This window comes from Pontibacterium sp., from assembly GCF_964228735.1.
GTDB lineage: Bacteria > Pseudomonadota > Gammaproteobacteria > Pseudomonadales > Balneatricaceae > Pontibacterium.
Genome location: NZ_CAXRBQ010000075.1, coordinates 1 through 57,256, shown reverse-complemented (window position 1 = coordinate 57,256; position 57,256 = coordinate 1). Strand labels below are relative to the sequence as shown.

Here is a 57,256-nt window from a genome sequence, read left to right as displayed (position 1 = left end):
ACGTCGGGGTGGGCGCCCGTGGGTGTTCGTGTCCTGATGGGGTACGCAGTCCTACTGCCTGTATGGGTCGCGTTTGGTGAGCTTAAGTCCTGGGGGTTGAGTACAGAGCTGATCCTGATGTTGCTGTTGCTGGTGTGGGCGGCAGATATCGGAGCGTATTTTGCTGGAAAATCCTTGGGTAAAAATAAGCTGGCGCCATCGGTGAGTCCCGGTAAAACTCGGGAGGGGTTGTATGGTGGTTTGCTTTCCTGTGTCTTGGTAGGGCTTGGTTTTGCGCTCTGGTTTGAACTTGACGGTCAATCGTTGGTCTATCTGGTGCTGCTGAGCGTAGTAACTGGAATGATCTCTGTATTGGGGGATCTCTTTGAAAGCATGCTTAAACGCCACCAGGGCATGAAGGACAGCAGTCAGCTGTTGCCGGGTCATGGTGGTATTTTGGACAGGATGGATAGCCTGACCGCTGCCGCCCCATTATTTGTGCTGGGTGTGCAGTTCGTTACCCTGAACTGAGTTAATGCCGCTTATGGATCTTCTGCAAACCCTGCTGGCTACATTGGTAACCCTCGGTATTCTGGTTACGATTCACGAGTGGGGGCACTTCTTTGTTGCGCGTCGCTGTGGTGTAAAAGTCCTCACCTTTTCTATCGGTTTCGGGCGGTCGCTATTGCGCTGGCGCAGTCCTCGCAGTGGCACCGAATACGTACTTGCCGCAATTCCCCTGGGCGGTTACGTACGTATGCTGGATGAACGGGAAGGGGAAGTTCCTGACGCACTTAAATCCCAAGCCTTTAACCGTAAGCCGGTGTTGCAGCGAATCGCTGTGGTTGCTGCCGGGCCGGCGGTGAATCTGCTGTTTGCGGTACTGGCCTATTGGTTCATGTTTGTTTATGGCGTAAGTGCCATAAAGCCAACGGTGATGGATGTGGTGCCTGGTTCCCCTGCTGCACTGGCTGATGTGCGCGCTGGTGGTGAAATTACCGCTGTCGATGGAAAAGAGGCACTCTCTTGGGAGTCAGTTAATCTTCTGCTCGCATCGCGCATTGGGGAGAGCGGTGGGCTTACCCTTCGTATGCAATATCCCGGTGTAACGTTGCCGGAAGAGTATGTTGTCCAGCTGAATAACTGGAAGTTTGATGTTGAGTCGCAATCACCGGTCAATGCGTTGGGGTTGGTGGCCTGGAGTCCTGAGGTGCCTGCTGTTATCGGTCGTTTGTTGGATGACGGTGTCGCCGCTCAGGCCGGATTGCAGGTGGGTGATCGCATTCTGGAGATCAATAAGGAACCAATAGGAGACTGGTACACGCTGGTTGAATACGTGCAGCGCTCGCCGGACGAGAACCTGGCGTTGCTTGTTGAGCGGGATGGTCGTGAGTTGATCATCAATGTGCGCCCTATAGTTCTTCAGTCCGGTGATGCGACAATCGGCTATATCGGTGCGGGCGTGGCTGAAGTGGAATGGCCACCGGAACAGCAGCGCGTGATTAGCTTTGGGGTGCTGGAATCGCTGGGTAAAGGTGTTGAGAAAACCTGGCAGATGATTACGCTGATCCTGGAGTCTATCTGGAAGATGCTGGAAGGCGTCATTTCAGTAAAAAACTTGAGTGGTCCGATTACCATTGCTAAAGTGGCCGGTGCTTCAGCGGAGTCCGGTATGGAAACGTTTATCGGATTCCTTGCCTATCTCAGTATCAGTCTGGGTGTTTTGAACCTGTTGCCGATTCCGATGCTGGATGGTGGGCACCTGTTCTACTACACCGTTGAGCTCCTGAGGGGGAAACCTGTCAGCGAGCGGATTCAGATGGCGGGGCTTCGCTTGGGTATGGCAATTATCTTTACGTTGATGACCGTTGCGATCATCAACGACGTCATGCGACTTTAAATTGGGCCGGGAAGGGTCCGTAATACCAACCTACTGTTAAAGAAGTACTTCATGAAACAAGGATACAGGCTGTTTGCCGCAGTTATCGTCTTTCTGGCAAGCACGTTCAGCAGTGCACAAAGCGCCTTTGAAGTAACCGATATTCGATTAGAGGGACTGCAACGGGTTGCACCTGGTCTGGTATTTCGACACTTTCCAATTAGTAATGGCGAAGAGATTAATGAGCAGCGTTTGTCATCGGCGGTGCGTAAGCTATTTGCATCTGGTTACTTTGACGATGTGAAAGTGGCCCGTGAAAATGGCGTACTGATTCTCAAACTGCGTGAGCGTCCGTCGATCGCACTGATTCGCCTTGAAGGTAACAAAGCGCTCAAGAAAGAGCAGCTTCTAGAGGGGCTCAAACAAGGTGGCCTGAAAGAAGGTGATGTGTTCAAGCGGGCCACGTTGGAACAGATCAAGCAAGACCTAGTACGCATCTATGCGGCTCAGGGACGTTACGGTGCCCAGGTAGATGCAGAGGTCGAGACCCTTCCGGGTAACCGCGTTGCTCTGAATATTGATATCCAGGAGGGCAAAGTTGCCAGCATCCAGCACATCAATATTGTTGGTAATGAGCTGTTTGACGATGAAACCCTGAAAAAACAGTTCGAGCTGCAGTTGCCGGGATTTTGGTCTTTTTACACCGATGATGACCGGTACGCCCGTGAAAAGCTGGCAGGTGACCTTGAGCGTCTGCGTAGTTTTTACATGGATCAGGGTTACATCAAGTTTTCCATCGACTCCACCCAAGTCTCTATCACACCGGACAAAAAACACGTTTATATCACTGTGAACATCACGGAGGGTGAAAAGTACAGTGTTCGAGACGTTAATCTGGCCGGTGAAATGGTGGTGCCGGAAGAAGAGCTGATGCAGGTAATCACCGTAAAGGCTGGTGATACCTTTTCCCGAAACCGTATGGTGAAGTCGCAGGAAGCTCTGAACCGAAAGTTGGGTAACGTGGGTTATATGTTTGCCAACGTAGCGCCATCCCCAGAGATCCATGACGACAACACGGTTACGCTGAACTACTTCCTGGACCCGGGTAAGCGTACTTACGTGCGACGTATCGTTATTCGCGGTAATACCCGCACATCAGACGAAGTAATTCGCCGCGAAATGCGTCAGATGGAAGCAGGTGTTGCTTCGACTAAAAATATCGATGCTTCAAAGCTTCGTCTGGAACGTACCGGCTTCTTCTCTACCGTAAATGTTGAAACCATCCCGGTGCCGGGAACGTCCGATCAGGTTGATCTCGAGTATACGGTAGTTGAACAGCAATCGGGCTCATTTTCTGCAAGTGTGGGTTTCTCTCAGGGGGCAGGTCTGATCCTTGGCTTGAGTGTGGAACAGGATAACTTCCTGGGCAGCGGTCGTAAGGTCGCGTTTGGTATTACAAACTCTGATTCCACAACTGAGTATCGCTTCAGTAGTAGCGACCCGTATTACACTGTTGATGGTGTGAGTCGTGGTTACAAACTCTACTACCGTGAGCGTGATTTCGATGAAGATGACGTCTCTTCCTACGAGACGGATGAGCTAGGCGCTGGGGTGAATTTCGGTTACCCAATCGATGAATTTCAGCGTTTGAATTTTGGTGCGACACTGGAACAGATCAGCCTCAAGACGAACAGCACGACTCCTCAGGAGATTATCGACTTTATCGCTGATGAAGGCGATGACTATCTTGGTCTGATTGGTAACATCAGTTGGAGCGATAATCACCTGAACCGCGGTATCTTCCCGACCGATGGCTATGTGCAAAATGCTTCCCTGGAACTTGGTCTTCCGGGAAGTGACCTGACCTATTACAAAGCGCGTTACTCGTTGCGAATGTATCAACCACTGACAGAATCTGAGCGTTGGGTTGGCAAGGTTTGGACCCGTATTGGTTATGCCGATGATCTTGGCGGAAACCAATACCCGTTCTTTAAACACTTCTATGCAGGCGGTATTCGATCTGTACGTGGCTTTGAAGCTAACTCCTTAGGCCCAAAGGATACGCCACGCAATGGCGCCAGTGCTGATCCGTTTGGTGGTAATATCTTGCTGACAGGTGGCCTGGAACTGATCGTGCCAACGCCGTTCGCGGAAGGCAACAGTACTCGTACGTCTTTGTTTGTAGATGCAGGTAACGTGTTTGATACCAGCTGTGGTGCCTCGGCGACAAACTGTGAAGAAGGTATCGAGTTTGATGAAATTCGTTACTCCACAGGCCTCGCTTTCAGCTGGATTACCCCGATGGGGCCGCTGACATTTGTGTTAGCAACCCCGCTTAATGAAGAGAGTGGTGACGAGACCGAGTTCTTCCAGTTTTCATTTGGCCGCACGTTCTAAGGAGAGGATATGAAACCGATTAAATTTGCAGGATTTCTTCTGGCTGTGATGCTAAGTGGCCAAGTGATGGCGGAAAAGGTTGTTGTGCTGGATGCGATGCAGGCTCTGCGCGCAACTGAAGCGGCGAAACAGTTTGATGCTGGCTTAAAGGAAGAGCTGGCGGATAAGCAGGCACATCTTCTTGATCTGGAGAAGCAGGCTAAAGCTGCGAAGGAAAAACTGGAGGCCAACCGTGGACTTGCGTCGCCTGAGCAGCTTGAGCAGCTTCAGGAACAGTTTAAGAAAGCATTTGCTGAGTACCAGCGTCGTGGTAAAGAGATGCAACAGGAAGGTCTGCAGCGCCAGCAAGCGTTTATGAACGAGATGCGACCAAAAGTGGATAAGGTGGTGAACGATCTTATTCAGCAGGAAGGCTACGATATTATTCTGAGTCGCTCGGCTATCTCCTACGCTAAGCCTGAGTTGGATATTACCGCTAAAGTCGTGGAACTTCTGAACAAGCAGTAATGTCTACGACAGACCGTTCCTTCCGTCTTGATGAGTTAGCAAAACTTCTCGGTGCCGAGCTGAGGGGAGATCCTGCCTGCGTGGTTGAAGGACTGGCAACGCTGGATGATGCGGTATACGGGCAGCTTTCTTTTTTTGCCAACCCTCGATATCTCGATAGCCTGTGTAACACGCAGGCCAGTGCGGTACTGGTAGCGCAGGAGCATGCCGATAGCGCGCCTTGTTCTGCATTGGTTATGAGCAATCCATATCTGGGTTATGCCACGGTAAGTCGGTATTTTGAACGCCAGGGCGTGTTTAAAGCCGGAACCGCGGATGGCGTTCAGATAGATCCCAGTGCAAAAGTCTCTGAATCCGCCCAGCTCTGTGCGAATGTGGTGGTGGGTGCCGAGAGTGTTATTGGTGATGGCGCCTATCTCGGTCCAAATACAGTTGTGGGTGCGCGCTGCCATATTGACAAAGGCGTGCGAATTAACGCCAACGTAACACTGTATGATGATATTAAGGTGGGCGCCCACTCACTTATTCACAGTGGAGCAGTAATTGGCGCTGATGGCTTTGGCTTTGCCCCGGATAAGGGGAAGTGGGTCAAGATCAGTCAATTGGGCGGTGTGAGCATTGGGGCGAATGTAGAAGTTGGTGCCGGTACTACGATTGATCGTGGAGCGCTTGCGGATACGGTTATTGCCGATGGCGTCAAACTCGATAATCAGATTCAGATCGCTCACAACGTGAATATCGGTGAAGATAGTGCAATTGCAGGATGTACTGCAGTTGCCGGAAGTACTAAAATCGGCGCCCGCTGCACGGTAGCAGGCGGCGTAGGCATCACCGGACATCTGGATATCGCAGATGGTACCCATATAACGGCGATGTCGCTGGTTTCGAAGTCTGTCGCAAAGGCGGGGGCCTATTCGTCAGGAACCGGTTTGATGCCCCATAAACAATGGAAGCGGAGTGTGGTGAGGTTTCGTCAGTTAGATGAACTTGCCAAACGATTAAAATCTCTGGAAGAAAAACTTGATAGGTCTAAAGGTTAAGCGACAATGATGGATGTGAACGAAATACGCGAATACTTGCCACATCGATACCCGTTTCTGTTGGTTGATCGGGTATTGGAGCTGGAGAAAGGTGATTCCATCGTTGCGATTAAAAATGTGACAGTGAACGAGCCGTTCTTTAATGGTCACTTTCCGGATCACCCGGTAATGCCTGGTGTCTTGATCGTGGAAGCGATGGCGCAGGCTGCAGGTATTCTGGGCTTTAAAACTATGGACAAGAAGCCGCAGGATGGGTCAATCTATTACTTTGTAGGCTCTGACAAACTGCGCTTCAAGCGTCCAGTAGTGCCTGGTGACCAGTTGAAACTGGAAGCTAAGGTGATTTCCGAACGCCGTGGTATCTGGAAGTTTGATGTGCAAGCAACGGTTGAGGGCGACATGGTAAGCTCCGCCACCATTCTCTGTGCTGATAGGAAGGTCTGATTTTGATTGACGCCCGTGCCATTATCGATCCGTCTGCAAAGGTTGCTGATGATGTCGAGGTAGGCCCCTGGAGTATTGTGGGGCCGAATGTGGAGATCGGTGCTGGAACGGTTATTGGTCCGCATGTAGTCATTAAGGGACCGACTACAATCGGAAAAAATAACCGCATTTTCCAGTTCGCTTCCGTGGGCGAGGACTGCCAGGACAAGAAGTACGCCGGAGAGCCAACTACGCTGGTGATCGGTGATAACAATACAATCCGGGAAGGTGTCACTATTCATCGGGGCACCGTTCAGGATAAGGGCGAAACGATCATCGGTAGCCATAACCTGTTTATGGCCAATGCACATGTAGCCCATGACTGCGTAGTCGGCGATAACGTTATCATGGCAAATAACGTGGCAGTTGCCGGGCATGTGCATGTCGGTGATTGGGCGATTTTGGGTGGCTTTACTGCGGTCCATCAGTTCTGTCATATCGGTTCGCACGTTATGTGTGGTGCCGGGACAGTAGTGCTGAAAGATGTGCCGGATTATGTGATGGCCACCGGTAACCCCGCGAAGCCCCATGGTATAAATGTCGAGGGGCTCAAACGCCGTGGTTATTCGGCAGACGCCCTGCGCGATCTGCGTCGCGCCTATAAAGTGATTTACCGTCAAAAACTAACGGTCGATCAGGCCTTGGACTCTCTCAAGGAGATGGCGTTGAAAACGCCAGAAGTTACTCCGCTGATTACCTTCCTAGAAAATTCTCCACGCGGCATTATCCGTTAGGGTACTGCCGTGTCTAAACCACTTCGTATCGGCATTGTTGCCGGAGAGGCTTCCGGCGACATCCTAGGCTCCGGACTGATCAAGGCACTGAAAAAACGTTTTCCTGACGCTGAGTTTGAGGGTATTGGTGGTGAGCTGATGCTGGCTGCAGGTTGTCAGTCACATGTTCCGATGGAGCGCCTTTCAGTGATGGGGCTGGTAGAAGTGTTAAGCCGGTTGCGTGAACTGCTGGAAGTCCGTCGCAAGCTAAGAGATCACTTTCTCGCTGATCCTCCAGATCTATTTGTGGGTGTTGATGCACCGGATTTTAACCTTAAGCTTGAAGGTTGGCTTAAGGAGGCAGGTATTCCCACGGTCCATTACGTCAGTCCATCGGTCTGGGCGTGGAAGCAAAAACGTATCTACAAGATCAAGAAAACCACTGATCTTGTGTTAAGCCTGTTCCCGTTCGAAGCCCAGCACTACGCACCTACACAGCAAAGTGTGGCATTTGTGGGGCACCCGCTCGCCACCAAGATTCCAGCAGGCGTGAATGTCGCAGAGGCACGCAAGCGTTTTGCCGTTAAAGACGGGGAAACGATCATTGCGATATTGCCTGGCAGCCGTGGTAGTGAATTGAAGTATCTGTCCGAGCCGTTTCTGGAAACCGCGCGTTGGTTGTCCGAACGTGTCAACAATGTGCGTTTTGTGATTCCTGCCGCCAACGAGCATCGGCACGATCAGCTGCACCAGTTGATTAATGAGAAGTTTGGCGAGCTTAACGTACAGCTGGTGATGAAAAATTCCCGCGAAGTGATGGCGATCTCCGATGCGATACTGATCGCCTCCGGCACGGCTACCCTGGAAGCAACACTGCTGCAAAAGCCCATGGTTGTAGCTTATAAAATGGCCGGGCTGACCTATTCGATCTATTCCCGCATGGTGAAGAGTCGTTTTATCTCTTTACCTAACCTATTGGCGGATGAGTCTTTGGTGCCGGAAATCCTGCAGGACGATGTAACGCCCGATGTACTTGGGCCGGCGATCCTGAAAGCGTTACAGGATGATGCCTATCGTTCACATTTGGCTACACGTTTTGCACAGATCCACGAACAGCTGAATATGGATGCAGACGAAAAAGCGGCTGATGCCGTAGTGCACCTGTTACAGTCAAGGGGCGTACTTTGATGGAAAGTCTTGGCTTTGACTTCTCGGAGCAGCAGGTGATTGCTGGGGTCGATGAAGTAGGACGTGGTCCCCTTGTGGGTAACGTGGTGACCGCCGCTGTGATTCTTAACCCGGCTAAGCCAATAGAGGGTTTGGCGGACTCAAAGAAACTGTCCGAAAAGAAGCGTGAGCTCCTTTATGACGAGATCGTAGAGAAGGCGCTGGCTTGGTGCGTCGCTTCAGCGACACCGGCCGAGATTGATGAGTTAAACATACTGCATGCCACTATGCTGGCGATGCAGCGAGCTGTATTGGGGCTGTCAGTTCAGCCCGAGTATGTTTATGTGGATGGCAACCGTTGTCCTGAATTACCTTACCCGTCTGAGCCGGTGGTAAAGGGAGACTCAAAAATCAAAGAGATCTCTGCTGCCTCTATCTTGGCAAAGGTTGTGCGAGACCGGGAGATGAAGGCGCTGGATGCCCGTTTCCCTGAGTATGGTTTTGCCAAACACAAAGGTTACCCTACTTCCGCACACTTTGAAGCTCTGAAAAAACATGGCCCACTGGCTGAACACCGACGAAGCTTTCGTCCGGTGCGTGAATTGATTGCAGAATAACGGCATACCGCTTATGGCTGATCCTAAATTTGTACACCTGCGGGTGCATACCGAATTTTCTCTGGTTGATGGACTGGTTCGAGTTAAAGAGCTGGTGAAGGCCGCGAAATCCAATGCGATGCCTGCCGTCGCAATGACTGACCAGGTAAACCTGTTTGCCCTGGTTAAGTTCTACAAGGCCGCGTTAGGTGCGGGCGTTAAACCAATTTGTGGCAGTGACATGTGGGTTTATGACCCGGAGCAGCCTGAGTTACCGCCGAGCCGTCTAACCCTGTTGGTCAACAACGGCAAGGGTTATCGCAACCTGATGGAGCTGATTTCACTCGCCTACGAGCAGGGGCAGAACTACGTTCTGGATAAGGCTGTTGTTACCAAGGAGTGGATCGCAGCAAAGTCAGAAGGGCTGATAGCGCTGTCGGGTGCGAAAGACGGCGATATTGGGCGTGCAATTCTGGCTGACAATGGCAGTGCGCAGTCGCTGCTTGAAAGCTGGATGCAGATCTTTCCCAATCGTTTCTATCTGGAGCTTCAGCGTACAGGGCGGGCCGGGGAAGAGCAGGTCGTACACGGTAGTGTTGATTTGGCCCATGCAACCGGTTGCCCAGTTGTGGCTACCAACGATGTGATGTTCGTCAAGCCGGATGATTTCGAAGCCCACGAGGTGCGAGTCTGCATCAACCAGGGGCGCGTACAGGAAGATCCAACACGTCCGCGTGATTACAGTGAACAGCAGTACTTCCGCAGCGCGGACGAGATGGCTGAGCTGTTTGAGGATATTCCGAGCGCACTCGAGAATACGGTAGAGATCGCCAAGCGCTGTAACATTGATATCGAACTGGGCACTTACTATCTACCGAAGTATCCGATCCCGGAAGGGATGTTGATGGATGACTATTTCCGTAAGGTGTCCTACGAAGGCCTTGATGAGCGTCTCGAAATTCTGCTCGATAGGCAAGATCCGGACTACGAAGCCAAAAAAAAGGAATATTACGACCGCCTGGAGTTTGAGCTGGATATCATTATCCAGATGGGTTTCCCAGGTTACTTCCTGATCGTAATGGACTTTATCAAGTGGGGTAAGGAAAACGGCGTTCCGGTAGGGCCGGGACGAGGCTCCGGTGCTGGTTCCCTGGTGGCCTATGCGCAGAAGATCACCGATCTGGATCCACTTGAATATGACCTGCTGTTCGAGCGATTCCTGAACCCGGAACGTGTATCCATGCCCGACTTTGATATCGATTTCTGCATGGATAACCGCGATAAGGTTATCGACTACGTAGCCCGCACCTACGGTAAGGACGCGGTATCGCAGATCGTGACATTCGGTACCATGGCTGCGAAGGCGGTGGTGCGCGACGTGGCCCGTGTGCAAGGCAAGCCATTCGGTCTGGCCGACAAACTCTCCAAGCTGATTCCGTTCGAGGTAGGTATCACCCTCCAAAAGGCGATGGATCAGGAGCCGCTTCTGCGTGACTTCGTTGCAAGCAGCGAAGAGGCTCAAGAGATCATGGATATGGCCTACAAGCTGGAGGGTGTCACCCGTGGTACCGGTAAGCACGCGGGTGGTGTGGTAATTGCGCCAACCAAACTCACAGACTTCGCGGCCACCCTCTGTGATGAAGAGGGTAACGGCCTGGTTACCCAGTTTGATAAAAACGACGTAGAGGAAGCCGGGCTCGTTAAGTTCGACTTCCTGGGTCTGAGGACCCTGACCATCATCGACTGGGCGCTGCAGACGATAAACAGTAAAAAGGCGAAGCAGGGTGAAGAGCCACTCGATATCGCCCTGATCGATCTGGAGGACAAAAAGACCTTCGATCTGTTGCAGGCAGCCGAGACCACTGCGGTATTCCAGCTGGAATCCAGCGGTATGAAGGACCTGGTACGCCGTCTGTTGCCGTCCCGCTTTGAAGACATCGTCGCACTGGTGGCGCTGTTCCGTCCGGGCCCATTGCAGTCGGGCATGGTAGACGACTTCATCAACCGTAAGCACGGTCGTGCCGAGATGGCATGGCCGCACCCGGATTACCAGCTCGACAGTTTGCAGCCAGTCCTGGAACCGACCTACGGCATCATCCTGTATCAGGAACAGGTAATGCAGATTGCCCAGGTGATGGCTGGTTATACCCTCGGTGGGGCAGATATGCTGCGTCGTGCGATGGGTAAGAAGAAACCGGAGGAGATGGCGAAGCAGCGGGCATCCTTCCTTGATGGTTCTGTTGAAAACGGTATCGACAAAGACCTGGCCGGGAACATCTTCGACCTGGTAGAGAAATTCGCAGGTTACGGTTTTAACAAATCCCACTCCGCGGCCTACGCGCTGGTCTCCTACCAAACGGCCTGGCTGAAGGCGCATTACCCGGCACCGTTTATGGCGGCGGTAATGTCCTCCGATATGCAGAACACCGACAAAGTGGTGATCTTCATTGAGGAATGCCGCCAGATGGGTATTCCGCCGGCGCTGCCGGACGTGAACAGCGGTGAGTATATGTTCACCGTGAATGACGAAGGCGTCATCATCTACGGCCTCGGTGCAATCAAAGGTGTGGGTGAAGGCCCGATTGAAGCCATTGTGTCGGCCCGTGCGGAAGGTGGTCCATTTAAGGATCTGTTCGATTTCTGTGAACGCGTTGGGGCCAAGAAACTGAACAAACGTGTTCTGGAAGCCCTGGTTCGCTCCGGTGCGCTGGACAATATGGGCGCACACCGTGCCGTGTTGTGGGAGGCAATCCCCGATGCCCTGAAAGCAGCGGATCAAAGTGCCCGCAACCAGGACGCGGGTATGTTCGACCTGTTCGGTGCTGCGGAAGAGGAATCCGAGAGCGATCCATACGAGAAATACCAGCGGGTACGCGAGTGGACCGACAAGGAGCGCCTGCAGGGTGAAAAAGACACCCTGGGCCTGTACCTGACCGGTCACCCGATCGATGAGTACGAATCAGAGCTGCGTAACTTTATCAGCAAAAAGATTGTTGAAGTTCAGCCAGTGCGTGGCGCCACTCAAAAAATGGCAGGTTTGGTCGTCGATCTGCGCCTGAAGAAAACCAAGAAAGGTGACCCGATCTGCTTTGTTACCCTGGATGACCGCAGTGCCCGCATCGATGTCACCCTCTATGGCGAGACCTACGATCAGGCGCGAAACATGATCAACAAAGACGCTGTGTTGATCGTGGAAGGGGAGGTGGCTGAGGATAACTTCTCCGGGGGGATTAAGGTTAAGGGCAGCAAAGTGCTCGATATCCCGCAGGCCCGTGCCCAGTACGCCAATAGCGTTGAAATCAGTTGTGATGCCAGTCATCTGGCCGGTCGCCGCCTGAAAGAACTTTCAGATATTTTGCAATCTTATCGTGGAAACGGGTCTCTTCCGGTGACGCTACGCTTCCGTCGGGAAGATGCGGCGGCAACGCTGAAACTAGGTTCCGGCTGGGCAGTGCAGGCCAATGATGACCTGATTATTAAGCTGATGGATAAATTTGGCGGTGATGCGGTCAGACTGCGTTACTGACCTATCTCCTGTCGGAATGCATAAACCGCAGAGATTGATGCATGAGTGACCTATCCAGTCTGGTCCTTAAAGGGGCAAGCAGGTACACTTAGTGCAATTTTTTGATCCGATCAAAGTAACGAATTTTTGATAAGAACGGGACAGCATGAATCCGAATTACCTGGATTTTGAGCAGCCGATCGCTGAGCTGCAGGCAAAAATCGATGAACTACGTCTGGTCAGCGATGACAACGACGGTCTGAATATCTCCGAAGAACTGGAAAAGCTGGAAGAGAAAAGCCGTACGCTGACCGAATCCATCTTCTCTGATCTGTCTGCATGGCAGATCTCCCAGTTGGCACGTCACCCGCAGCGTCCATACACCCTGGACTACGTTGAGCACATCTTCGACGACTTTGACGAACTGCACGGCGACCGTCACTTCTCTGACGACCAGGCAATCGTGGGTGGTATCGCACGTATCGAAGGCAAGCCGGTGATGGTAATTGGTCACCAGAAAGGTCGCGAAGTAAAAGAGAAGGTGTCACGTAACTTCGGCATGCCGCGTCCTGAAGGTTACCGTAAAGCACTGCGCCTGATGGAGATGGCTGAGCGCTTCAAGATGCCAGTGATGACTTTCATCGACACCCCAGGGGCCTACCCGGGTATCGACGCAGAAGAGCGTGGTCAGTCCGAGGCGATTGCCTTTAACCTGCTGAAGCTGTCCAGCCTGAAAACCCCGGTGATCTCGACCGTTATCGGTGAAGGTGGTTCCGGTGGTGCGCTGGCAATCGGTGTATGTGACGAACTGCTGATGCTGCAGTATGGCACTTACTCTGTAATCTCCCCTGAAGGCTGTGCGTCCATTCTGTGGAAGAGCGCCGAGCGCGCATCCGATGCGGCGAAAGCGATGGGTATTACAGCAGATCGTCTGTTCGAGCTGGGCTTGGTGGATCAGATCGTAAGTGAACCACTGGGTGGTGCACACCGCGATCAGGCGCTGATGGCTGCGAACCTGAAGAAGCACCTTCTGGAAACACTGGAGAAGCTGGAAGGTTTCTCTGAAGATGAGCTGCTGGAGCGCCGTTACGAGCGCCTGATGGCTTACGGAATCAATTCCGAACAGTAAGTGAAAGCTTACTTCTCCTGATGTCTGCTGCAATTGAAAAACGCTTTAAAGCGCAGTTGCAGCAGATGCTCGAGCCCAAACGCTGGCTAATCGGTCATAGCGGTGGGCTCGATTCCCAGGTGTTGTTGCATCTGGCTAACAAAACTCTGCCTCCTGATCGTCTTCTGGTTTTACACGTCAACCATCATCTGCAGCAGTCGGCGGATAGCTGGGCTGCGTTCTCCGCGAATCAAGCTAAACAACTTGGGCTGAAACATATCTCCCTCGATGCCTTTCCTGAGTCTTGTTCTGAAGATGCCGCGCGGCGTGCACGCTATGAAGCCTTTAAGTCGATTATGACGAATGGAGATTGTCTTTTATTAGGTCATCATGGTGATGACCAGGTCGAAACCCTGCTCTTCCGTTTGTTGCGTGGTGCCGGCTTGAAGGGGTTGTCAGGCATTCCGAAAAACCGTGATTTGGAATCGGGAATGTTGTACCGCCCGCTTTTAGGCATGCTACGCCAGGAGCTTGAAGCATACGCCGAACAGCATGGCTTGCAGTGGATCGACGATCCCAGCAACCAGTCGGATCGTTATGACCGCAACTTCCTGCGGCTTAATGTGCTACCAGTACTCGAAAAGCGTTGGCCTGGCTTTCGGCAGCGTGGATTGGCGACGGCAGAACAGCTTGGTGCGTCGCAGCGGTTGTTGGCGGAGTATCTGGATCGGGACCTTTCTGCTTTGATTGGTAGTTTGGGTGAGCTGCAGCTCACTCAGATGGCAGGGTTCTCCGAAGAACGGCAGCATCATCTTCTGCGGCGCTGGGTTGAACTGGGAAGCGGATTGTTGTTAAACCAACCGCAGCTGCTGGAGATCCAGAAGACGCTGATTGACGCCAGGGCTGATGCACAGCCACAGCTCAGGCTGGGTGGCCTGGTGATCCGTCGCTATCAGCAGGCGTTGTACCTGACGGAGCGTCAAACCGGTGAGCCGCTCAATCTGAGTGAGTTGAGTCCCGGAGAGCATAAGTTAGGAGATGGCTATTTATTGGTCGAGCCTTCCGAGGTAGGGCTGAAAACCTTGGATGGTATCTGTCTAGAGCGCCGCAAAAGCGGTGAGCGTTGCCGACCAGTAGGACGCGGAGGCAGCTGCACGGTAAAAAAACTGCTGCAGGAAGCTGGAATTCCCCCTTGGTTAAAAGCCCATTGGCCGCTGTTAAAATCAGGCGATGAAGTCGTTGCGGTGCCCGGGATCTGTGTTTGTGAAAATTGGGACACGAAAAGCGGCGGTTTTAACGTATCGTGGCACAGCTTCGCATTGTCCCGCACGCGTTCGTTTGGTATCCTGTAGCCCCATCTTTGATAACGTTTTTCCCTCGTTTTAATCACGAATTACAGGTTCTGCATGACGCGATATATCTTCGTCACAGGCGGTGTTGTGTCCTCTTTGGGCAAAGGCATCGCATCTGCCTCTTTGGCTGCTATTCTGGAAGCCCGAGGTCTTAAAGTAACCATGCTGAAGCTGGATCCTTACATTAACGTAGATCCAGGCACAATGAGTCCATTCCAGCATGGTGAGGTGTTCGTTACGGAAGATGGAGCTGAAACGGACCTGGACTTGGGTCACTACGAGCGTTTCATCCGTACCACCATGTCCAAGCGCAACAACTTTACATCTGGTCGTATCTACCAGCATGTACTGCGTAAAGAGCGCCGTGGTGACTACCTGGGTGGAACCGTACAGGTTATTCCTCACATCACCGACGAGATCAAACGTCGCGTGATCGAGGGTGCCGGTGATGCGGATGTCGCTCTGGTTGAGATCGGTGGTACTGTAGGTGATATCGAATCCCTGCCGTTCCTGGAAGCTGTGCGTCAGCTGAAGGCCGAGCTGGGCTTCTCCCGTGCGATGTTTATGCACCTGACACTGGTGCCTTACATTGCCACTGCCGGTGAAACCAAAACCAAACCTTCTCAGCACTCTGTTAAAGAGCTGCGTTCTATCGGTATTCAGCCAGACATTCTGGTCTGCCGTTCCGAGCGCCCGCTGCCGGACTCTTCCCGTCGTAAACTGTCTCTGTTTACCAACGTTGAAGAACGCGCAGTTATCTCTCTGCCAGATGCCGACACCATCTACAACATTCCTCAGATGCTGGCTGATCAGCACCTGGATGACATCGTGGTGGAGCGCTTCCACCTGGAGTGCTCCGAACCGGATCTGCAGGAATGGAACGCTGTTGCGGATGCGCACCTGAACCCTGAGGGTGAAGTGACTATCGCGATGGTCGGTAAGTACATGGAACTGCTGGATGCCTACAAGTCTCTGATCGAAGCGATCAGCCACGCGGGTATCGCGCTGAAGCGTAAAGTACGTATCGAGTACATCGACTCCGAGCGAGTTGAGCGCGAAGGCGTAGAGATCCTGAAAGACATGAGCGCGATCCTGGTACCAGGTGGTTTCGGTGAGCGTGGCGTGGAAGGCAAGATCCAGGCAGTTAAGTATGCCCGAGAGAACAAGGTGCCTTACCTGGGTATCTGTTTGGGTATGCAAGTGGCGGTTATCGAATTTGCGCGTCACGTTGCAGGTATCGAAGGCGCAACTTCCTCTGAATTTAAAGCTGATGCAGAGCATCCGGTTATCGGCCTGATCACCGAGTGGACCACTTCTGAAGGTGGCGTTGAAACCCGTGGTGAACAGGATGATCTGGGCGGCACCATGCGTCTGGGTGCGCAGGTCTGCCACCTGGCGGAAGGTTCTACTGCAGCAACTGCATACGGTGCTACTGATGTTACCGAGCGTCACCGTCACCGCTACGAAGTGAACAACAACTACGTAGCCAAGCTGGAGGAAGCGGGTCTGCGTATCTCCGGTCGTTCCGTTGACGGCGAGCTGGTAGAAGTGGTGGAAGTACCGGATCACCCATGGTTCGTTGCTTGTCAGTTCCACCCGGAATTCACTTCTACCCCGCGTGATGGCCACGGTCTGTTTACCGGCTTTATTAAAGCCGCACTGGACCATCAGGCGAAGCAGTAAAAGATTTAATTAATTTCTGGAGTTAATCGAATGGCACAGATTGCTGATATCAAAGCGCGCGAAGTTCTGGATTCTCGCGGTAACCCAACAGTAGAAGCTGACGTAATCCTGGCGTCCGGTGTTGTAGGTTCTGCTTGCGCACCATCCGGCGCATCTACCGGTTCCCGCGAAGCGCTGGAACTGCGTGACGGTGACAAAAGCCGCTACCTGGGTAAAGGCGTACAGAACGCAGTAGCTGCGGTAAACGGCGCTATCCGTGATGCTTTGGTTGGAATGGACGCGACTGATCAGCGTGCTCTGGATAACAAAATGCTGGAGCTGGACGGTACCGAAAACAAAGAGAAACTGGGTGCGAACGCTATCCTGGCGGTTTCTCTGGCAGCGGCGAAAGCAGCAGCGACTGAAAAAGGTCAGCCACTGTACGCGCACATCGCTGAGATCAACGGTACTGCGGGTCAGTTCTCTCTGCCTGTGCCAATGATGAACATCCTGAACGGTGGTGAGCACGCGGATAACAACGTGGATATCCAGGAGTTCATGGTTCAGCCGGTTAACTTCGATAAGTTCTCCGAAGGTTTGCGTTGTGGTGCAGAAATCTTCCACGCCCTGAAGGCGGTTCTGAAGGCGAAAGGCCTGAACACTGCTGTAGGTGACGAAGGTGGTTTTGCGCCTAACCTGGCGTCTAACGAAGAAGCGCTGGTGGTAATCAAAGAAGCGATCTCCAACGCAGGTTACGAGCTGGGTAAAGACGTGACTTTGGCGCTGGACTGCGCGGCTTCCGAGTTCTACAAAGATGGTAAGTACGACCTGGCGGGTGAAGGTAAAGTCTTCGACGCTGAAGGTTTCGGTGACTACCTGGCGAACCTGACTGAAAACTACCCGATCGTTTCCATCGAAGACGGTCTGGATGAGTCCGATTGGGATGGTTGGGCGTACCTGACCAAGAAGATCGGCGACAAGGTTCAGCTGGTCGGTGACGACCTGTTCGTAACCAACACCAAGATCCTGGCGCGTGGTATCGAGCAGAGCATCGGTAACTCCATCCTGATCAAATTCAACCAGATCGGTTCCCTGTCCGAAACACTGGATGCGATCAAGATGGCAAAAGACGCAGGCTTCACCGCCGTGATCTCTCACCGTTCCGGTGAAACCGAAGACACCTTCATTGCTGACCTGGCGGTAGGTACTGCTGCTGGTCAGATCAAGACCGGTTCCCTGTGCCGTTCCGACCGTGTAGCTAAGTACAATCGCCTGCTGCGCATCGAGGAAGAGCTGGGTGCCGAGGCTGTATACAATGGCTTGTCTGAAATTAAAGGTCAGGCTTAATTATCTGAATCATAAGAGATTAAAAGGGGGCGTTTAGCCCCCTTTTTTGACTTAAGGCTATGATGTTTCGCTGGTTATTGATTACGCTGTTGGTTTTGTTGGCCGCTTTGCAGTACCGGCTCTGGTTTGGTGAGGCAAACCAGCGCCAGGTCTGGTCACTGGAACAGGAAATTGAGCAGCAACAGGCCGAAAATCAGGCGCTTAGCCAGCGCAACAAACAGCTGGAAGCCGAGGTGCAGGATCTGAAAAACGGATTATCTGCACTTGAGGAGCGGGCCCGTAGCGAACTGGGTATGATTCGTGAAGGTGAAACGTTTTTTCAGCTGGTTGAACCCGGACGGAGTACACCCCAAGAGTGAGTAGTTTTCCCACCCAATACAGCTATCTGTACGGTAAACCCGAAGGCAGTGCGCTGATCCGCAGTTGTAACGAAGATTTCCAGGTTGTTGAGCAGTTGGGGTTTGAGCCCGAAGGCGAAGGAGAACACCTGTTTCTCTACATCCGTAAGAATGGAGAAAATACCGACTGGGTTGCCCGTCAACTGGCGCGTTTTTGCCAGATCAGTCCACGTGATGTGGGTTATGCGGGCAAGAAGGACCGTCACGCGGTTACCGAACAGTGGTTTAGTGTGGCATTGCCGCAGCATCGTGTGCTGAACTGGAATTTGTTTGGTGGTGATACCATCGAGGTCCTGAAAACGGCACGCCACCCGCGCAAATTGCGCTTGGGAGCACTCCAAGGCAACTGCTTTCGTCTGCGCCTACGTGATGTCACTCATCCCGAAGAGCTGGTTGCCCGACTGGAATTAATCAAGCAGGGTGTCCCTAACTACTTTGGCGAACAGCGCTTTGGGCAGGATGGCGGTAACCTGCAGAAAGGTCTGGAGCTGCTGCGCGGTGAACGCAAAGAGCGCCAACGCGCCAAGAAAGGGATGTATATCTCGGCAGTTCGTTCCTGGTGTTTTAATCACCTGTTGTCACAGCGTATCGACCAGAACTTGTGGGGTACACTGCTGGTTGGTGATGCGCTGATGCTGTCGGGTTCCAAGAGTACCTTTGTCGCAGAAGCGATTGATCCGGAAACAGTGCAACGTCTTGCCGACGGCGATGTGAATCTGACCGGTGCCATGTGGGGGCGCGGAGAGCCTTTGAATATTGGCGATTCCCGGCAATGGGAAGCCCAGCAGTTGCAGCCGTGGTCGGAAGTTCTGGAGCGTCTTGAGCATCTGGGCTTGCGCCAGGAACGTCGATCGCTACGTTTGCAGCCACTGGGTCTTGAAGCTGAGGCCGAGTCTGAACGACAATGGTGGCTGCAATTTGAACTGCCATCTGGTGCATTTGCGACAAGTGTATTGCGCGAGTTGGTCGAGGCTAAAACTGCGGAACAGAATACGGGCAAATGAAGGTACTGATCTCTAACGACGACGGTGTTTTTGCACCGGGTTTGGCAACGCTGGCTGAAGTCCTGCGTCAGGACTGTGAAATTGAGGTGGTTGCCCCTGATCGCAACCGCAGTGGAGCCAGTAACTCCTTGACGCTGGATCGGCCTCTAGAGGCCTTCCGTCATGACAATGGTTTCGTTAGTGTAAATGGTACGCCGACCGACTGCGTGCACCTTGGTGCATCTGGTATCTTTGAGTTTGAGCCGGATATTGTTGTATCCGGTATCAATGCTGGGGCGAATATGGGCGACGATGTGCTGTACTCTGGCACTGTCGCGGCGGCAACCGAAGGACGCCATCGTAAGTTTCCACCGATTGCCGTGTCCGTTGCGAACCATCACCCACAGCACTTTGAAACGGCAGCGGAGATTGTGCGTCTGATGGTAGCCGGTATTGCCAAGGTGAATCTCGCGCCACGCACGGTGTTGAATGTGAACGTTCCCGATCTGCCGCTGGATCAGATTCAAGGCGTTCATGTTACTCGTTTGGGGCACCGCAGCCTGGCAGATAAGCCGGTTAAAGTTAAAGATCCGCGCGGCTGTGAGCGGTACTGGATCGCAGGTGTTGGCGAGGTGCTGGATCGTGAACCGGGCACTGACTTCTTCGCAGTTGAGCAGGGTTGTGTGTCGATCACACCGCTACAGATCGACATGACCCAGTATGATGCAATGGATAATTTGGGCAGTTGGCTTGAGGGCATTCTGTGACCCATCTGAATCTTGAAGGAATAGGTATGACCTCCCGCCGCACTCGTGACCGGCTGATAGCACGGTTGCGGGAGCAGGGGGTTGAGGATGAGCGCGTGCTGGATGTTGTGCGGGATACTCCGCGACACATCTTTATCGATGAGGCGCTGTCTCACCGCGCCTACGAAGATACGGCGTTGCCGATTGGCTTTAACCAGACTATCTCGCAACCCTACAGTGTTGCCCGGATGACCGAGCTACTTTTGGCGAAGGGGCCGCTGCATAACGTGCTGGAAGTGGGTACCGGTTCGGGATATCAAACCGCGGTGCTGGCACAACTGGTCGATCAGGTGTTCAGTGTGGAGCGCATTAAGCCGTTGCAGGATAAGGCGCGTAAACGTCTGCAGTTGCTGAAGTTGCGCAATGTGCAACTGATGCACAGTGATGGCGGAATGGGCTGGCCAGCGAAAGCCCCTTTTGATGGTATTCTGGTGACGGCGGCGCCGGAAGAGGTGCCTGCAGAACTGCTCGCGCAACTGGCGGTGGGTGGTCGTTTGATTATCCCGGTGGGTGGCCGAAAGCAAGAATTAAAGCTGATTGTGCGTACCGGTGAGGATAGTTTCGAAACCAACGTTGTCGAAGCAGCCAAGTTTGTACCTTTGCTAAGTGGAACTGTACGTTAAAAATGGATAACTGGGAAAAGCCGCGTCGGGATTGGCGTGATTATCTGATTTTGTCCGGTAAAGGTTTGATGATGGGCGCTGCCGATGCGGTGCCTGGCGTATCCGGCGGTACGATCGCCTTCATGACGGGTATTTATGAAGAGCTTATTGGCTCTCTTAAACGTTGTGGTCCCGAGGCAATACAAGTCCTGTTTAAAGAGGGACTAGGCGCAACCTGGCAATATGTAAACGGTCCGTTCCTACTTACCCTGTTGCTAGGGATTCTGTTCAGTGTGATCACCTTTGCACGAGGTGTCCTGTTCCTGTTGGCCAATTACCCTGAGATGTTGTGGTCCTTTTTCTTTGGCCTGATTCTGGCGTCCAGCTGGCTGGTGGCGCGGCAGATCGAGGATTGGCGGGGGAACGCATTTACCGCTTTCTTGGCGGGGACGGTGCTGGCCTATATGGTGACCTCCATAGCGCCAGCGGCGGTTGAACCTACATCGATGATGGTCTTCTTTTCCGGCATGATTGCAATCTGTGCGATGATCCTGCCGGGGATTTCAGGTAGTTTTATACTGCTTCTTCTGGGTATGTATGCGCCGATTCTGGGCGCTGTGAAGTCCATGGATATCCCAGTGCTAGCGTTGTTTGCAACCGGTTGTGTGATTGGTTTGCTAAGCTTTTCGCGGGTGTTGAACTGGATGTTTGCTTCCTATCGCGTGACTACGCTGGCGTTGCTGGGGGGCTTTATGCTGGGCTCTCTAAATAAGGTTTGGCCGTGGAAATACACCACAGCCTATACCATCAACCGGCATGGCGAAGAGGTGCCTCTGGTTCAGGAAAATATTCTGCCCGGCAGTTATGAGATCATGACCGGTCAGAACGCATATCTCACTATGTCCCTGGTGTTGATGTTGCTGGGTGCGATCTTGGTCATCGCGCTGGCCCGTTCCGCAGGGACCAAGCCGAGTCAGGGGTGATGGGTGGTAAAAGGCGCAGGTTGGCTGGTTTCAGCGCTTATTGCAGTGTTGATCGCCGGTTGCGCCGCTCCGCATAGTGTCCCGGTGCAGGACAGGTCGCGGACTAAGGTTGTACGCCAGGCCCCCTCTGTCTCCTCCTCATCTGTCTACGTCGTCCGTAAAGGCGACACTCTCTATTCGATCGCATTCCGCCACGGTCTCAGTTACCGCACTGTTGCGCGGCTAAACAACATCAGTGGCGATTACCAGATCTATCCGGGCCAGCGCCTCGTATTGAAACCCAGCGCCCAAAAAATTGTCCGAGACAGTAGCGCACACTCAAAAAGCACTTCAGCCAATTCGTCAACTGTCAGCAAATCCGCAAAAAAACCGGTAAAGAAGCCGACCAGTCCGCCGAAAACAGTTGAAAAGCGTACCAATTCAACTGCATCGGCAAACACGTCTAAGAAGACAGCCTCCGCGGCAGGTCGAATTCGTTGGCAGTGGCCAAGTAAGGGGCGTCTGATAGCGTCCTTCAAGACCAAGGGGCAAGTGAATAAAGGCGTGAACCTCGCTGGACGCAAAGGTGATCCTGTATTTGCGGCAGCTTCAGGCACAGTGGTTTATGCAGGAAACGGACTGTTGGGGTATGGCAATCTTATTATCATTGATCATAACCAGAATTTTTTAAGTGCATATGCGCATAACAGTCGCGTTCTGGTTAAAGAAAGTGATAAGGTTACAGTTGGTGATAAAATCGCCGAAATGGGGCGCAGCGGCGCAGAACGCGTGATGCTTCATTTCGAAATCAGACGTGATGGTGTACCGGTAAATCCGTTAAGATATCTGCCCAAAAAACAATAAGTTGTTTCCGGACTATAACTAGAATAGGGTGGCTTTTGATAAAGGACACCAAAGGGGTTGGCAATGGAAAAAGTAGATAAGGACTACGAGCAGAGTAACGCATCCGAAGACCTTGAGGTCGACGGCGTTACCGAAGAGTCAACTGCTGACATTTCGGAAGATGTCGCTGAAGAAAGTGAGCAGGAAGACGAAGAAAAGGTCCCTGAGATCATTGCCAGTGGTCGTGGTCGAGGCAGCCTTGCACATAACGATTTGCTCAACGCAAAGACTCTGGATGCAACGCAGCTCTACCTGAATGAAATCGGCTTCTCTCCGCTGCTTACGGCGGAAGAGGAGGTTTACTATTCTCGTCGTGCGCTGAAAGGTGACGAAGCTTCGCGTCAGCGCATGATCGAGAGCAACCTGCGCCTGGTGGTTAAAATCGCCCGCCGTTATATCAACCGTGGGCTGACCCTGTTGGATCTGATCGAAGAAGGTAACTTGGGTCTGATCCGTGCGGTAGAAAAATTTGACCCGGAGCGTGGTTTCCGTTTTTCCACCTACGCAACCTGGTGGATCCGTCAGACCATCGAGCGCGCGATCATGAATCAGACGCGCACCATCCGATTGCCGATTCATGTGGTTAAGGAGCTGAACGTATACCTGCGTGCAGCCCGTGAGCTGGCGCAGAAGCTGGATCATGAGCCATCTGCGGAAGAGATCGCGCAGTTGGTAAACAAGCCGGTTGAAAATGTCGAGCGTATGTTGGGCTTGAACGAGCGTGTGAGTTCCGTGGATACGCCGATGGGGCAGGATTCCGACAAGTCTCTGTTGGACACCATTCCTGATCAGGACAGCTCTGACCCGGAGACCCTGCTGCAGAAAACCAACATCAGCGGTAACCTCGACAAGTGGCTGACAATGCTGCCGGAGAAACACTCCGAAGTGCTGGCACGTCGCTTTGGCCTGCGTGGCTATGAGATGAGTACGCTGGAAGAGGTGGGTAGCGAGATTGGCCTGACCCGTGAGCGTGTACGTCAGATTCAGGTTGAAGCGCTGCGTAAGCTGCGAGAGATCGTTGAGAAAAACGGTCTGAGCGGCGAAGATCTGCTGCAGTAAGACCCTAAAAACGCGCAAGCGTTTGATGCAATCCCATAAAAGCCCCGGTGAGAGCGATCTTATCGGGGTTTCTTGTATATGTGCGGTTACTTTTCCAACAAGTGGCGTTTCGCTTTCACCTCTTTCCACTCATCGGCGTCTGGTGGGGCATCCTTCATCTCGTAGATGTTTGGCCAGCGCTCCGACATCTCCTCATTGATCTGAATAAAATCCAACTGGTCCTGGGGCATCTCGTCCTCGTGGGCAATGGCTTTGACCGGGCATTCCGGTTCGCAAAGGCCGCAGTCGATGCATTCATCCGGGTGAATAACCAACATGTTGGGGCCTTCGTAGAAGCAATCCACAGGACAGACGTCAACGCAGTCGGTGTATTTGCAGCGAATACAGCTCTCCATGACAACATAAGCCATAGGGTGGGTCTCGATAGGAATGTTGGTTGCAGTATAGAAGAGATTAAAACGGGGCGACGCAGGTGTCGCCCTGTGGATAAAAGCCGGATCAGCTGAGCTTTTGCTTGAGCTGATAGAGCAACTCAAGTGCCTGGCGTGGTGTCAGGTCGTCGGGGGATACCGACTCAAGTTCTGTGACCACCGGATGTGGTGCGCTGTTAAACATATCGTTCTGCATTGGAGGCGGTGGCGGCGGTGTTGTCACCGTCATGGTTTGAGGGTTGCCGCTGGCGTCCTGCTCCAGGTGCACCAGTTTCTCACGGGCATACTGAATAACGTGCTGCGGTACCCCAGCCAGTTGCGCTACCTGCAGCCCGTAACTCTGACTAGCAGGTCCCTCCTGCACTTCATGCATAAACACGATGTGATCGTTGTGTTCTACAGCGGTCAGGTGCACGTTGTGCACGCCCGGAAGTTGATCAGGCAGGGTTGTGAGTTCAAAGTAATGGGTGGCAAACAGAGTAAAGGCTTTCACCTGCTGTGCCAGGTATTCTGCACAGGACCAGGCCAGGGACAGACCGTCAAAGGTGCTCGTGCCGCGACCAACCTCATCCATCAGCACAAGGCTGCGCTCGGTGGCGTTATGTAGAATGTTGGCGGTTTCCGTCATCTCAACCATAAAGGTCGAGCGACCACCGGCGAGGTCATCGGAGGAGCCCATGCGGGTAAAGATCCGATCGACGATACCGATGGTGGCACTGTCTGCAGGTACGTAACTACCGATGTGTGCTAATAGCGTGATCAGCGCGGCCTGGCGCATATAGGTGGATTTACCACCCATGTTCGGACCGGTGATGATTAACATGTGGCGGGATTGATCCAGCTCCAGTTTGTTGGACACAAACGGTTCGTCCAGCACACTTTCCACCACAGGGTGACGGCCGCCCTGGATCTGCAGCTGTGCATCTTCGGTTAATACCGGAGCGCAGTAGTTCAGGGTATCAGCACGTTCGGTCAGGTTGCTCAGAACGTCCAGCTCCGATAAAGCCGCCGCACTGTCCTGCAGAGCCGGGAGTTGCTCCGCAATTGTTTCCACCAAGTTTTCGTAGAGCGCTTTTTCCCGGGCAAGGGCGCGACTCTTGGCGGAGAGGGCCTTGTCTTCAAACTCCTTCAGTTCCGGCGTAATAAAACGTTCCGCATTCTTAAGGGTTTGACGGCGGATGTATTCTGCCGGAGCCTGGTCAGAGTTGGCGCGGCCGATCTCAATGTAATAGCCGTGCACGCGGTTGTAGCCGACCTTGAGTGTGGCGATGCCCGTACGTTCGCGCTCACGGGTTTCCAAATCCACCAGGTAGTTGCCCGCGTTTTCCGACAAACCACGCAGTTCGTCCAGCTCTTCGTCGTATCCCTCGGCGATCACGCCACCGTCTCGTACCACAACCGGTGGATTTTCGATGACTGCACGTTGTAGCAGTTCTGCAAGTTGTGGGAATTCGCTGATCAGGGCTGCTAGCTCCTGGCTGCGTACTGAGTCAGTGCTGGACAGTGCAATCTGAAGTTCGGGCAGGATCGCCAGCGAATTTTTTAGGCGTTCCAGATCGCGAGGGCGAGCGGAGCGCAGGGCAATACGTGCCAGAATACGTTCCAGGTCGCCAATATGGCGTAGCAGGCCTTGCAGGGTTTCAAAGCGGTACTGCTCCCGCTGCCAGCGGATCACATCCTGGCGGGCTAGCAGAACAGAGCGGTTGCGCAGCGGACGGTTTAACCAGCGGCGCAGCAGGCGGCTGCCCATTGGGGTTTTACAACGGTCCAGTACCGATGCCAGTGTATTGTCCTTACCACCACCCAGGTTGATGTCCAATTCCAGGTTTTTGCGGGTTGCCGCGTCCAGTACGACACTATCGCTGCGGGTTTCCACCTGGATGCGACGGATATGGGGCAGTTCGGTGCGTTGGGTTTCCTTGGCGTATTGCAGCAGGCAGCCCGCTGCACAGATCGCAATCTCAAGGTGATCACAACCGAAGCCACCCAGGTCTTGTACATTGAATTGCTTGCACAGCAGGCGCAGGGCGGTTTCTTCTTCAAAATGCCAAGGTGCTTGTGGGCGCAAGCCACGTTTGTCGGACAGTAACAGTCCAAGCGATCCCTCTTCGCTAAACAAAATCTCGGACGGGCGCAGGCGTTCGATTTCACTCAGCAGCGGTTCATCCCCCTCTACTTCGAGCAGGCTGAAGCGGCCGGAGCTGATGTCCACTATGGCAAGGCCGTATGTGTCCTGCAGCTGGTGTACCGCGACAAGCAGGTTATCGCTCTGCTCGTCCAACAGGGCTTCGTCACTGACGGTGCCCGGCGTTACGATACGGGCCACGGCGCGTTCAACGGGGCCCTTGCTGGTGGCCGGATCGCCCACCTGTTCGCAGATCACCACGGATTCACCGGCGCGTACGATTTTGGCCACGTAGCCTTCCGCTGCATGGTAGGGAATACCGGCCATCGGGATCGGCTCGCCGGCGGACTTGCCGCGGGCGGTCAGGGAAATGTCGAGCAGTTGCGCCGCTTTTTTGGCGTCGTCGTAGAACAGCTCGTAGAAATCCCCCATACGGTAGAAAACCAGTTGGTCCGGATGCTGCGATTTTATACGCAGATACTGCTGCATCATTGGGGTATGATTTTTAAACGCGGGAGATTGGCTTGTCATAATCAGGCTAAAATCAGAGATCTTGAATCGGATAATCGGTCGATTGTACGTGAATTAAAAAGGGATGCGTAGCGGAGGCAATATGCAGAATTCTATCGCAGAAAAAGTGGCCAGGTTGGCGGAGGTTTTGCTGCAGCGTGGTTGGACGGTGACGGCGGCTGAATCCTGTACAGGGGGGGCTGTTGCGATGAATCTAACAGAGTTGGCGGGCTCTTCGGCTTGGTTTAACGGCAGCTTTGTTACCTACAGCAACGAGTTAAAGGAAAAGATGCTGGGTGTGGCTCCGGAGACACTGTTGGCCTACGGTGCGGTATCGGAGCAGGTTGTCGACGAGATGTCAGAAGGAGCGCGACGTAAAGCGGGGGCCGACCTGGCAGTTGCCATTAGTGGTATTGCCGGGCCAGGTGGTGGTACCAAAGATAAACCTGTGGGGACCGTATGTTTTGGTGTCGCTATGGAAGGTGGGCCTGTAGTTACTGAGACAGTGTTATTTGCAGGAGACCGTCATCAGGTGCGTCAGCAGGCGGTGGATCATGCCTTGGCAATGTTGTTGGATAAATTGAACTGAAGTCGCTTGCATTCCCAAAAAGTTGTGAAATAATACTGTCCAAACATACAGTATTTTTTCAACGCAACGGGTTAGGTTGAAGATGGACGCAAATCGTAAAAAGGCGCTTGATGCTGCGCTTTCTCAGATTGAAAGACAGTTTGGTAAAGGTGCAGTGATGCGTATGGGTGAGCAGCCACGTGAGGCGATCCCATCTGTTTCCACTGGCTCTCTGACACTGGATATCGCACTGGGCATTGGTGGCCTGCCATACGGCCGAATCGTTGAGATCTACGGTCCGGAATCTTCTGGTAAAACCACTTTGACGCTGCAGGTGATTGCAGAAGCGCAGAAGCAGGGTAAAACCTGTGCCTTTGTGGATGCGGAGCACGCGCTTGACCCGATCTACGCAGAGAAACTGGGCGTTGATGTTGATAGTCTGCTGGTTTCCCAGCCGGATACCGGTGAGCAGGCGCTGGAAATTACCGACATGCTGGTACGCTCCAATGCGGTAGATGTGATTATTGTCGACTCCGTTGCAGCGCTGACACCTAAAGCCGAGATCGAAGGCGACATGGGTGACTCCCACGTTGGTCTGCAGGCGCGTTTGATGTCTCAGGCACTGCGTAAGCTGACCGGTAGCGTGAAGCAGGCGAACTGTCTGCTGGTGTTCATCAACCAGATTCGTATGAAGATCGGCGTGATGTTCGGTAACCCGGAAACCACAACCGGCGGTAACGCACTGAAATTCTACTCCTCCGTCCGTCTGGATATCCGTCGTACCGGCGCGATCAAGCAGGGTGACGAAGTGGTGGGTAACGAAACCCGCGTCAAGGTTGTTAAAAACAAGGTATCGCCACCATTCAAGCAGGCTGAGTTCCAGATCATGTACGGCCAGGGTATCTACCACATGGGCGAAGTGATCGATCTGGGTGTGAAGCAGGGCCTGGTTGATAAATCCGGTGCTTGGTATGCCTATCAGGGCAACAAGATCGGTCAGGGTAAAGCGAATGCTGCCAACTATCTGGAGGAGCATCCGGAAGTGGCGCAGGAGATCGAGACCGAGATCCGCAACCAGCTGCTGACCTCTGCACCTGTGGCGGCTGAGGACGAAAAAGAGTCCAGCGAACAGTTGGATCTGAACTGATCCTTTCTGGAATTATTGTTCCACCTGTTTTTTGCAAAGGCCTCGTATGAGGCCTTTTCTGTTTATGTGGGGATTCGCCGGGAGACACGATGGAAGATAAACAACAGGAGATAAAGTCTGCGGTGCTGCGCCTGCTTGCGCGGCGTGAATACTGTCGTCAGGAGCTGGAGCAAAAGTATGCCCGCAAGTATGCTGCAAACGATGTGGAACAAGTACTGGACGAAATGGAGGAGGCCGGTTATCTCAGTGATGAGCGGTTTGTTGAGGTATTTGTTCGTAACAAACTCTCTCAATGTTACGGGTTAAAACGCATTAGCTTCGATCTGAAGCAGAAAAAGATACCGGAGCATCTATTGCACAAGGCGCTGGATGAACTGGAGCCCGACTGGTTTGAGTTGGCGCGTGAAGCCTGGACACGTCGTTTCCGCGAGCATCCGGCCGGTGACTACAAGGTGTTTGGTAAGCAGATGCGCTATCTCCTGCAACGCGGGTTCTCAATGGATGAGGCACGTGCTGCCATTGATTACAGCGGTGAATATGACGAGTAAGTCGTAATTGTCACCTCCTGCCAATCAAATCCCTCCTTTTATCCTTTTTCATAGCGCTGCCACTGGCGTTTAATAAGGGTTTGGGCGCTCCTGAGCGTTCAAAAATAGTCGTACAATTTTCACTCACGTTATATACTGTTCCGCCATTTTTGGTGAGTGGGCAAGTCCTGTATGCAGCAATTTAACACTGCTGCTTTATTATCTAGTTGCCCAATAAGAACGGACACGCATACGGTTTCCCTATGAAATACATGACAAGCGCTGAAATTCGCCAGGCTTTCCTGGACTACTTTGCACAGAACGGTCATCAGGTTGTATCCAGCAGCCCGTTGATCCCTGGAAACGACCCTACGCTGATGTTTACCAACGCCGGTATGGTTCAGTTTAAGGATGTTTTCCTGGGTGACGAGAAGCGCGCCTACACCCGAGCGACCACGTCACAGCGTTGTGTACGTGCAGGTGGTAAGCACAATGACCTGGAAAACGTAGGTTACACCGCGCGTCACCACACTTTCTTCGAAATGCTGGGTAACTTCTCCTTCGGCGACTACTTCAAGCGCGAAGCGATCGGTTTTGCCTGGGGTTTCCTGACTGAAACACTGGGGCTGCCAAAAGAGCGCCTGTGGATTACTGTGCATCACTCTGATGATGAAGCAGAGAAGATCTGGAAAGAGGAGATCGGCGTAGATCCTGAGCGTTTCTCCAAACTGGACGAAGACAACTTCTGGTCTATGGGGGATACCGGTCCGTGTGGCCCGTGTACCGAGATCTTCTTTGACCACGGTGAAGAAGTCGCGGGTGGTCCTCCTGGAAGCCCGGACGAAGACGGCGACCGTTACATCGAGATCTGGAACGTTGTATTCATGCAGTACAACCGTTCCGCTGACGGTGAAATGACACCGCTGCCGAAACCGTCTGTAGATACCGGTATGGGTCTGGAGCGTATTGCTGCCGTTATGCAGAACGTTCACTCCAACTACGAAATCGACCTGTTCCAGAACCTGCTGAAAGCAACGGCTGCGGCTGTTGGTTCCAGCGATATGGACAACAAGTCCCTGCGCGTGATTGCCGATCACATCCGTTCCTGCTCCTTCCTGATTACCGACGGTGTGCTGCCGTCTAACGAAGGTCGTGGATACGTACTGCGTCGTATCATCCGCCGTGCGATCCGTCACGGTAACAAGCTGGGTGCAAAAGGCCCGTTCTTCAACCAGCTCGTTGCTGCGCTGGTGGCCGAGATGGGCGAAGCGTACCCTGAGCTGGCCAAAGCACAGGATCAGATTGAACGTGTATTGCTGAAAGAAGAGCAGCAGTTCGCGAAGACGCTGGACAACGGCATGAGTCTGCTGAAAGAAGCGATGGATAACCTGGAAGGTAAGGTTATTTCCGGCGAGACCGTATTTAAGCTGTACGACACTTACGGCTTCCCGGTTGACCTGACTGCAGACGTTGCCCGCGAAAACGAACTGACCATCGATATGGAAGGCTTTGAAAGTGCGATGGAAGCGCAGCGTGAGCGCGCGCGTGCATCCGGTACCTTCAGCGTTGACTACAACGATAAGCTGGATCTGGAAGGCGAAACCCAGTTCAACGGTTATGAAGCACTGGAAGATTCCTCCAAGGTTATTGCTCTGTTTAAAGAGGGTGAAACGGTTAATCAGCTGTCTGCTGGTGAGACTGGTGTTGTGGTTCTGGAGAACACGGCATTTTACGCGGAGTCCGGTGGTCAGGTCGGTGATACCGGTGTGCTGCGCTGGGACCGCGGTCAGTTTGATGTGACTAACTGTACCAAAGAATCTAAGAACCACCTGCACCACGGCCAAGTGTCTGAAGGTGTGCTGAAGGTGGGTGATACCGTTGCAGGTGAAGTGAATAAAGTTAAGCGTCAGGCGACTGCGCTGAACCACTCCGCAACTCACCTGTTGCATGAAGCGCTGCGTATCGTTCTGGGTGAGCACGTTCAGCAGAAAGGTTCCCTGAACGATCCTGAGCGTCTGCGCTTTGACTTCTCTCACTTTGAAGCGGTAACCGGCGAACAGTTGCAGCAGGTTGAAGCGATCGTTAACGAACAGATCCGCCTGAACAGCGAAACCGTTACTGAGATCATGCCGATTGAGGAAGCGAAGTCCAAAGGCGCGGCCGCTCTGTTTGGTGAGAAGTACGACGATGTTGTACGTGTACTGTCTATGGGCGGCCAATTCTCCGTTGAGCTGTGTGGTGGTACTCACGTTAAACGTAGTGGTGACATCGGTCTGTTCAAGATTACCTCTGAAGGTGGTATCTCCGCAGGTGTGCGTCGTATCGAGGCGGTAACCGGTGAAGCGGCTGCAGCCTGGGCTGATGAAGCTGATCGCAAGCTTGCGCAGATCTCTGCGTTGCTGAAAGGCTCGCGCGAAAACGTTGTGGATAAAGTTGAAGATCTGGCTGAGCGTAACCGTCAGTTGGAGAAAGAGCTGGCGCAGCTGAAGTCCAAGCTGGCTGCAGCGCAAGGTTCTGATCTGCTGAGCAACGCGGTTGACATTAAAGGCGCTAAGGTCCTGGCTGCTAAGCTGGACGGTGTTGAGCCGAAGGCACTGCGCGATACCATCGATCAGCTGAAGAATAAGCTGGGCAACGGTGTTGTTGTATTGGCGACCGAGGCTGACGGAAAAATCAGCCTGGCGGCAGGTGTAACCAAGGACCTGAGCAAGCAGGTTAAGGCCGGTGACCTGGTGCGCGAACTGACTGCTAAGCTGGGTGGTAAAGGCGGCGGTCGTCCTGACTTCGCTCAGGGTGGTGGTACCGACGTAGCGGCACTGCCAGCAGCACTGGAATCTGTAAGCGGATTGGTGGACGCTGCTCTTTGAGCAGCTGACCACCCACAGGCAGGAGCCTGAGAGGAAAGGTACACTATGGCACTCTATGTACAAAAGTACGGCGGTACCTCGGTAGGTAGCGTCGAGCGCATCGAGGCGGTCGCCGATAAAGTGGCCCGTTTTCGCGCGGAAGGACATGACATCGTCGTGGTTGTGTCCGCAATGAGTGGTGAGACCAACCGTCTGATCGGTCTGGCAAAAGATATTCAGGAAGCGCCTAATCCGCGTGAGATGGATGTGTTGGTCTCAACCGGTGAGCAGGTGACCATTGCGCTGCTCAGTATGGCGCTGAACAAGCGTGGGGTAGCGGCGCGCTCCTACACCGGTGGTCAGGTCAAGATCCTGACGGATAGCTCGCACACCAAGGCGCGTATCCAGGACATTGAAGTTGAATCCATGCGTGAAGACCTCAATGCCGGACGTGTGATTGTGGTCGCGGGCTTCCAGGGGATCGACGACAACGGCAACATCACCACGCTGGGGCGTGGCGGGTCCGATACTACGGGTGTGGCCCTGGCTGCAGCTTTGCGGGCAGACGAGTGTCAGATCTATACCGATGTGGATGGCGTATACACGACCGATCCGCGTGTGGTGGATGCTGCACAACGTTTGGATAAGATCACCTTTGAAGAGATGCTGGAGATGGCCAGCCTGGGTTCTAAGGTGTTGCAGATTCGCGCTGTCGAGTTTGCAGGTAAGTACAAGGTGCCCCTCAGGGTGCTGTCCAGTTTTCAGGACGGCCCGGGAACCCTGATTAGCATAGAGGATGAAGATACAGTGGAAAAACCAGTTATCTCTGGCATCGCGTTTAACCGTGACGAAGCCAAACTGACTGTCGTGGGTGTGCCGGATGTACCGGGCGTCGCCTCGCGCATTCTGGGGCCTGTCAGCCGTGAGAACATCGAAGTGGACATCATTGTCCAGAACGTTGCAGCTGATAAGACCACTGATTTTACCTTTACGGTGCACCGTAACGACTACCAGGCGGCTGAGGCTGTGCTGCAGAAGGTGGCAGCGGAGCTGGGCGCACGGGAAGTGGTTGGCGATAGTAAGATCGCAAAAGTTTCGATTGTTGGTGTAGGCATGCGGTCGCATGCGGGTGTCGCCAGCAAAATGTTTGATGCCCTGGCGGCGGAAAACATCAATATTCAGATGATCTCGACGTCCGAGATTAAAGTATCCGTGGTAATCGCGGAGAAATATCTGGAGCTTGCAGTCCGCGCTCTGCACTCTACCTTCGATCTAGATCAGGCGGATGTTGTAAGCGAATAAGATGTTGCTGGTCTATATTTAGATGCAGCAACTCCTCTACTAGGTGTTCGTGTGGCAAGGAGTTGGACGAGATGTCACTCGAATTCCTATCAGGGCTCGTACCCGGAGCCCTGAGAAACAGGATGATTTAAGGAGATTCTACACATGTTAATTCTTACCCGCCGCGTCGGCGAAACCCTCATGGTTGGTGACGAAGTTACCGTTACCGTTCTCGGTGTTAAAGGCAACCAGGTTCGCATCGGTGTAAACGCACCTAAGGATGTATCCGTTCATCGCGAAGAAATCTATCAGCGCATCCAGCGCGAAAAAGCCGATGAAGGAAACAAAGAATAATTTTTTTTCAAAAAAAGCTTTCCTTTTAAAAATCAGCAAGGTATAGTTCGCGCCGTTGTTTAGGTGAGCTGGCCGAGTGGCTGAAGGCGCGCCCCTGCTAAGGGCGTATACCGCAAGGTATCGAGGGTTCGAATCCCTCGCTCACCGCCATTTGCGCCCGTAGCTCAGCTGGATAGAGTACCTGGCTACGAACCAGGCGGTCAGAGGTTCGAATCCTCTCGGGCGCGCCACTCCTCTTCTGTATTCCCCCGCTCGAACACTTTATAATCCCGCATCTGATTTTTTACCTCGTTGGGCATTACATCGATGAAGTTCATTGCGAAACTCTTTCCTGAGATCACCATTAAAAGCCGTCCTGTCCGTAAACGGATGATTCAGCGGCTGCAATCCAATATTCACAATATCCTGAAGCGCACCAGTGAAGAGATTCGCGTGCAGGGCTTCTGGGATAAGGTCGAGATTTCTCTGGATGACAACAGTGCAGAGATGCGTGATCTGATCATCGATGAGCTTAAGCGTACGCCAGGTGTTGCGCACTTTATCGAGGTGCAGGAGTTTCCGTTGGGGGGCTTCGACAATGTCTTTCAGCTGACCCGTGAGGCATACGCAGAGCGTATCAAAGGTAAAACCTTCAAGGTACGTGTGAAGCGTTCCGGTAAGCACGAATTTAAATCGCCTGAGCTGGAGCGTTACGTTGGTGGTGGTCTGCTTGAGCATGCCGACGCTGCGGGTGTTGATATCCGCAATCCTGAAGTCTGGGTGGATCTGGAGATCAAAGACCAGAAGCTGTTTATTGTGCAGGAGACTTTCAAAGGCTTGGGTGGTTACCCGCTGGGCAGTCAGCAGGAAGTATTGTCCCTGATCTCCGGTGGTTTTGATTCCGTCGTTGCCAGCTACATGACCATGCGTCGTGGCTGCAAAACACACTTCCTGTTCTTTAACCTGGGTGGTGCGGCTCACGAGATCGGTGTGAAGCAGGTTGCGCTGTACCTGTGGCAGAAGTTTGGTTCCTCCTCTCGCGTGAAGTTTGTTACCGTTCCGTTTGAGGAAGTAGTAGGCGAGATTCTGCAGAGCGTGCATCACTCGCACATGGGGGTGGTACTCAAACGTATGATGATGCGTGCGGGTGAGCAGGTCGCTAATCGCATGAAGATCGAAGCGTTGGTGACAGGCGAAAGCATCGCGCAGGTATCCAGTCAGACTCTGCCAAACCTGGCGTTGATCGACGCGGCAACAGACAAGTTGGTGGTGCGTCCACTGGTGGTGATGGATAAGCAGGATATTATCGATGTGGCGATGGATATCGGTACCTACGATTTCGCCAAGTGCATGCCGGAATACTGTGGCGTGATCTCCGACCGTCCGACCACGCATGCCAAGATCGACCGTCTGGAAGAAGAAGAGGCGAACTTCGACGACGACGTGCTGGAGAAGGCGCTGCAGGCGGCACAGATTATCTCAATCAATGACATCGTTGAGGATGTTAATAGTCACGCCAAGGTTGAGGCGCTGAGCAAGGTGTCTGAGAATCAGGTGATTATCGATATCCGTGCGCCGCATGAGCAGGAAAAGAAACCGCTTAATATGCCGGGCTGTGAAGTACTGGCGATTCCTTTCTATAGCCTGGGTTCCAAAGTTGAATCCCTGGCGTCCGACAAAGAGTACCTGCTGTACTGCGAGAAGGGTGTGATGAGTCAGATGCACGCCCAGCAGCTACAGGATAACGGTTACCAGAATATTAAGGTGTTCCGCCCGGCTGTATAGTAATGGTGCACGCTGAAGGGGTATCTCCTTTTATAACTTGTGGACAAAGATCAAGATTTTTCCAGAAAATGTCGCTAATGCGCTGAAAAGTTGCGATCTTTTGTCTACAATGGCTCTCCATTTTGGTTGCCTGAATTATACTTTTCGGGTTTAATTGTGATCCATTTGCAACCAGTTTAAGCGCTGTTTGTAGGGCCTCCGGGATGATCTTTCGGAGGAAAAAATAACCTGCATAGCGTGGGTTTCGTTAAACAAAGGAGCACCCTTAGATGGATAACCTCGTCTCAGAAGGCATCAACCTGATGGTCTTCGGTATGGGATTCGTAGCTGTTTTCCTGACGCTGCTGGTTTTCGCAGTTACTGTGATGACCAAAGTGCTTGCCAAAGTTGCGCCTGAACAGCCGCCTCAGCCGGCAAAGGCAAAAGCAAAAGCAGCTCCTGCTGCTGGCGCTGGCAACAATGACGAGCTGATCGCAGTGATGACTGCTGCGGTTCACAAACACCGTTCAAACTAATAAGAGCGGCTTAATAAAGAATAACCTGCATTAATCGACAGAAGGCCATTACCCATGTCCGACGCAAAGAAACCTCTTGGCATTACCGATGTAGTACTACGTGACGCCCATCAGTCTCTGTTTGCTACTCGTATGCGAGTTGAAGACATGCTGCCGATCGCGGAAAAGCTGGATAAAGTAGGCTACTGGTCCCTCGAAAGCTGGGGCGGTGCGACTTTTGACTCCTGCATCCGTTTTATCGGTGAAGACCCTTGGGAGCGTATTCGTCTGCTGAAACAGGCGATGCCAAACACCAAGCAGCAGATGCTGCTGCGTGGTCAGAACCTGCTGGGTTACCGTCACTACGCCGATGACGTTGTAAACAAGTTCTGTGAACGTGCTGCAACGAACGGTGTTGACGTATTCCGTATCTTCGACGCAATGAACGACCCGCGTAACCTGGAAACTGCTATCAAAGCAGTAAAAGCTACCGGTAAACACGCTCAGGGTACTATCTCTTACACCAAGAGCCCTGTTCACACGAATGATACCTGGGTTGAGTACGCGAAAACCCTGGAAGATATGGGCGCAGACTCCATCGTAATTAAGGATATGTCCGGTATCCTGACGCCTTACGATGGCTTCGACCTGATCTCCCGTCTGAAAGCTCAGACCGACCTGGAAGTTCAGCTGCATGCACACGCTACTTCCGGCCTGTCCGACATGACAATCCTGAAAGCGGTAGAAGCGGGTATCGATCGTGTAGATACTGCAATCTCCTCCATGTCCATGACTTACGGCCACACTGCAACTGAGTCCGTAGTGGCTGCACTGGCAGGCACTGACCGTGACACCGGTCTGGATCTGCTAGCACTGGAAGAGATCGCTGCTTACTTCCGTGACGTGCGTAAGAAATACGCTAAGTTTGAAGGTTCTCTGCGTGGTACAGACTCCCGCATCCTGGTTGCTCAGGTACCAGGCGGCATGCTGACCAACATGGAAAACCAGCTGCGTGAGCAGAACGCATCCGACAAGTTCGATGACGTACTGGCAGAGATCCCACGTGTACGTGAAGATCTGGGTATGATCCCACTGGTAACGCCAACTTCTCAGATCGTAGGTACCCAGGCGGTAATCAACGTTCTGATGGGTGAGCGCTACAAAACTATCTCTAAAGAAGTTCAGGGTGTTCTGAAAGGTGAGTACGGTGCTGCTCCTGCGCCATACAACGCTGAACTGCAGGCACGTGTACTGGATGGCGGTGAAGCGATCACCTGTCGTCCGGCTGACCTGCTGGAACCAGAACTGGACAAACTGGTAGAGGAACTGAAAGGTCTGTCTTCCGAGAAGGGAATCAGCCTGACTACTGGCGAGAACGAGATTGACGACGTTCTGACTTACGCCCTGTTCCCACAGGTAGGTCTGAAATTCCTTGAAAACCGCGGTAATCCTGACGCATTTGAACCGGCACCGACACTAGAGGACGCACAAGCAATGGCTGCACCTAAGAAATCCGGACCTGAAGTTTACACCATCACCGTTAACGGTCAGAACTACGTTGTACAGGTAGCAGAGGGTGGTGATATCACTGCTGTAGCACCTGCGGCGGCACCTGCGGCGGCACCTGCGGCTGCACCTGCAGCGCCAGTAGGCGAAGCAGAAGCTGTACCAGCACCTCTGGCGGGTAACATCTGGAAAGTACAGGTGTCTGCTGGTCAGGCTGTTCAGGAAGGTGACGTTCTGGTAATCCTGGAAGCGATGAAGATGGAAACTGAAGTACGTGCGGCACGCGCAGGTACTGTGGCTTCTGTCGACGTTAAAGAAGGCGATGCTGTACAGGTTGGCGATAGCCTGCTGGCTCTGGCTTAAGGTATTGCTCGATGGAAAAGCTAATCGAACTGTTTCTTGCTTCTGGTGCGTATAACATCACTGGCGGTCAGATCGTAATGATTTTTGTTGGCCTGTTGCTTCTGTTTCTGGCCATCAAAAAGAATTTCGAACCGCTGCTGTTGGTGCCGATTGGTTTCGGTGGCATTTTGGCAAACATTCCGGAAGCGGGTCTGGCGTACTCAGCAGTAGAGAACGCCGTGCACTTTGCAGTACCGGAAGTGATGAATGCGATGGCGGCTGCGCTGAACATCACCAGCACAGATCCGCATGACCTTATGCATGCATATCACACCTCGTCTGCGGCTGAGCATCAGGCAGCGATCAATGTCGCTCTGGATGGCGGTTATGCCAACGGAATGTTGTATAACTTCTATACTGTAGCGATCGGTTCCACCGTCGCCCCTCTGTTGATCTTTATGGGCGTGGGTGCGATGACCGACTTTGGTCCGCTGCTGGCGAACCCGCGTACGCTGTTCCTGGGCGCTGCTGCGCAGTTTGGTATCTTCGCTACCGTGCTGGGTGCTGTTGGTATGTCTGCTCTGGGCATCATGGACTTCAATATCCAGGAAGCGGCGGCAATCGGTATCATCGGTGGTGCTGACGGTCCGACTGCGATCTACGTAACCAGCCTGCTGGCACCGCATCTGCTGGGTGCGATCGCTGTAGCAGCATACTCTTACATGGCGCTGGTTCCTCTGATTCAGCCGCCGATCATGAAGGCGCTGACCACAGAAGCTGAGCGTAAGATTGCGATGCACCAGCTGCGACACGTATCCAAGGTCGAGAAGATCCTGTTCCCAATCGTGCTGCTGATTCTGGTTGCTCTGCTGCTGCCGGATGCTGCGCCACTGCTGGGTATGTTCTGTTTCGGTAACCTGATGCGTGAGTGTGGTGTGGTAGATCGTCTGAGCGATACTGCTCAGAACGCGCTGATCAACATCGTAACCATCTTCCTGGGTCTGTCCGTGGGTTCCAAACTGTCTGCTGACAAGTTCCTGGACCTTCAGACCCTGGGTATCATGGCGCTGGGTATTGTTGCATTCTGTATCGGTACTGCGGCGGGTGTCTTGATGGCGAAGCTGATGAACAAGATGGCTGGTGGCAACTCCATCAACCCATTGATCGGTTCAGCGGGTGTATCTGCGGTGCCTATGGCGGCACGTGTATCCAACAAGATTGGTCTGGAAGCTAACGCTCAGAACTTCCTGTTGATGCATGCGATGGGTCCGAACGTTGCCGGTGTAATCGGTTCCGCGATTGCTGCGGGTGTAATGATCAAGTTTGTAAGCTGATCATTCCGTATCATCCGGAAACAAAAAAGCTGCCTTCGGGCAGCTTTTTTTGTGTCTGTTTGTAGGGTAAAGCACAGGCATATTAATAACCAGCCAGTACCTCAAGGTGAGCCTGTACACTGAATGCCAGTGATACCGGGTTGTAGCCACCTTCCAGCATGGAGACAATGCGGTTTTGAGAGTAAGTGCGCGCACTGTCCGCCAGCAAGCTGGTTACCCAGCGATAATCTTCTTCATCGAGTTTGATGTCGGCCATAGGGTCTTCGTGGTGTGCATCAAAGCCTGCGGAGATAAAGATCATGTCTGGCTTGTGGGCCTGGAGGGCCGGTAACCATTTGCCTTCAACCAAGTTACGGAATACCAGGCTGCCGGAGTGGGCTTCCATCGGACAGTTGATGATGTTGTCGCGTGTAATTTCGCTGTAGCGTTCTGGATAAAACGGGTGCTGAAAACTCGAGCAGACCAGGACTTCGGGGCGATCCTTGAAGATATCCACAGTGCCATTGCCATGATGTACATCGAAGTCTACGATTGCCACGCGCTCAATGCCTGGCTGTTGTAGTGCATGAATTGCGGCAATGGCGACATTGTTGTAGAAGCAGAATCCCATCGGAATGTTGTGTTCGGCATGGTGCCCAGGAGGGCGGACAGAGCAAAATGCGTTTCGAGCTTTACCCTCTAATACTCGATTAACGGCGAGAATGCCGGAGCCTGCGGCAAGGCTGGCTGCATGCAATGAATCGGGGCACAGGGCTGTATCTTCATCTGCCCAGAAGATGCCCTGGTCAGGCAGTTTCATTTCAAGGCGTTTCTGATGCAGCTCCGCATGGGCAAGTTTGACCTGCTCAGCTGTGACGTGGACTGATTGGTGTTGGTCCAGCTCTTCGATCAAGCCGGTCTTTTCCAGTACCTTTCGGATGGCCAGTAAGCGTACCGGTGCTTCGGGATGTTCCGGGCCCATATTGTGCAGCCCACAATCCTCGTGGGAGATAAATGCAGTGGTCATTGTTTTTCTTTTTTGCTCTTTTTCTTCAGTTTAAAGAAAAGGGTAGCGGGCTGTCCTTATCCAAACGTCTTAATTTGAGGGGTGTGTGGGAATGCTGTGCTTTTTTTGACCTACATCATTAGATTTTGGCGGCTTAATCGTTAGCATAGTTTCTACAGCATAGAACTGTCTTGGCACCGCGCGTTTCACCCTACGCACGGTGCTTTTTTTTTCTAAGCTGATACACTTTTCCCTATACTTCCAGTCACTTACTGAGCCTGGAAACCCGTCGGTAGCATAGGTGTTGAGTGTGGCAACAGTCGATTACTCGGATAAGCGTGTCCTGCTCGTTGAGAGCAGCGGAAATATGCGTGCGTCCATCTTCTATATGCTGCGCTCGGTTGGTATTTCCAATGTTCGTGCTACCACCGTCAGTAACCGTGTTCTCGCAGAAATTGCTGAACATAGTTATGACATCATCCTGCTCGGTCACAATGTGAGTGATTCGTTTGCCGGTATCCAGTTGCTGGAAGAAGCACGTTATCGTGGCTATATGAAGCCCAGTACCTGCTGGGTCTTTATGACCAGTGATGCCTCTCAGGAAGCGGTTTTACACGCTATTGAAAGTAAGCCGGATATTCTGATCACCAAGCCGTTTACCATCGACAAGCTGAAAGGGCGCCTGGATGCACTAATGATTCGGCGTAAGCGATTTACGGACATTGATCGTGCGCTGGAATCTGGCGACGAGGAGGCAGCGTTGCGTCTTTGCCTCACGCGTTTTCCGCCTACCGACCCCGATTTTGATGAAGCGCAGTTGATTGCCTGCCAGATACTGAGTCAGTTGATGCGTTACGAGGAGCAACAGCAACTGGCGGAGGAGCTGTATTGGCGAACACGGGGTAAAGAGGCGGGGCTGTACTGGGCAGAATCTCTGATGTATCAGGGTATGGAAGCGGAGTCGATCGGTTTGCTTGAGGATGTGATTGCAGCTAATCCTCTGTATTTGGCAGCTTACGATCTGTTAGCACGTGCCTATGAATACCAGGGGGAGTTGGATGAGGCGCGTGAAATCGTTAAGTTGGCAACATCTAAATCTCCAATGGGTATTCCGAGGCAGATGGAGCTGGGACGTCTGGCGACGCAAACCAGTAAGTTGGATGTGGCGCAGGGGGCCTACAAGCGCTCTATAACCCTAGGTCATAAAAGCTGTTACAAGTCGGCAGAGCCCTATCTTAAGCTGGCGAATGTGTTGCGTTTGAGCGTTGATTCGGAGTCTGATAATCAAACTCTGGATACGGAGCGGCAGTTTGATACGTTGCTTGCTCAGGCTGCGTCCCAGTTTAAGGAGGACGAGACGCTCAAGGTAAAAACGGCATTGTTGCGGGCAGAGTTGGCGCGGACCCTTGATCGGGAGGATGAGATCGACAAGTACACTCAGGAAGCCAAGCGTGAAAACAGTCAGTTGGCTAATCCGCTTGATCTGGGTAAAGAGATCGCCCGCTTCAGTGGGGAGGTTAGCTCGAAGCCTGTACCTCCGACTGCTTCGAAAGGCGAAGTGAAGACAAAAGCGAAACGGGATCCGGAGATGAGTGTAAAGGTGAACCGTCAGGGTGTGCGTCACTACGCCAATGGTCGTTTGTCACAGGCTTTAAGGCATTTTGGTCTCGCGCTGGAGTATGACCATATGAACGGCGGTGCTTTGTGTAATCTGGCACAGCTGTATCTGGAGTTGGCGCGGGACGATAAAGCCAAACGTGACGCGCGACTGATTATGTTTGATCGTAACATGCACCTTGCAGGAAAAATCCGGCTGGCGGGTGAAGTGAAGCAAAAACGTGAGCAATTGATGGCATTGCGTCAAAGGGATCTGGACGAGTTGCCTGAAGGGCCGTTAGGCACGTTATTGCGATAAGAGGTAAATGGCGTCCCAGAGAGACGGCGAATAGTGGTGTTATTACTTTGAAATTTAATGATTTTTTGTTTTGATTTGTGGTTTGACCCCACCAAATACCCCACCGAATTTGATTCTTAAGATATCCATCGGTTGTTGCTTGAGCCAGTATTCGAGCTATTGGTCTTGTTTGTTTCCGGCGCCACGGTTTTTGAGGCTGCCAAGGAACAATGTAGAGAGGGCTACTAAACCAAAGTCTTTTGCGGTGGAGAGGAAGTCCTTTACGGATTTCGGGTCCTTCGCCACTTCTCCGAAATGTGCGTAAAGCATTTTTATGGTTTGCCAGGTTAGGACAAGCAGAATTGCACTCACACACGCAAATACCACCCACACACCAAATGATCTCACTTTTGCTACAGCCGTCTCTTCGCCAATGGCGTTCGCTTTTTGTAGCCCTGTGTATTCATCATCTGTGAGCGGTACTTGCTTACTCGCAGTTTGAGTGAACTTTTCTCGGTCGGCGCTCAACACGTCCTGTAAGAGCTGTTTATTCAACGTCCTTTACTCCGGATCCTTGGATTTGGATAGAAGGTTTTGGATGAACTCTTGATAGTAAGAGCCGATTAGTTCCTTCGGAATGACCTGATCTCGAATCTGCGGATCATACACTTGTTCCCATGGTGTTCCTGGGAGGTGAGTGAGATTGCGAAGTGCTGTTCCCGTGCGATGCTTATATGAATCCCATACGAGTCCCAGGACTTTCAACAGATTCTCATCTGTCTCTTTCACTCTTGGTGTGTACATACTCAAGCCAAGCGGGCCTGAAGTCCCGTCTATCTCGAACTCGTGAGCGTACTCGGTAATAGCTCCGGAACCAAAACGTTTAAATTCATGATAAAGAGAAGGAATAACAGGGCCGTGCTGCCAGGCTTGAACCTGTTCAGATTCAAGAATATCCGTGTCCAAAAGAGATAATGCCCAGCCCTCGGCCATGTACACGAGCTTGATGAGCTTCATCGGAGTGATCTCAATCTGCTCTTCACTTCCTCTCTCGAGAAAGTAGTTGGCGATATGTGAGGCTTTATACATCGTTTCTCTGCGCGCCTTTTCTGGCGCTCTCCTTTTTGTTATCAGAACAGTACTGTTTTTTTATACAGATTTTGTTCGTTGAACAAATGATAGCAAGTTTTCAATGTAAATTTAAATTTACTAAAGCATATGGGAAAAAATGGGCACTTCTAGGAAGGCTTGAAGTGGGATCGGGCTAGGATTTGGGTAGTGGATAGCGATGAGTTGCCAAGGGTGGCATCATGACGAGATAGGATCATGGAGGCATTATGGGGCAAGGGAAGAGAGTTGTTGTTTGTAGTCTGGTTCTATTGATGGGAATTGGCCTTGGATCAATCAGTGATATGAGTGTCACACTTGATGCTTTTTCGAAGTTACTGAGTGGCGTCGGTGGGGTAGCAACAGCTGCTGCAGCATTCATTGCGTTAGGAGTATATAGGCACCAACGACTCCAGGATCAGAGGAAATATGAAGAGTCTAGATCGCAGTTTTATCTTAATGAATGTCTTAGCTCTGTCCGGAACGCTATGACGATTCTTAGAGAGGAGGGCAGAAGTCACGAGTCATTTATTTCTGCTGGGCTAATCCTTGGGGAAGTGACGCAGCTGGAGAGGAATATAGTAAACCCTGATCACCGTCGTCTATACACGCTTCACCGGCAATACGAGATAGATAGGGCAGAGCATGTGTTTGCTGAAATCTCTGATCAGCAGCTGCGGGGTGAGGTTTTTGGTGACGCAGCATTTGATTTTATCGTGCTGGGCAACATACATCAGTCAAACGGGTCCGAGCAGTTATACGATACTCACTTTTACACAGAAAATTTATTGGATGGGCGAGAGCTGATCACTCCATTTCCTGGTGTGCCAATCGGTAGGTTGCTGTGCATATTACGATTCTGCGTAAATGATCCTCATTACACCGCGCCAAGCGATCGGATAACTGATCGGGAGTTGAATGAGTTGCATAATCTGAAGCCCATTCAGGGGGTTGCTAGGTACATTAATCAATGTCTCCAGTTTGATGTTAAGGATAATGAGATCATATTGCGGGAGGACTCAATTGAACTGCAGCAACTGAATCTAAACTACGACATGATGATCCTGCGGAATTTTGTTCACTGAACCTGTCTGAGCGAAATGTTCCTAGGCGTTTTATTTTTTAATTTCGTCAGCGTAAAAGTCTGACGAGGGCGGCAGTCCTCCGGCCTATAGGGGGTGAAGTTTCTAATACCCCTTACCCTATGCGCCGGTAGGTGTGTGTATGTATACAGTATCGGGGCTATCTGGGGCGCGTGCGATAAAGGAATACAGCAGTAGCCCATAGGACGATAGCTCCAGGTGTTCCGGTGAGTATCGCGCCAGGTGAAACTATCAACACCACCAGTCCTATCCATGGGTTGCCGGATGCAATGATTAGTAACCCGGGGCCGATGAACAGTGCCCACATTGCTAGTTCGATCATCTGCTATCTGTCCCTATAGTCGCTATATCCCTTTGACGTTATCGCTGGTGGTGTCGTTCGTCACCCCATTTCGTCACCTTCGCCACCTCTGATCCCAGGAACGATGGGTCTTTGGGTTAGGTGCTGCTGACGACCTATAAATACCGGAAAATAGTCGAGATCCGCGAGTTTTGATGCCGCCCCGTGGCTGTAGCGATTACTAGGGACCCTATGTTTGGTATCAAACGTGTAGGCCAGAAGTAATGTGGGCTTTATGGTCGATTGTAACCTTCGCGTACCCAGCGATATGTTGATACGGATAGCCAGGCAATCATCCAGCCCAATGAAGGTATCCCAATCAGGGTAAGCAATATAATTAAGGTATTTGGTTTCTTGGTGAATCTCGGCTCCACGATGTAAACGGCCGCACAATATGTTTTCTCGGCTTTAGGTGAGGTAGCTAGGCATGCGTTATACCTCTTATCGCGGTCGGCATAAATAACCATTCGTTCCTCTGCGGAGGTCTCAGTATGTTTAATAAAAGGCGTGTTGGTGTCTCTGTAGCTGCTTATCGTAGGGGCTGTCTGATAGGTATAGGTGATATAGCTGATAGCGACTAAAAAATAGAGAGCGGTAAGTACAATCCCTAGGCGCTGGTGGCCGTTTATGTGCTTGGGTCTAAGCAAAATCATTCCCTCTTATGCTAAGTGAGCACTCTTTTTAAGCTCTGTTCCTTTCAGTAGACCAGAAACTTTTTAATGATGGGAGGGGTGGGGTAAATCCTCCGGGGATCATGTGGTGGACACCGCCGCCCTAGGCTTTCTCGCACACCCGCAGGTTAGAAACTTTTTTTGAGGGAGGGGGAGGGCAAATCTCTGCAGCTCTTTATGCTGGACACCGCCCCCCCTAACTCCATTTTTATACGGACAAAATTAAAAATTAAATCCGGGCGGCTAACTCTTCCACTTCAGCATCCCAGATAACAAACTGTTCCCGGCGTTCCGAACGGTCCTCTATGGAGCGTATGCGTAGATACTGTTCCGCTAGGTTGGCCAGCATGTTTCTACGTGATGTGCTGTTTGTGGGCGCTGTGCGCTGACGTTTGGCCTGTTCCGTAGGGAAGGCAATTACCTTGGCTGCCATTAGTGCTTACCTCCCTGCTTAGGATGGTGTCGGCTGAAGGCCTTGTTGTATTGCCGTGCGTCATCTCTCCACTTCATGGCTTCTAACAGCTTATCTGTTTCATCCTGTATTCCTTCTATCATTGCCCAGCGCTGAAGCAATGCTTCAGCTGTACCGTGGTTCGTCTTTCTGCTCTGGTTGTACTGTTCTAGGTTCGTGATAACAGAGCTGTCTCGTGTTTGCTTACGGGTTAGGTTTAAGCGTTTGGCTATCTCCTCTCCTTCCAAGCGTATCAGCGCTGAACACCTTACGATGTCCTGCGCCTCCATCTCTCCCGATCTGATTTGGCTGTCCAGCTTGATGCGCCGCTTTGCGTATTCAGCTAACACCCGTTCCTGAGATCGATCTGTTGGAAATGCGATTACTGTAGCTGTCATTATTTTGCGCCGCCCTACTTGTTATCGTTTAGCCCAATAGAGATTTCCTCAGATTGAGGAAAAGCGCTGTGGTGCTTCGCAGAGAGAACCACCAGCCGCTTTAAAGGTCTTCGATGCGTTACCGCTCCCTTCGAAGCTGAAAGCCCATAGTGTGACTGTGGTGGCGTTCTTTGACTTTGGATGTTACGGACAGGGGTACGGGTTAGTAGCGCCAGCGGCAGGCCGGGAAAAGCTGCTCGGGCTTGGTGAAGGCTGGTGGCAAAACAGGAGACAGTGCGAGGCTGTTTCATGCTGCAGAGTACTTGTTCAGGTTGGGCAATTAGGAATGTGTAGATCATCGTTCGGTGTCCTTGTGTCTGAATGACCCAAGGCGGACCGGGTAGCCGCAAAGCAGCGCGGACACAAGGACGCGCAGCGGGGGCGTTTTCTTTGGCTCCCGGCCCATGCCCCCGAACCTATGCCGTTAATGCTTGGTGACTAGCTGCAGCCCTGTAAGGGGCTTAGGCCTAATGCCAGGCATAACGGATGGACCACCAGCATAGAGCTAATGATCTGTCGATCAGGGGGAGGTAGTCTCCTTGTGTCTGCGGTAGCTTGCGGGTGCTTAGTCCGCCTGCCGTAGCCGGGTGCTTAATCCGGCGTGTTTTTTAAAATACGGCTGGTGGGGGAATTGGTCAAGCCTCATTTTGAGGACAGGGAGGATTTACCCTGTCCAGGGTATTCAGGAACCCTGTTTAGGGTAGGTGCTGTATGTCCTTACAGTAGGTATGACTGTTTCGCTGCTATGCGTCCCATGTCACCCGCGATAAGCCAGCAGATGGCCGCTGCTCGTTGTTGCTGTCTGTCTGCACATGGCACATGCCAGGTATCACACGTCACCTGATCCTGTTCGTATGCGATGTAGTGCCCGGCGTTGATCAGTTCCTGTGTCAGCGTCCAACTGTGCTCTGGGAGTTCACACCAATTGAACTCTGTATATCGGCCTGTCTCCGGATGTTCCGCAATGACAGAGCTGCTGTGAGCCTTCATGCTTGGCTTGCTGGCCTTGCTGGCCTTGCTGGCCTTGCTGGCCTTGCTGGCTGGCTTGAGGGTTAAGCCCCTTCGTTGTGCAATCTTGATATTCAACTCATAGGTTCGCATCTCTTCGTAATTCACGTTCCGCGCTCCTGTCGATGTCTACATTTATCTACTTAGGCCGCCTATGAGCGAATAGACGGCCTGGCAGTGAATAGAGGTTAAACCGGTTCAGGTTGACCTTCGGGTGCTTCCTGGGCTTGCTGGTGCGCTTTGAGGGATACCAGCTTTTCACCGATCTGCTTAAACAGGTTCTCCATCTCGTGGTAAAGGGTACTCAATAGGTCTTGTACCACTTCCCCTTGCTCGTATTGATCACCAATGCCTTTGCATATGCTCTTGCCTCTGTTTGCCAACTCCAATACAGAGAACCCGTTGTATACGCCTAGCTGCTGCTCTACGTTCTCTGCGATCGAGTTAAAGTGATGTTTGATCTCTTGCTGCAGCAGGACGTGTATAGTGTGTTCAATCCCATCTAGCTCACTCAATGCCAGCCCTTCGGCAATGACTAAACCGCGTTGAGCTTCTGAGATTGCTGAGTCGATATTTTGTGTCATGACTTCACCTAATAATGTTAAGGAGTAATAGAGGGAATAAAGGGATAACCGTTACCCGTGAACCTGTTAACCTTTAACCGTGGTTGTAATTGCCCGTAGTTGATATCGCCTGTATCCCCTGTGTTTTCTGCACTACAGTAAAATCCTTGTCAGGAAATGTTGTCGGGTGATTGTCAGGAAATTGTCGGGCAATTGTCAGGTGGTTGTCGGGTGTTTTGGGATCGTGTGCCGATGCTCTAATCTCTTGTTTGGGTGCCTCCATTACTATTACGAATGGGTTTTCATCTTGCCGGGATTCTGCGTATGGCCTTAGGCCAGAGAGTACACACCGACGGAGCTTTCCGTGGTGGTCTGAATTATGAAAAGCGCTCGTCAAGCCATTCATCCACGGATTGATCTTCGGGAAAGGGAGATGGATACAACGGGATCACCTTTCCTCGTAGCGCTTCCGGCCTTTGCCCGTGGTTAAGATTGCCCGTAGTTGATTTCGGCTGTGTCCCACGTGTTTCTTGGGCTGCAGCTGAATCCTTGTCAGGTAATGCTGTCAGGGTATTGTCGGGTGATTTAGAGGCATAAACGCACCGCTGGATCTCTGCTTGGGGGATGTCTAATACCGCCAGTGACTTAGTTTTGATCTGGCTATCGCCATTCGAGCCACATCTTTCTACGGTGCCTGTGTAGATGCGTGTTTTCAGCTTACCCATACAGTCATGAAAGGCGCTTAAACGGGCTGGCAATGGCAAGCCAGCACGCTGCCAGAACAGTGCAAAGGCACTTCGCTTACCTACTCTGAAATGCTTTGTGGGTGAGCGTGAACCTTTCTGTCCATGCTTGGTATTTCGAGCGCGGTTCACTTCAACATTGAAGATTGTGAAAGCGTTCTCGCCTGTTACGGGATTTATGAACTGAAGGGTTACACCTCCGCTTTTACGGGCGGTATATCCACCAGCTGAATAGTAGTGATAGATAAATGCCTGGCGGCTAGTAGCCTTCAATATCTCAACCAGTAAACGGTCGTGGTTTTCTTTAAGCCATTTATCTGCACTGTTCTGATCGCCACTTTTGGGGACCAGCACAAGGACTCCAGCCTCTATGGCCAGAACGTCGGCTTTAGCTAAGATGGTTGGGAGTAGTGCCATTAAACAAGCTCCACCATTAAGGCAGCATCAAATAAAACGTGGGGTGTAGAAGGGGCGTTACAGCCCCTTTTGAATACGGGCAGTGATTAGCTGGCCATTTCCCAGCTGATCAGCTCTGCTCCCCGTTTTAGGCGATAGTCATTAATGACCTGCTTCGCCTTTTGCTTGCTCGCCGGGGTGAGTTTGTATCGGTGATAGATTGCCGGAAGGCCACCGTAACCAATTGCCTTCTCTGGCGTGCTGGTGAACTCCAGACCTAGGCGAAGCTTCACCTCGTTACTCATGGTGGAGTTAAGCGCATGGTCATACACCGGGGGCTTTTCTGCTTCCAGGCGGTTAATAGATCCGTGCTGGACCATGTACAAAAGGACACGTTCTATCTTGTAAGCCGGTTTGATAAACTGCTCGTCGTCTTTAGGGCTGGTGGCCGCTGTGGGGGCGGCTGTTGGCTTCTTCATATCACTCTCCCGGTTCATGCTACTTGTAGTGATTCACTGGACCGATCTTCAATCCATTTCTGGATATCTGATTCTTTCCATCCAACTCGTGATGGGGTGAGGCGAATAGGCTTAGGGAACGTGCCTGCGTCCATCATGCGGTAGATGGTGGAGCATGAGAGGCCAACGGCTTTCTCTACATCGCGACGACGTAGTATTTGGGACTGAATGCTCATGCTGCCTCCTGTGCTGCTGCAGACTGCGCAGTGGAAGTAAAGCGGGGGAGAGCATCCAGCCAATTGTCTAGGTCCTGCTGATCGTACAGAACTGTTTTGTTTCCCATCTTGATATAGGGGGGAGCTTGGCGACCGCAAAGGGTGCCTGTCAGGCGTGACTTTCTGAGGGTGTTATCTGCTACGTGAAGGTATTCACAAGCCTGCGGGTGGCGTAGTAGCCTGCTGTTCATATCGCGTCCTCATGGTGGCTGTTTGTTCAACGCGATCCCTATTATCTACACATGAGAAAGCAAAACCAGCAAGCCATTCCCCAAAGGAAAAATGCGTAAAACGTTACAAAACGTCACTAATGGGAAGTAATGGGCGTTTTAGTAATGATTATTGGTTTACTAGTGTCTGCATTCTGAGCTGTCTCATAGGCTATATGTTTTCTAGGCGTTCATCCCTATTAAAAGAAACAATCAAAAAGGCCGGTTTTACGGGGAAAAATGGGTAAAAAAGGAATGCTGGTGCGGATAGCTGTACGGTTCAATGGTTGGTGTTAACTTATTGTTATAAAAGGGGATTTGTGGGTTTTAGAGGTGTTTGTCTTTTGGCGGAAAATAGCGGTTAATCTTGAGTGGTCCGGCGGTATTCGGTCTGGTTAAGGTTACTCGACTATTGTTTTTTGTAGATTTGTTGGGGGGGAGGGGAGGCATTAAGCCTCCTTTGCTCGGAAATTGGCACTGACTACATTGTCAGAAAGCGCAGCTGTTTTTAGCTCATCCAAGTAATCGGCCCACCGTTGCATCATCTCCCGGCGCTGCTCCAAGTGCTTAGTACGGTTATACGCCCGGCCTAGTGGATCTCGAACATTATGGGCTAGCTGGTGCTCGATCCATTCCAGACGGTATCCAAGCGCTTCATCCAATAGGGTACGAGCCATCGCTCTGAAGCCGTGAGCGGTCATCGCCGTTTTTTCATACCCAAGGTTGCGTAGGGCAACCCTGACAGCGTTCTCTGACATAGGACGTTTTCGACTGCGTGCGGATGGGAATACGTACTCACTCGCTCCGTTTAGGTAATGCAGCTCCTCTAGAATCGCTAATGCTTGCTTGCTCAATGGGATAATGTGGGCGTCATGGGCCTTGCCTTCCCCTAGCTCGATACGCTTTTCTGAGTAGTTGATCTCGCCCCACTTCAGGTGCCTAAGTTCTCCAGGGCGGCAAAACCAAAGCGCTGATAACTTCAGGGCAGCGATAACAGTAGGTGTCCCGTGGTAGCCATCGATTGCAGCCATAAGGCGGCCAACGTCTTGAGGTGTGGTCAGTGCTGCGTGGTGTTTGGTCTGGTGGGCTGCTATTGCATCGTTCAGATCGCCCGCGGGGTTATGTTGGCATCGTCCGGTTGTAATGCCGTACCGGAAAACCTGTGCCGCCGTCTGCTTGATCTTCTGCAGAGTTGCTGGCGTGATGCCGCGCTTCTCTGCTTTCTTCAGGGCCTCCAACACGTTCATTGGTACAATCTCGCTGGTGGGGATTCTGCCGATGGTGGGGAATAGGTCGTGTTCCAGATTGCGTATTGTCCGTTGCTGGTGGCTTTCACTCCATTCCGGATGCTTCAGCTCGTACCATTCGCGTGCCAGTGCTTCGAAGGTGTTCGCCGCTATATTGCGCTGTGCCTCACGCTCTGCTTTTCGGGCTGCTCTCGGGTCTATGCCTCGTTCCACCAGCTTGCGGGCATCGTCGCGGCGTTCGCGGGCTGCCTTTAGGGTTACGGTAGGGTATACGCCGAGGGCCATATCTACGCGCTTGCCGTTTAAGCGGAAGCGGTATGTCCAGTACTTCCCTCCATTGGGGCGAACCTCAACCATTAGGCCGAGCTGATCAGTGACTGTGTACTTTTTGTCACCTGGCTTGAGTGCCTTCAGTTGCTTATCCGTAAGAGCCATAACCTCTAAACCTCCCTTGGTTTTTTGTACGCTGGTAGGTGTTGCTGGTGGGGACAGCTAGTGGGGTTTAGAAATTCCCCACAATATCCCCCACTAAAAACACCTCATAATATGGTGTTTCGTGGGAACGCATGGGAATGATGATAGGCCTGAAGGCCTTATAGCACAAGGGCTAGTGGGAATGTGTGGGAATTGCTGATAAGGGTAGGTGGCGTCCCAGAGAGGATTCGAACCCCTGGCCTGTCCCTTAGGAGGGTATTGTTACATCCTCTGAAGCGCCCGTAATACGTGGATGGATTTCAAAATATAGTAAAAATATAGTGAAAAAATTATATAGTTAAACTAATAGAGTGCCAATCAGGCTCGGTGTGAGCTGGTCAGTGGGCGATCAGACAGTGGTTTTTATAGTGAAATTGGGGATCGGACGGAGGAGAATGTGGCGGCCCCGAGAGGATTCGAACCTCCGACACCACGCTTAGGAGGCATGTGCTCTATCCGGCTGAGCTACGGGGCCACATTGGCGGGTACTATGCCCGAGACAAGCTTAAATTTCAATCTTGATGCGGGGGTAAACCCTCAATGATCTCCATCTCACCGGTAGCATCAATCGCCTCAATGCCACGCATCATTAGGTAGTTGTACGCCACCTGCTTATTCCCTGAACAGTTGTTATCTATCCAGTCCAGTATGCGCTGATCCATATGCACGGAAACCTGTTTGGTCGTTTCATTCCGGTTCAGCATGCGACCGGTAATCACTAGTTTTGCCATCGTATATACCAATAGATACTTATAACGTCATATAGCTACATGATACCACGCCCATCCTTGGGCATGCTGTTATTTGTGGTCAGCAGCCGGGATAGAGGTGCCGGAGGCCTGGACACGGTCGCTGATAGCCTTTCCGTCGGCTGCGCCGTATGTCTGGCTCTGGCGCATCGCAATATCCTTGCGAGATGGCTGGCGTTGCTGGTCGCGCTTGTTAACGGCTTCAGCAGGCAGTACCTTGCGCGGGTTTACCTTAGCGCCTTCGATCAGGCCGTATTTGGCTGCACGGTCATCGACAACCTGTGCCAACGTTTCCTGGTCCGCCACTGGTGTACCGGTGGATGCGCCGGACTTGATGTTTCCGTACTCACTCATAGACGACGTGCATTTGTGACCCATTACGGCCGCCACCATCCTCGCGCCGTCTTTGCGGTTGAGGTATTTCTTCTTGAGGTTGCTGCCCATCGTGTAGCGCAAACTGTAAAGACAAAACCGGCGCTGGGAATGTGGGTACAACCGGGCAGCTGCACGGCGGATTCGTTCCTGTGCTGACTTAATCTTGTTGGGCGTCAGCTGCTGGGCGGCTTTGATGGCGGAGATTAAGTCCTTGCTGATGGGAACGTGCAGGATCCTGTCTATGCCGCGCTGTTCGGCCTTGTTCTGCTGACCACGCTTGGTTTTCTTTGCGCCCTTAATGAACACCTGCATGGTCATGTTGGGGATGTCGAAATCCAGCACTTCGACTGTTTGGGCCTCCGCAGGGCGAAGACCCAATTCTTTGCCTAAAGTCATCAGGGTCTGACTATCGGCATCATTCCGATCGGCGCGATCAGAATACATTGTGTGAAAAATTTCGTCAGTAACTGTGATCAGACGCTTGCGCTTTTTCGGCTTATGCGTGCGATCCTTCAGACCCGCTGGATTTTCCGTACCGGCGATCTGTTTTGCTTCGTCATTCAAACCGGCAGCGGTGTAGTAGATAGTCATGGCCCGTCGCAGCTTGCGCCATGAGTCAGATGTCTTTGTTGCTGCGGTTGATTCCAGGTGGCGTAACACCTTGTCGGTGCCGTCTTTCAGCAGCGCCCGAAACTCCTTCTTGGTCTCGGTATTCAGATCCTGGCCCAGTGCGCGATTGATGTTGGCGGCAGCTTCTTGGATGTATTTTGCGTATGTTTGCTCGTACATCGCCGCTTTTTTCATCTTAATTTCACCGGTCACGCTGCGTTCCGGGAGCTTGTCACACTTTGAAGAAAATACTTCGTAATCAAAGATATGTGGGTTCATATCTGCACTTCTTTTTATTCTTATTGTTCTAAGTTCATTATACCATATTATAGCCATACGTAGCTATGTATATATATAGGTATTGACATGTAGCTATAATATGGTTAGAATGGGTCAGCATCGAAATGACCGAAAGGGGAAGTGAGATGCAGCGAAGATACACAGATAGCATTGCAGAAAACCTGGCGCAGGAGCCGGGCGGTCCTGTTGCGTACTTTGGCTTTTTGGCCTTCGGTGTTTGGTATTTTGTGTCTGGCTGGGCAGCTGGATCAGGGATTGCAGACGGCGGGGTTTTGCACTTCATCTTTATCGCTGTTGCATGCCTCGCTGCGGTTTTCTGGGCTGGTGCCTCTCTGCACGAGATTGATCAGGTGGGACACACTGGAAGGCTCATGACGGCGGTTATGTGGTGTTACTGCTGGTACTGGTTCGGCAGACACATCGAGATTGAAGGGCTTTGGATAATTGCGTTTTGGTTTGGCTATGCACTGTTTGAAATCCCGCTGAATATCATTGAACGTATTGCTTGTTCGTACCGCCGTCTGGGTGGTGTGATTCGTGAGTGTTACAAATATGGGACCGTGGCAGTGATGGGTTTGATGCTTATGGCCACACTCACTTCCGGATTTTCTGAATTCCTTGGTCACGGAAAAACTGCTTGGATGCTGAAAGATGCGTATCGCTTTATTCAAGGCATCATCGTATTGGGGTGGTGGTAATGAACGAACGCACAGAACTGATCCGGAAATACAATGACAGCTTCCGGTCTCGCGTGGCGGACCCTATTGCTTGTCAGCATCTGATCGATGCGGATCTGTTGCATATTCACTTTACCGTAGGGATAGGAGCCCTGACTGGCGGTGGTCCGGGATACCTGGAAATTCTGGGCGCTGTTCAAAACGCTGAAATCAGTGAGGGTAATGACCCGTATGGGGAGCATGATTTCGGGGCCTTTGAGCACAAGGGCGCGAAGTGTTACTGGAAGTTCGACTACTACGACAAACTGAAGGCTCGGGGGAGTGAGGATCCAGCGGATCTGGATTTGACCCTGCGGGTTCTGACTATCATGCTGGCCTCGGAGTATTGATGATGCTGAAACAACACAAGCACATGCCGGTGAATGTTGAGGGCCGTGACTGGTTTGTTGGTGACCTCCATGGGCATTATTCGCTGTTAATGAAGACGTTGGAGCAGATGGGGTTTGATTTTGATCGGGACCGGTTGTTCGCCGTTGGGGATCTGATCGATCGAGGTCCAGAGTCTCCTGAGTGCATTCGGTTGCTGCTGGAGCCCTGGTTTCACTCTGTGTGTGGGAATCATGAGTGCATGTTCATCAACGGACGGCTTGCTGATGATCACCCCCATATTCACGGGATGCACATTAAAAATGGCGGTGCTTGGGCGTATGAGATTTCAGAGAAGGAGGGGAATGAGCTATTTCAGATAATTCGATCTTATATGCCCATGTGCCTTACGGTTGACACCTTGCGCGGCTCGGTCGGTGTTGTGCACGCCCAGGCACCTAGGGATTGGAAAAAGGTGTTAGATGGCTTCACGCCCTGAGGTAGTCCGTCAAGCGCTTTCAGGTTTCCTCATACCTTTTAGTAGCGGGGATCCGCGACGCTCCAATGCCTTAAGGTATAGCGATTCATTGTATGGAGTTCGTGCTTTCCAACAACGGTACAGGATACGGATCCATTTAAAGGCTAAGGCTCTAACAGCCGCCTGATAGGTACAGCCCTTTGAACGCTGTTGCTGATAGTATTCACCTGCCCAGAATGATTTATTGATCGTCTGAGCGGCCCACTCCACAAAAGTCTGCCGAAGGAATGTCGGACACTGCCAACGCCAATGCACCCAGAGCTTTTTCCCGCTACGTTCTGTCACAGGCGCAACACCCGCATACGTCTGGAGATCTGACGCTGTCTGGTAGCGTTCTCGCTGCTCTCCAAAGGCAACTAAGAGTCTAGGAGCTAATGATGGCCCAGCTCCCGGCAGGGAGCTAAATAACTCATAATCAACATGCTTCGGGGCCACTTCCGCAATCTCTTTATCGTATTGTTTTATCGCATCCAGCGTGATTTTGAGCTGCTCTACCAACACCAAGGCCTGCAAACGATGGGGGATGATCACAGCGTCATCTAGCGTCAGAGGTATAGCCGTTTTAATGGCCTTCAGTCGTGTCTCCAGTACCTTTGGAAACCGCATGTTATGCGTATTAAAAAAGGTCTTGAGAGTGTTGGTACGAGCGCGTTTGGCCTGTATCAGCGTGGGCCAGCGTGTAATGAAATCGCAAAACAGAGGGGTATCAATATGATCAAACCAATCCAACACCTGAGGGTAATATTGCTTTAGTACAGAGCGTAAGCGATTGGTTATGCGGATTTTGTCATCAACGATATTTCTTCTTTGCTCCACAAGTGATGCCAGCATACGCAGTTCCACACTTTGTGGTCGTAATGGTTTAAAGCGTTCAGGGTGACGTACAATCAAATCAACTGCCAGCTCAGCGTCAGTAGGATCATCTTTCGCACGGCTGGGTTGGAAAGCTTCTCGGTACCTGGCCAGCGTCGAAGGGTTAACCGGAAAAATCACAAAGCAATCATGTTTCTGAAGCGCATAAACGATCGGGCCTTTGGATAACTCCACGGCAACCGCGATGGGAGAGCCAAACCGCTGCCGCATTGCTAGTGCCCATTCATCGATGCGTTCCACCTGATGAGAAATGACATCAAATTCCCGCTCACTTATATCGGGGCTCTGAATACAAATATCATGCTTGGAATCCGCCCAATCAATGCCAATGAAAGCTGTAAAAGAGGTCTGATTTAATACATCCATGACAACACTCCGTTGTGCTACCTTAACCGTAAGGGACATGCCAGCTTGAGATCTGCGAAAGCAATATAGGTGAGCCGGTGCGACGGCAAGCCCTGAGTATTCGTTAGTGATCTCAAGCGCACCGGTGGACTCGAAACCAAAGCCGTGAACATCATGTGTTTGGGTCGGAATATTCGTAGTCCACGGGTGCATGTCTCGCTCTCACTGACAGCTACCTGCCAGCTGTAATAAGTATCACAGAGAGTGAGATGGAATAACTATATTGTGTCGGAAAATGGTTGGAAAGAGTATTTGTGGAGCGTGTACAAGTACAACCAAGCCTTATCGAAACGGAGTGTGCGGATTGAGAATGTAGATGCGGTGGTAATGGGGCATGTGGGGTGTGATTACATTACGACCGGCGCAAACCAGGTATGGATCGATACTGTTATGCGCTCCGGTCGTCTGACTGTCATTGATAGCGGTCGGGTGTTTGAGGAGGTGGAGCATGGATAAAGACCTGGTGCTGCGGATCCGGGAGCTGAATCAAAATGCGCTCCGATACCTGGAGACAGTGGATTATTACGATGATGAGGTTTGCGGGGATTATACATACCAGTTTTGCGGCGGGGTGCTAAAGGTCGCAGACCGCATGAATGAAAGGCGAAAGGCGTCATACCTTGAAAAAATTCTGAAGAGGATTGCGAAGGTGGGCGGCAAGCCTCTGTATGATGCTGATCCTTGTGACACAGGTATTGTTTGCGATGACCGTGGGTGTGAAGTTGCATGGATTATACGGCCTATGGCGAAGTTTCTGGATGGCCCCAGTGAGGATCCGTTTAACACTGATGTTACGACTGTCACGGTTTACATCACAACAGACCCTGACTACGCGAAGTGGGCAAGGAAACAACACTGGCTAAGCAATACAAATGCAAAGAGCAGGGGGCACTTCCCGTTTTGATCTCAAGTGCCGCGCTGGTTTTTTGCATGGGCTGGTTTTTGACTATGCGGGCTACGCCCTGATGCGTGTCTACAGGCCAATTGCTCCGTGACTGCGTCACTCCCGCAATAAGTCCTTTAAACCCGCGAGGCGGCTGCACAATCAGTATGGCTCCAGTCCCACTACGTGTGACTACGCCATCCAGATTGCTTGTCAGTCACGATGATGCTCATTGACACCCCTGCATCGCTACGCGATTTGGTGAGTCAACGACCATAATCTATCAAAACTGCCGAAAACCGGGGCCCCATCCCCATTTTTCGGCCGTTTTTACTGATACCCGCCTCCATACTCCCATGTTCAAATTTTCGATCTTATCTATATATAACTACCTGTTATTCGATCAAAAATAACACGGGAGTATGGGGGCAACCCGCTATATA

At 52.0% G+C, this 57,256-nt stretch carries 54 protein-coding genes and 3 tRNA genes (1 of these 57 cut by a window edge); 40 read left to right on the top strand and 17 right to left on the bottom strand.

Annotated features, from left to right (window positions below; translation table 11 throughout):
* From ACEQ15_RS08185 to rpoS, 21 genes are all read left to right on the top strand, one after another.
* Positions 1-510 carry the 3' portion of a phosphatidate cytidylyltransferase gene (locus tag ACEQ15_RS08185; protein WP_370278624.1) on the top strand. 303 nt of this gene lie to the left of the window's left edge, so only the last 510 of its 813 coding nucleotides appear in the window; the start codon falls outside the window, past its left edge; its stop codon occupies positions 508-510.
* A gap of 13 nt (positions 511-523) precedes the next feature.
* Entirely contained in the window at positions 524-1,879 is a 1,356-nt protein-coding gene (rseP, locus tag ACEQ15_RS08180; RefSeq protein WP_370278623.1) for an RIP metalloprotease RseP, read from the top strand.
* A gap of 51 nt (positions 1,880-1,930) precedes the next feature.
* On the top strand, positions 1,931-4,255 hold the full coding sequence (gene bamA / locus ACEQ15_RS08175) for an outer membrane protein assembly factor BamA (protein WP_370278622.1): 2,325 nt from the start codon (positions 1,931-1,933) through the stop codon (positions 4,253-4,255).
* 9 nt (positions 4,256-4,264) lie between these two features.
* Complete coding sequence (locus ACEQ15_RS08170; RefSeq protein ID WP_370278621.1) at positions 4,265-4,762, top strand: OmpH family outer membrane protein; 498 nt, start codon at positions 4,265-4,267, stop codon at positions 4,760-4,762.
* Entirely contained in the window at positions 4,762-5,802 is a 1,041-nt protein-coding gene (gene lpxD / locus ACEQ15_RS08165; RefSeq protein WP_370278620.1) for a UDP-3-O-(3-hydroxymyristoyl)glucosamine N-acyltransferase, read from the top strand. Before ACEQ15_RS08170 ends, lpxD begins: the two co-directional genes overlap by 1 nt.
* Positions 5,803-5,808: 6 nt before the next feature.
* A complete protein-coding gene (fabZ, locus tag ACEQ15_RS08160; RefSeq protein WP_282350228.1) occupies positions 5,809-6,246 on the top strand; it encodes a 3-hydroxyacyl-ACP dehydratase FabZ in 438 nt (145 codons plus the stop codon).
* 2 nt (positions 6,247-6,248) lie between these two features.
* Positions 6,249-7,019 (top strand): acyl-ACP--UDP-N-acetylglucosamine O-acyltransferase, encoded by a 771-nt coding sequence (gene lpxA / locus ACEQ15_RS08155; RefSeq protein WP_370278619.1) that lies wholly within the window; start codon positions 6,249-6,251, stop codon positions 7,017-7,019.
* A gap of 9 nt (positions 7,020-7,028) precedes the next feature.
* Positions 7,029-8,186 (top strand): lipid-A-disaccharide synthase, encoded by a 1,158-nt coding sequence (gene lpxB, locus ACEQ15_RS08150; RefSeq protein WP_370278618.1) that lies wholly within the window; start codon positions 7,029-7,031, stop codon positions 8,184-8,186.
* On the top strand, positions 8,186-8,782 hold the full coding sequence (rnhB, locus tag ACEQ15_RS08145) for a ribonuclease HII (RefSeq protein WP_370278617.1): 597 nt from the start codon (positions 8,186-8,188) through the stop codon (positions 8,780-8,782). Before lpxB ends, rnhB begins: the two co-directional genes overlap by 1 nt.
* A gap of 13 nt (positions 8,783-8,795) precedes the next feature.
* Positions 8,796-12,287, top strand: a complete 3,492-nt coding sequence (gene dnaE, locus ACEQ15_RS08140) for a DNA polymerase III subunit alpha (RefSeq protein ID WP_370278616.1) — start codon at positions 8,796-8,798, stop codon at positions 12,285-12,287.
* 145 nt (positions 12,288-12,432) lie between these two features.
* Positions 12,433-13,395 carry an acetyl-CoA carboxylase carboxyl transferase subunit alpha gene (accA, locus tag ACEQ15_RS08135; protein ID WP_370278615.1) on the top strand — a complete coding sequence of 321 codons (963 nt, stop codon included), beginning with the start codon at positions 12,433-12,435 and terminating at the stop codon, positions 13,393-13,395.
* Positions 13,396-13,415: 20 nt separating this feature from the next.
* Positions 13,416-14,726 (top strand): tRNA lysidine(34) synthetase TilS, encoded by a 1,311-nt coding sequence (tilS, locus tag ACEQ15_RS08130; RefSeq protein WP_370278614.1) that lies wholly within the window; start codon positions 13,416-13,418, stop codon positions 14,724-14,726.
* 54 nt (positions 14,727-14,780) lie between these two features.
* Positions 14,781-16,409, top strand: coding sequence for a CTP synthase (locus ACEQ15_RS08125; RefSeq protein ID WP_370278613.1), 1,629 nt, complete (start codon positions 14,781-14,783; stop codon positions 16,407-16,409).
* A gap of 30 nt (positions 16,410-16,439) precedes the next feature.
* Positions 16,440-17,735 (top strand): phosphopyruvate hydratase, encoded by a 1,296-nt coding sequence (gene eno / locus ACEQ15_RS08120; protein WP_370278612.1) that lies wholly within the window; start codon positions 16,440-16,442, stop codon positions 17,733-17,735.
* Between the two features lie 62 nt (positions 17,736-17,797).
* Positions 17,798-18,094, top strand: coding sequence for a cell division protein FtsB (gene ftsB / locus ACEQ15_RS08115; protein ID WP_370278644.1), 297 nt, complete (start codon positions 17,798-17,800; stop codon positions 18,092-18,094).
* Entirely contained in the window at positions 18,091-19,137 is a 1,047-nt protein-coding gene (gene truD, locus ACEQ15_RS08110; RefSeq protein ID WP_370278611.1) for a tRNA pseudouridine(13) synthase TruD, read from the top strand. The genes ftsB and truD overlap by 4 nt, the downstream gene beginning before the upstream one ends.
* On the top strand, positions 19,134-19,883 hold the full coding sequence (surE, locus tag ACEQ15_RS08105; RefSeq protein ID WP_370278610.1) for a 5'/3'-nucleotidase SurE: 750 nt from the start codon (positions 19,134-19,136) through the stop codon (positions 19,881-19,883). The genes truD and surE overlap by 4 nt, the downstream gene beginning before the upstream one ends.
* A 26-nt stretch (positions 19,884-19,909) precedes the next feature.
* Entirely contained in the window at positions 19,910-20,545 is a 636-nt protein-coding gene (locus ACEQ15_RS08100; RefSeq protein WP_370278607.1) for a protein-L-isoaspartate(D-aspartate) O-methyltransferase, read from the top strand.
* 2 nt (positions 20,546-20,547) lie between these two features.
* Positions 20,548-21,507 (top strand): DUF368 domain-containing protein, encoded by a 960-nt coding sequence (locus ACEQ15_RS08095; protein ID WP_370278606.1) that lies wholly within the window; start codon positions 20,548-20,550, stop codon positions 21,505-21,507.
* A gap of 3 nt (positions 21,508-21,510) precedes the next feature.
* Positions 21,511-22,350, top strand: coding sequence for a peptidoglycan DD-metalloendopeptidase family protein (locus ACEQ15_RS08090; protein WP_370278605.1), 840 nt, complete (start codon positions 21,511-21,513; stop codon positions 22,348-22,350).
* A gap of 63 nt (positions 22,351-22,413) precedes the next feature.
* Positions 22,414-23,448, top strand: a complete 1,035-nt coding sequence (gene rpoS / locus ACEQ15_RS08085; RefSeq protein WP_370278604.1) for an RNA polymerase sigma factor RpoS — start codon at positions 22,414-22,416, stop codon at positions 23,446-23,448.
* 86 nt (positions 23,449-23,534) lie between these two features.
* On the opposite strand, the gene fdxA is transcribed toward rpoS, so the two are convergent.
* Positions 23,535-23,858, bottom strand: a complete 324-nt coding sequence (gene fdxA / locus ACEQ15_RS08080) for a ferredoxin FdxA (protein WP_370278603.1) — start codon at positions 23,856-23,858, stop codon at positions 23,535-23,537.
* An 88-nt stretch (positions 23,859-23,946) separates the two neighbouring features.
* Positions 23,947-26,496: a DNA mismatch repair protein MutS gene (gene mutS, locus ACEQ15_RS08075; RefSeq protein WP_370278602.1), complete on the bottom strand. Its 2,550-nt coding sequence runs from the start codon at positions 26,494-26,496 to the stop codon at positions 23,947-23,949.
* Between the two features lie 121 nt (positions 26,497-26,617).
* Between mutS and ACEQ15_RS08070 the strand changes: the two genes are divergently transcribed.
* From ACEQ15_RS08070 to ACEQ15_RS08015, 12 genes are all read left to right on the top strand, one after another.
* On the top strand, positions 26,618-27,103 hold the full coding sequence (locus ACEQ15_RS08070) for a CinA family protein (protein ID WP_370278601.1): 486 nt from the start codon (positions 26,618-26,620) through the stop codon (positions 27,101-27,103).
* An 82-nt stretch (positions 27,104-27,185) separates the two neighbouring features.
* Positions 27,186-28,229 (top strand): recombinase RecA, encoded by a 1,044-nt coding sequence (recA, locus tag ACEQ15_RS08065; protein WP_370278600.1) that lies wholly within the window; start codon positions 27,186-27,188, stop codon positions 28,227-28,229.
* Between the two features lie 89 nt (positions 28,230-28,318).
* Positions 28,319-28,777, top strand: coding sequence for a regulatory protein RecX (locus tag ACEQ15_RS08060; RefSeq protein ID WP_370278599.1), 459 nt, complete (start codon positions 28,319-28,321; stop codon positions 28,775-28,777).
* Between the two features lie 251 nt (positions 28,778-29,028).
* A complete protein-coding gene (gene alaS / locus ACEQ15_RS08055) occupies positions 29,029-31,623 on the top strand; it encodes an alanine--tRNA ligase (RefSeq protein WP_370278643.1) in 2,595 nt (864 codons plus the stop codon).
* 45 nt (positions 31,624-31,668) lie between these two features.
* Positions 31,669-32,904 (top strand): aspartate kinase, encoded by a 1,236-nt coding sequence (locus ACEQ15_RS08050; RefSeq protein ID WP_370278598.1) that lies wholly within the window; start codon positions 31,669-31,671, stop codon positions 32,902-32,904.
* Positions 32,905-33,048: 144 nt separating this feature from the next.
* Entirely contained in the window at positions 33,049-33,237 is a 189-nt protein-coding gene (gene csrA, locus ACEQ15_RS08045) for a carbon storage regulator CsrA (protein ID WP_193951617.1), read from the top strand.
* A 62-nt stretch (positions 33,238-33,299) separates the two neighbouring features.
* Positions 33,300-33,387 (top strand) — tRNA-Ser (locus ACEQ15_RS08040).
* Positions 33,388-33,390: 3 nt separating this feature from the next.
* A tRNA-Arg gene (locus tag ACEQ15_RS08035) sits at positions 33,391-33,467 on the top strand.
* 76 nt (positions 33,468-33,543) lie between these two features.
* Positions 33,544-35,001 (top strand): tRNA uracil 4-sulfurtransferase ThiI, encoded by a 1,458-nt coding sequence (gene thiI, locus ACEQ15_RS08030; RefSeq protein WP_370278597.1) that lies wholly within the window; start codon positions 33,544-33,546, stop codon positions 34,999-35,001.
* A 269-nt stretch (positions 35,002-35,270) separates the two neighbouring features.
* Positions 35,271-35,516, top strand: a complete 246-nt coding sequence (locus ACEQ15_RS08025) for an OadG family protein (RefSeq protein WP_370278596.1) — start codon at positions 35,271-35,273, stop codon at positions 35,514-35,516.
* A gap of 54 nt (positions 35,517-35,570) precedes the next feature.
* The gene (gene oadA, locus ACEQ15_RS08020; RefSeq protein WP_370278595.1) at positions 35,571-37,364 is read left to right on the top strand and encodes a sodium-extruding oxaloacetate decarboxylase subunit alpha; all 1,794 of its coding nucleotides are present in this window, start codon (positions 35,571-35,573) and stop codon (positions 37,362-37,364) included.
* Positions 37,365-37,375: 11 nt separating this feature from the next.
* Positions 37,376-38,677 carry a sodium ion-translocating decarboxylase subunit beta gene (locus ACEQ15_RS08015; protein WP_370278594.1) on the top strand — a complete coding sequence of 434 codons (1,302 nt, stop codon included), beginning with the start codon at positions 37,376-37,378 and terminating at the stop codon, positions 38,675-38,677.
* Between the two features lie 82 nt (positions 38,678-38,759).
* Here the strand turns inward: ACEQ15_RS08015 and ACEQ15_RS08010 are convergent, their stop codons facing one another.
* A complete protein-coding gene (locus ACEQ15_RS08010) occupies positions 38,760-39,683 on the bottom strand; it encodes a histone deacetylase family protein (RefSeq protein WP_370278593.1) in 924 nt (307 codons plus the stop codon).
* A gap of 289 nt (positions 39,684-39,972) precedes the next feature.
* On the opposite strand from ACEQ15_RS08010, the gene ACEQ15_RS08005 reads away from it, so the two are divergent.
* Entirely contained in the window at positions 39,973-41,577 is a 1,605-nt protein-coding gene (locus ACEQ15_RS08005; protein WP_370278592.1) for a response regulator, read from the top strand.
* Between the two features lie 156 nt (positions 41,578-41,733).
* Here the strand turns inward: ACEQ15_RS08005 and ACEQ15_RS08000 are convergent, their stop codons facing one another.
* Together ACEQ15_RS08000 and ACEQ15_RS07995 are read right to left on the bottom strand one after the other, a co-directional pair.
* Positions 41,734-42,111, bottom strand: a complete 378-nt coding sequence (locus ACEQ15_RS08000) for a hypothetical protein (RefSeq protein ID WP_370278591.1) — start codon at positions 42,109-42,111, stop codon at positions 41,734-41,736.
* Between the two features lie 6 nt (positions 42,112-42,117).
* Positions 42,118-42,645 carry a Panacea domain-containing protein gene (locus ACEQ15_RS07995; RefSeq protein ID WP_370278590.1) on the bottom strand — a complete coding sequence of 176 codons (528 nt, stop codon included), beginning with the start codon at positions 42,643-42,645 and terminating at the stop codon, positions 42,118-42,120.
* 293 nt (positions 42,646-42,938) lie between these two features.
* On the opposite strand from ACEQ15_RS07995, the gene ACEQ15_RS07990 reads away from it, so the two are divergent.
* A complete protein-coding gene (locus ACEQ15_RS07990) occupies positions 42,939-43,748 on the top strand; it encodes a hypothetical protein (RefSeq protein ID WP_370278589.1) in 810 nt (269 codons plus the stop codon).
* Between the two features lie 1,258 nt (positions 43,749-45,006).
* Here ACEQ15_RS07990 and ACEQ15_RS07985 read toward each other — a convergent pair.
* The 11 genes from ACEQ15_RS07985 to ACEQ15_RS07935 form a co-directional block, all read right to left on the bottom strand.
* Complete coding sequence (locus ACEQ15_RS07985) at positions 45,007-45,210, bottom strand: hypothetical protein (protein ID WP_370278588.1); 204 nt, start codon at positions 45,208-45,210, stop codon at positions 45,007-45,009.
* Complete coding sequence (locus ACEQ15_RS07980) at positions 45,210-45,626, bottom strand: hypothetical protein (RefSeq protein WP_370278587.1); 417 nt, start codon at positions 45,624-45,626, stop codon at positions 45,210-45,212. The genes ACEQ15_RS07985 and ACEQ15_RS07980 overlap by 1 nt, the downstream gene beginning before the upstream one ends.
* A 756-nt stretch (positions 45,627-46,382) precedes the next feature.
* Positions 46,383-46,781, bottom strand: a complete 399-nt coding sequence (locus ACEQ15_RS07975) for a hypothetical protein (protein ID WP_370278586.1) — start codon at positions 46,779-46,781, stop codon at positions 46,383-46,385.
* Between the two features lie 80 nt (positions 46,782-46,861).
* On the bottom strand, positions 46,862-47,257 hold the full coding sequence (locus ACEQ15_RS07970) for a hypothetical protein (protein WP_370278585.1): 396 nt from the start codon (positions 47,255-47,257) through the stop codon (positions 46,862-46,864).
* 356 nt (positions 47,258-47,613) lie between these two features.
* On the bottom strand, positions 47,614-48,396 hold the full coding sequence (locus ACEQ15_RS07965) for a hypothetical protein (protein ID WP_370278584.1): 783 nt from the start codon (positions 48,394-48,396) through the stop codon (positions 47,614-47,616).
* 86 nt (positions 48,397-48,482) lie between these two features.
* Positions 48,483-48,854 (bottom strand): hypothetical protein, encoded by a 372-nt coding sequence (locus tag ACEQ15_RS07960; protein ID WP_370278583.1) that lies wholly within the window; start codon positions 48,852-48,854, stop codon positions 48,483-48,485.
* 14 nt (positions 48,855-48,868) lie between these two features.
* Complete coding sequence (locus ACEQ15_RS07955; protein ID WP_370278582.1) at positions 48,869-49,069, bottom strand: helix-turn-helix transcriptional regulator; 201 nt, start codon at positions 49,067-49,069, stop codon at positions 48,869-48,871.
* A 697-nt stretch (positions 49,070-49,766) separates the two neighbouring features.
* Positions 49,767-50,999, bottom strand: a complete 1,233-nt coding sequence (locus tag ACEQ15_RS07950; protein ID WP_370278581.1) for a tyrosine-type recombinase/integrase — start codon at positions 50,997-50,999, stop codon at positions 49,767-49,769.
* Between the two features lie 437 nt (positions 51,000-51,436).
* Positions 51,437-51,513 (bottom strand) — tRNA-Arg (locus ACEQ15_RS07945).
* A 37-nt stretch (positions 51,514-51,550) separates the two neighbouring features.
* Positions 51,551-51,769 carry a hypothetical protein gene (locus ACEQ15_RS07940; protein WP_370278580.1) on the bottom strand — a complete coding sequence of 73 codons (219 nt, stop codon included), beginning with the start codon at positions 51,767-51,769 and terminating at the stop codon, positions 51,551-51,553.
* Positions 51,770-51,838: 69 nt separating this feature from the next.
* Positions 51,839-53,050 carry a hypothetical protein gene (locus tag ACEQ15_RS07935; RefSeq protein ID WP_370278579.1) on the bottom strand — a complete coding sequence of 404 codons (1,212 nt, stop codon included), beginning with the start codon at positions 53,048-53,050 and terminating at the stop codon, positions 51,839-51,841.
* 146 nt (positions 53,051-53,196) lie between these two features.
* Here ACEQ15_RS07935 and ACEQ15_RS07930 point away from each other — a divergent pair, with 146 nt between their 5' ends.
* The 3 genes from ACEQ15_RS07930 to ACEQ15_RS07920 are packed head-to-tail and all read left to right on the top strand — an operon-like array spanning position 53,197 to position 54,613.
* On the top strand, positions 53,197-53,769 hold the full coding sequence (locus ACEQ15_RS07930; RefSeq protein ID WP_370278578.1) for a hypothetical protein: 573 nt from the start codon (positions 53,197-53,199) through the stop codon (positions 53,767-53,769).
* On the top strand, positions 53,769-54,137 hold the full coding sequence (locus tag ACEQ15_RS07925; protein ID WP_370278577.1) for a DUF3768 domain-containing protein: 369 nt from the start codon (positions 53,769-53,771) through the stop codon (positions 54,135-54,137). The genes ACEQ15_RS07930 and ACEQ15_RS07925 overlap by 1 nt, the downstream gene beginning before the upstream one ends.
* On the top strand, positions 54,137-54,613 hold the full coding sequence (locus ACEQ15_RS07920) for a metallophosphoesterase (protein ID WP_370278576.1): 477 nt from the start codon (positions 54,137-54,139) through the stop codon (positions 54,611-54,613). The genes ACEQ15_RS07925 and ACEQ15_RS07920 overlap by 1 nt, the downstream gene beginning before the upstream one ends.
* A gap of 9 nt (positions 54,614-54,622) precedes the next feature.
* Here ACEQ15_RS07920 and ACEQ15_RS07915 read toward each other — a convergent pair whose 3' ends face one another.
* Positions 54,623-55,891, bottom strand: coding sequence for an IS110 family transposase (locus tag ACEQ15_RS07915; protein ID WP_370278575.1), 1,269 nt, complete (start codon positions 55,889-55,891; stop codon positions 54,623-54,625).
* Between the two features lie 336 nt (positions 55,892-56,227).
* On the opposite strand from ACEQ15_RS07915, the gene ACEQ15_RS07910 reads away from it, so the two are divergent.
* The gene (locus ACEQ15_RS07910) at positions 56,228-56,386 is read left to right on the top strand and encodes a hypothetical protein (protein ID WP_370278574.1); all 159 of its coding nucleotides are present in this window, start codon (positions 56,228-56,230) and stop codon (positions 56,384-56,386) included.
* Complete coding sequence (locus ACEQ15_RS07905; protein ID WP_370278573.1) at positions 56,379-56,834, top strand: hypothetical protein; 456 nt, start codon at positions 56,379-56,381, stop codon at positions 56,832-56,834. The genes ACEQ15_RS07910 and ACEQ15_RS07905 overlap by 8 nt, the downstream gene beginning before the upstream one ends.
* The last annotated feature ends 422 nt before the right edge of the window (positions 56,835-57,256 follow it).

What these genes read in the sequence shown, in the direction of transcription:
- ACEQ15_RS07990 (WP_370278589.1), top strand. Translation starts at nt 42,939, where the DNA reads ATGGGAATTGGCCTTGGATCAATCAGTGATATGAGTGTCACACTTGAT.
- ACEQ15_RS07960 (WP_370278583.1), bottom strand. Translation starts at nt 48,854, where the DNA reads ATGAAGAAGCCAACAGCCGCCCCCACAGCGGCCACCAGCCCTAAAGAC.
- fabZ (WP_282350228.1), top strand. Translation starts at nt 5,809, where the DNA reads ATGATGGATGTGAACGAAATACGCGAATACTTGCCACATCGATACCCG.
- rnhB (WP_370278617.1), top strand. Translation starts at nt 8,186, where the DNA reads ATGGAAAGTCTTGGCTTTGACTTCTCGGAGCAGCAGGTGATTGCTGGG.
- fdxA (WP_370278603.1), bottom strand. Translation starts at nt 23,858, where the DNA reads ATGGCTTATGTTGTCATGGAGAGCTGTATTCGCTGCAAATACACCGAC.
- lpxD (WP_370278620.1), top strand. Translation starts at nt 4,762, where the DNA reads ATGTCTACGACAGACCGTTCCTTCCGTCTTGATGAGTTAGCAAAACTT.
- ACEQ15_RS08095 (WP_370278606.1), top strand. Translation starts at nt 20,548, where the DNA reads ATGGATAACTGGGAAAAGCCGCGTCGGGATTGGCGTGATTATCTGATT.
- ACEQ15_RS07980 (WP_370278587.1), bottom strand. Translation starts at nt 45,626, where the DNA reads ATGACAGCTACAGTAATCGCATTTCCAACAGATCGATCTCAGGAACGG.
- thiI (WP_370278597.1), top strand. Translation starts at nt 33,544, where the DNA reads ATGAAGTTCATTGCGAAACTCTTTCCTGAGATCACCATTAAAAGCCGT.
- recA (WP_370278600.1), top strand. Translation starts at nt 27,186, where the DNA reads ATGGACGCAAATCGTAAAAAGGCGCTTGATGCTGCGCTTTCTCAGATT.
- ACEQ15_RS08070 (WP_370278601.1), top strand. Translation starts at nt 26,618, where the DNA reads ATGCAGAATTCTATCGCAGAAAAAGTGGCCAGGTTGGCGGAGGTTTTG.
- ACEQ15_RS08010 (WP_370278593.1), bottom strand. Translation starts at nt 39,683, where the DNA reads ATGACCACTGCATTTATCTCCCACGAGGATTGTGGGCTGCACAATATG.
- ftsB (WP_370278644.1), top strand. Translation starts at nt 17,798, where the DNA reads ATGTTTCGCTGGTTATTGATTACGCTGTTGGTTTTGTTGGCCGCTTTG.
- ACEQ15_RS07985 (WP_370278588.1), bottom strand. Translation starts at nt 45,210, where the DNA reads ATGGCAGCCAAGGTAATTGCCTTCCCTACGGAACAGGCCAAACGTCAG.
- ACEQ15_RS08170 (WP_370278621.1), top strand. Translation starts at nt 4,265, where the DNA reads ATGAAACCGATTAAATTTGCAGGATTTCTTCTGGCTGTGATGCTAAGT.
- surE (WP_370278610.1), top strand. Translation starts at nt 19,134, where the DNA reads ATGAAGGTACTGATCTCTAACGACGACGGTGTTTTTGCACCGGGTTTG.
- bamA (WP_370278622.1), top strand. Translation starts at nt 1,931, where the DNA reads ATGAAACAAGGATACAGGCTGTTTGCCGCAGTTATCGTCTTTCTGGCA.
- ACEQ15_RS07970 (WP_370278585.1), bottom strand. Translation starts at nt 47,257, where the DNA reads ATGACACAAAATATCGACTCAGCAATCTCAGAAGCTCAACGCGGTTTA.
- accA (WP_370278615.1), top strand. Translation starts at nt 12,433, where the DNA reads ATGAATCCGAATTACCTGGATTTTGAGCAGCCGATCGCTGAGCTGCAG.
- ACEQ15_RS07930 (WP_370278578.1), top strand. Translation starts at nt 53,197, where the DNA reads ATGCAGCGAAGATACACAGATAGCATTGCAGAAAACCTGGCGCAGGAG.
- ACEQ15_RS07940 (WP_370278580.1), bottom strand. Translation starts at nt 51,769, where the DNA reads ATGGCAAAACTAGTGATTACCGGTCGCATGCTGAACCGGAATGAAACG.
- ACEQ15_RS07925 (WP_370278577.1), top strand. Translation starts at nt 53,769, where the DNA reads ATGAACGAACGCACAGAACTGATCCGGAAATACAATGACAGCTTCCGG.
- rpoS (WP_370278604.1), top strand. Translation starts at nt 22,414, where the DNA reads ATGGAAAAAGTAGATAAGGACTACGAGCAGAGTAACGCATCCGAAGAC.
- ACEQ15_RS07955 (WP_370278582.1), bottom strand. Translation starts at nt 49,069, where the DNA reads ATGAGCATTCAGTCCCAAATACTACGTCGTCGCGATGTAGAGAAAGCC.
- ACEQ15_RS08125 (WP_370278613.1), top strand. Translation starts at nt 14,781, where the DNA reads ATGACGCGATATATCTTCGTCACAGGCGGTGTTGTGTCCTCTTTGGGC.
- oadA (WP_370278595.1), top strand. Translation starts at nt 35,571, where the DNA reads ATGTCCGACGCAAAGAAACCTCTTGGCATTACCGATGTAGTACTACGT.
- ACEQ15_RS07935 (WP_370278579.1), bottom strand. Translation starts at nt 53,050, where the DNA reads ATGAACCCACATATCTTTGATTACGAAGTATTTTCTTCAAAGTGTGAC.
- ACEQ15_RS08100 (WP_370278607.1), top strand. Translation starts at nt 19,910, where the DNA reads ATGACCTCCCGCCGCACTCGTGACCGGCTGATAGCACGGTTGCGGGAG.
- dnaE (WP_370278616.1), top strand. Translation starts at nt 8,796, where the DNA reads ATGGCTGATCCTAAATTTGTACACCTGCGGGTGCATACCGAATTTTCT.
- ACEQ15_RS07965 (WP_370278584.1), bottom strand. Translation starts at nt 48,396, where the DNA reads ATGGCACTACTCCCAACCATCTTAGCTAAAGCCGACGTTCTGGCCATA.
- ACEQ15_RS07950 (WP_370278581.1), bottom strand. Translation starts at nt 50,999, where the DNA reads ATGGCTCTTACGGATAAGCAACTGAAGGCACTCAAGCCAGGTGACAAA.
- tilS (WP_370278614.1), top strand. Translation starts at nt 13,416, where the DNA reads ATGTCTGCTGCAATTGAAAAACGCTTTAAAGCGCAGTTGCAGCAGATG.
- ACEQ15_RS07905 (WP_370278573.1), top strand. Translation starts at nt 56,379, where the DNA reads ATGGATAAAGACCTGGTGCTGCGGATCCGGGAGCTGAATCAAAATGCG.
- alaS (WP_370278643.1), top strand. Translation starts at nt 29,029, where the DNA reads ATGACAAGCGCTGAAATTCGCCAGGCTTTCCTGGACTACTTTGCACAG.
- mutS (WP_370278602.1), bottom strand. Translation starts at nt 26,496, where the DNA reads ATGATGCAGCAGTATCTGCGTATAAAATCGCAGCATCCGGACCAACTG.
- eno (WP_370278612.1), top strand. Translation starts at nt 16,440, where the DNA reads ATGGCACAGATTGCTGATATCAAAGCGCGCGAAGTTCTGGATTCTCGC.
- ACEQ15_RS07920 (WP_370278576.1), top strand. Translation starts at nt 54,137, where the DNA reads ATGATGCTGAAACAACACAAGCACATGCCGGTGAATGTTGAGGGCCGT.
- ACEQ15_RS08050 (WP_370278598.1), top strand. Translation starts at nt 31,669, where the DNA reads ATGGCACTCTATGTACAAAAGTACGGCGGTACCTCGGTAGGTAGCGTC.
- ACEQ15_RS07915 (WP_370278575.1), bottom strand. Translation starts at nt 55,891, where the DNA reads ATGGATGTATTAAATCAGACCTCTTTTACAGCTTTCATTGGCATTGAT.
- rseP (WP_370278623.1), top strand. Translation starts at nt 524, where the DNA reads ATGGATCTTCTGCAAACCCTGCTGGCTACATTGGTAACCCTCGGTATT.
- ACEQ15_RS08060 (WP_370278599.1), top strand. Translation starts at nt 28,319, where the DNA reads ATGGAAGATAAACAACAGGAGATAAAGTCTGCGGTGCTGCGCCTGCTT.
- ACEQ15_RS08025 (WP_370278596.1), top strand. Translation starts at nt 35,271, where the DNA reads ATGGATAACCTCGTCTCAGAAGGCATCAACCTGATGGTCTTCGGTATG.
- ACEQ15_RS08015 (WP_370278594.1), top strand. Translation starts at nt 37,376, where the DNA reads ATGGAAAAGCTAATCGAACTGTTTCTTGCTTCTGGTGCGTATAACATC.
- ACEQ15_RS07995 (WP_370278590.1), bottom strand. Translation starts at nt 42,645, where the DNA reads ATGTATAAAGCCTCACATATCGCCAACTACTTTCTCGAGAGAGGAAGT.
- csrA (WP_193951617.1), top strand. Translation starts at nt 33,049, where the DNA reads ATGTTAATTCTTACCCGCCGCGTCGGCGAAACCCTCATGGTTGGTGAC.